Origin of the sequence: Tindallia californiensis, assembly GCF_900107405.1 — a bacterium.
GTDB lineage: Bacteria > Bacillota > Clostridia > Peptostreptococcales > Tindalliaceae > Tindallia > Tindallia californiensis.
Map to the genome: position 1 here is coordinate 230,685 of NZ_FNPV01000005.1, position 57,671 is coordinate 288,355.

The window sequence follows — 57,671 nt, forward strand, 5'->3', positions numbered from 1 at the left end:
AATAACACCAAGAAGTGTAATTTGAAAATTCAAAAACTTAATACTGGCATTTAGAAGTTTGTTGAAATTCTGTGAGGCTTCGTCGTAATTTTCAGCACGATTAACAACAACAGATACTTTTTTAGAGATGCTATCTTTTGAAATTGCTTTTATCATAGCATATGCATCTGTCAACGATGTTGGTTCAGGAGTAGTTACTAAAATGGTTTCATCGCTTGCGCTTATAAATGTAAGGATATTTTTGGTTAAGCCTGCACCAGTGTCAATAATAATAATATCAAATAGATTATTCAATTCCTTAAAACGAACAATAATACGATTCAAATTTTCTTCTGATAACTCTAATACATTTAGAAGTCCCGATCCACCTGATATGATCTTTAATCCTTCCGGCCCCTCACCCAATATATCTTTCACGGCTAAGTCAGCATCAAGTAAATTCATAAAAGTATACTTAGTTACACTACCCAGCACCACATCCACATTCGCTAACCCTAAATCAGCATCTATAATAAGAGTTCTCATCCCTCTACGACTCATGGCTATTCCAAGGTTTATGGAAAAGTTAGTTTTTCCTACTCCACCTTTTCCACTGGTAACACAAATATATCTTGGTCTATTATTGGTGCTATTACTAGTATTTTCATTATCAGATTGTATCTTTCGTTCTACTAATGCCCTCAGTTTACCTGCTTGATCTGTCATGACAATGTCTCCTTGATAAGCAAAGTTATAACTTTATCTATTGTAACAACTTCAATATCATCAGGAACACTCTGTCCTGTAGTGAAGAAAGATATTGGCTTTCGTGTCATAGCTGGTATATTCACTACTGGACCATAGGCGGATGCTTCATCTACTTTGGTGATAATTATTTTAAAGTCATTAAGAAAATCATAACGCTTTATTATTGATTGTATGTCATGATTTCTAGTTGTGCAACTTAGTAATAAGTAAATTTCTTTCTGTGGTAATGCATCTAATAGTTCTTTCAGTTCATTAAGCTGCGAAGAATCTTGATGATTTCTTCCAGCTGTATCAATCATAATCATATCTTTATTTTGAAGTCTGATCAATGCTTCTTTTATTTCAGCAGCATTGTAAACTACTTCTAAAGGTATATTTAGAATGTCACTATAGGTTTTCAGTTGTTCTACAGCCGCTATTCTATAAGTATCTGCACTAATCATACCAACTTCTTTACCTTCGTTTAGCGTCGCTCTTGCAGCTAATTTAGCAATAGTTGTCGTTTTCCCGACACCCGTAGGACCTACAAAAACGATTACTTTCTTTTGTGGGTCGTAGGGTTTAATCGAAATATTTTCCTGAACAAATCGTCTTATTCCATGAATAAACCGTTGATCAAAATCTTTTTCGAAACCTGATAAAGAATCGGAACCAACCTCTTTTTTTATTAAGTTGATAACTTCAGGATCTATTTCATGATTTTTCATCAACATGTCAAAAATATTTTCTTCTATCTCAGTTTTTTTATGATTTTCATCTTTATTGCAATTGTAATGATCGCCCTCATTAGAAATTAATTGGGAAAGCATTTGTTTAATATTCCCTAACTCACTCTCTATCGTCAATGATTCGTTTGTTGACTTATCCATGCTCTCTATCATCGTTGAAAATTGATTCTTTACATTTAAGTTGTTATCCCTTTTAACTTTCGCAGCATTTTCTTCACGAGCAGCTACAATTTCAATTACTGGCTTTTTAAAGAAACCCAGAATTCCCTTTTGCTTAACCTTGCGCTGGTGAATAATAACTGCTTCTGAACCTAACTCTAACTTAACCTTCATTAGCGCTTCTTGATTATCTTTAGCTATAAACTTTTTTATTTTCACTTTATACACTCACCACCCCAACTGACTCAATTTCTACAGTAGGATCTATTTCATTATATGACAGAATAATCAAATCATTAGACAGTTGTTCTGAAAGACGTTTAAAATAGAGCCTGACAATAGGCGCCGTAACGATAATAGGTTGTTCACCCATAGAAATCAATTTTTGTACTTGCTTTGACAGGCTATTCAAAATCCCCTGTATCAAATCAGGTTCTAAAGATACATAGGTTCCACTTTCTGTTTTTTTAAGAGAGTCCATAATGGTTTGTTCTAATGATTTATCCAATATTACCACACGTGATGGATGTGATGTAATAAATTGTTTTGTTATAGCTCTACCCAAAGCTTGCCTAACATACTCTGTTAGCATATCTGTATCTCGTGTTATGGTTGAATAATCAGCTAGTGTTTCCAAGATACTAACCATATCTCTGATAGAGATGCCTTCTTTTAACAGGTTTACCAATACTTTCTGAATTTCTCCTAAAGAAAGTTGGTTTGGAACTAATTCATCTACCAAAGCTGTATTCTCTTCCTTTACGTTATCAATAAGTTTCTTAACATCCTGCCTACCCATGAGTTCAAATGCATGTTTTTTTATGATTTCAGTTAAATGAGTCGCAATGATTGAAGGTGGATCTACTACAGTAAACCCTGAAGCTTCAGCCTTTTCTCTTTCTTGTTCCGTTATCCACTTTGCAGGAAGACCAAAAGCTGGTTCAACGGTATCAACACCTTCCAAATCACCGTCGGCCATTCCCGGATTCATAGCCATGTAATGATCGAACATAATTTCACCTGATGTAATTTCAATCCCTTTAATCTTAATAACATACTGATTTGGCTCCAATTGTATATTATCCCGTAATCGAATCATTGGAACAATAATGCCAAGTTCAAGAGCACATTGCCTTCTAATCATCACAAGACGATCAAACAGATCTCCACCTTGAGTAGAATCTGCTAAGGGTAATATTCCGTACCCAAATTCAAGTTCTATAGGATCAACATTCAAGAGCGGCATAACGTTTTCTGGTTTTCTTTTTTCTTCTAATTCTTCCTCAACAATATCTGTAGGTTCTTCCTCTGATACCTGTTTCATTTCTCTTCTTAAACTGAGTCCTAAAAGAAGGAATGCTACCGACAAAAATAAAAACGGAAAAGTAGGAAGGGGTGTAATTCCAAAAAACAAAAGAACGCCCGAAATAATCAGCATAACCGTCGGTTGCTGAAAAAGCTGCTTTAAAACATCGCCACCAAGATTACCTTCAGACGCAGCTCGAGTTACTACTATACCAGTTCCTGTAGAGATAAGCAGTGCTGGTATTTGAGTGACAAGGCCGTCTCCAACAGTCAGTAATGTGTATTTTTGGATGGCTTCTGCAAAAGATAGACCACCTATGGCAACCCCTATAACAAAGCCAGCAATGATATTAATTAGCGTTATAAGTATACCCGCTATAGCATCACCTTTCACAAATTTACTTGCACCATCCATAGCTCCATAGAAATCAGCTTCTTGCTGAATTTTTTTTCTTCTATCACGCGCTTGAATATCATCAATCAATCCAGTATTCAAATCAGCATCTATTGCCATTTGCTTGCCCGGCATTGCATCAAGGGTAAATCGAGCTGCTACTTCAGCAACACGTTCCGACCCTTTAGTAATCACAAGAAACTGAACAAGAACGATAATTGTAAATACTATAAAACCAACGATCGCATTGCCTTGCATTACAAAATTCCCAAAAGTATCAATAACGCTACCAGCATCACCTTGGGATAAAATATATCTAGTCGTCGTAATATTGAGTGATAATCTAATTAAGGTTGTAACCAGCAATATAGAAGGAAATATGGAAAAATCCAGAGCTTCTTTTATATACATGGAAAGAATTAATATCAAAAGTGCCAATGAAATGTTAAAGCTTAACAGAACATCGACTGCTCCTAATGGGATAGGTATAACTATTATGATTACTATTGCTATGACGGCTAGAACAACAAATATATCTCCTTTATTCATTTGAAGCTCCCCCTCTACGTGTAGCGTTCATCTGATAAACATAAGCAAGAATTTCGGCAACGGATTCATATAACTCCGGAGGAATAGCATCTCCAATATTAACTGTATGATATAAAGTTTTTGCAAGATATTTATTTTCTACCATTTGAACACCTTTTTCTGTTGCAATTTTTTTAATATTTTGAGCGACTATGTTTTGTCCTTTTGCAAGAACATACGGTGCTGCATATTCTCCAGGAGAATACTTTAAGGCCACAGCATAATGAGTTGGATTCGTAACAATCACATCAGCTTTTGGCACTTCATCCATCATACGCCTCATAGAGATTTGCATTTGTTTTTGTCTGATTTTTGATTTTATTTTCGGGTCACCTTCTATTTGTTTTTGTTCATCTTTGACTTCCTGTTTGCTCATCTTTAATTTCTTTTCATATTCATATTTTTGATATATATAATCCAATATCCCTAAAATGACCAATAGAATTCCAGCTCTTATACCGATGTTAAACGTGATTCCAATGATAATTTCAACTGTCTGCTCTACCTCTAGTGATGTTAAGCTAAAAATTGCCTCTAATTGACCCACTAGATAGAAATATACAATATAACTGATAAAAATAATTTTAACCAAAGATTTAATTAATTCTACGATTTTCTCCATAGAAAACAACTTTTTGAGTCCCTTAATTGGGCTAAGTTTATTAAGCTTTGGTTGCAATGGTTTTGAAGTTAACAAAAACCCTACTTGCAAATAACTGCATATAACTCCGACCACAAGAACACTCGCGGCTAGAGGTAGAATAATAATAAATAATCGTACAGTAAGTAGTGCCGTTAATTTGTGAACATTAGATATTGTATAAAGACTATGATCCAACATCAAATCTTCATAAATATTAATGGTCAGCATCCTAATAGAACTACCATAATAATTAGATAACAAAAAAAGCAGGACAAACGCAGCAAGCAGGGTAAAAGCAGTATTTACTTCCTTGCTAAACAGCACTTGTCCCTCTTCTCGAGATTTTTTCCTTTTTCTGGGTGTAGCTTTTTCGGTCTTTTCTTGATCTGCAAAAAGCTGTAAATCGATTATCAAAATCATATAATCATCCTTATGTAAGTATTCGCATGAAATTATAAACTCCACGGAATATTCGATCAAAAAATCTTTCTGAAAAAGGTAATACTGTTTGAAGCGTTATCCATACTGTTAACAACCCGACAATAATTCTGAGAGGCATCCCAACAACAAAAACATTTATTTGCGGCATGGTCTTAGCGAATATTCCAAGCATTACATTTGCTAAAAAAGCAGTCATCATAATGGGTGCGCTTAACACAAAAGCAAGAAGGGTAATATCCCTGAATAAACCAATAGCAAATTCAACAAAATTTAAGTTAATAGAAATTGTGTGCCCAATGGGGATATATTGATAACTATCATGCAATGCTTTGATGAAAACATGATGTCCATTAATTCCTAAAAACAAAAGCATAAAAAGTATGTTGTAAAAATTCCCAAATATAGGAACTTCCATATCTGTTAATGGATCAATAACATTTGCTAGCGCAAAGCCCGTTTGCCTATCCATTATTGTACCTGCCAAAAAAAACATCGCAAAATAAACAGTTCCAACAAAACCTATAGCTATGCCTACTGCAAATTCTTGCACGACGAAGTAGGTGTATAACGGAAAGTTATTCAGTACCGTTGGTTGAATCGTATGCATTAGCGGTAACATTATAAAAGATATCATCACCGACAGTCCTAAGCGCGTTATCATCGGTACATTTTCATTACCTAGAACAGGAGCAATCGAAAATAAACCTGCAACACGAACCAGTATTAGTAGAAAAAGTTCAACATTTAACAATATAAACTCTACAATTGACATCATGATCCTTCCGATCAAATATTATTGAATAAAACGACTAAGGTCTTCGAATAAGGTGTTTGTAAAATTAATGATAATTGAAAGAAGCCACGGAGAAAAAACGATTATTGATGTAAATACGGCAATTATTTTCGGAACAAAAGTTAAAGTCTGTTCCTGAATAGATGTAATTGTTTGAAAAATACTAACTGACAGCCCAACGATTAAACCAAAACCCAGCATAGGAGCTGACATTAGTAAAATAGTAAGCATTGTCTGTTGTCCCAGCTCAATGATCATACCCTCATTCATACTTTTTCCCTCTCTTAATTAAAACTTCCAACCAGAGATCTAATAATGATATTCCAGCCATCCACCATGATAAACAGTAGTAATTTGAAGGGCAATGAAATCATTGCCGGAGGAAGCATCATCATTCCCATTGAAAGCAAAGTACTTGCTATTACCATATCTAATACAATAAACGGTATAAATAACACAAAGCCCATCTGAAACGCTGTTTTTAATTCACTTATAATGAATGCCGGAATTAATACTGTATTAGATATAGTGTCTAAATCTTCAGATGGTGATTCATCAGCAATTTCCATAAACATAGCAAGATCTTGCTGGCGTGTTTGTCTAAACATAAATTCTCTTATAGGTTCCATCGCATTTTCAAATGCTTCAATTTGATTGATTTCTTCATTCAAATACGGCTGAAATGCATTTTGATTGATATCGGCAACTACATTTCTCATTGTAAATAAAGTTAAGAACAAGGCTAACCCAATAATAACCTGGTTAGGTGGTGTTGTTTGTGTCGCTAAAGCTCTTCGAATAAATCCAAGAACAATTACTATCCTCGTGAAACTTGTTAGCATTATCAAAATAGCAGGAGCAAGCGATAACACCGTTAACAGAAGAAGAATTTGAACTGTTACAGCAACATCCTCAGGAGAATCTGCTTCATTAAAATTTAATTCTAGTCCAGGAATTGGAATTTGCGCAGCTTCTACTCGCACTGGTTCAAGAAGAGCTATTAGCATAAAAAAGAAAGGAATTAAAAACAAAAATAACTTACCAATCTTTGGCGCCTTATTAGAATAAAATGAATATAGTTTACTAATTCTGATCACCCTTTTAGTTTTTTTCCTTTCCTTTTGATTTGCTGTTTCTCCATTTTTTGCCAAAGGCAATCCAACTAATTCCATCATGTTTATCATGTTCTTTATTGTGGATATGTCCTGTACTGTGATCTGAAGTTTCAGTCCACTCCTTAAATGTCATTTTATCTAGCTGTTCGATGCTTTTACCATTACTTGCAATAATATAAACCATCAACCCAACTTTGATGGTATATATAGATATATTACTAGCCACAACAACTTTTTCAAGAACACTGCTATGTCGATTTTTAGCTAAACAATTCATTTTTTTAGCAAGCCAAACAGTCGTATAATAAGCAATAAAAATAACCCCTGTTGTTATGATTAAATACAAAATCATCGATATAAAATAATTATCAGCCACCACTAACACACCTGTCTATACTATCTATCCTATTACTTTTTTTACGGCTTCTAAAACTCGCTCTGCCTGAAAAGGCTTTACAATAAAGTCTTTAGCACCTGCTTGTATCGCCTCTATTACCATGCTTTGTTGTCCCATAGCAGAACACATGATGATTTTAGCATTTGGATCAATGCCTTTAATCGTTTTAACTGCTTCAATCCCATCCATTTCCGGCATAGTAATGTCCATAATAGTCAGCTCCGGGTTTAATTCCTTAAACTTTTCAACCGCAATCGCTCCATTTTCCGCTTCACCAACAACTTCCATTCCATTTTTTGTTAACACATCTTTAATCATCATACGCATAAAAGCAGCATCATCTACAATTAAAATTCCATTTGCCATCCTAGTTCCTCCTTATGTTTCGTTCTTGTGTATTTTTTTAAGAAGAACGAATAATTATTTCAATTTATAATTATATCATAACTTGTTTTGAAAAAAGTACTATATTTTAGAAAAACGCTTATTAGGGTTTACAATATCAGTGATTCTAATTCCATAATTTTCGTCTATCACCACCACTTCACCTTTAGCAACGTATTGTCCGTTAACCATAATATCTAATGGTTCTCCTACAACACGGTCAAGTTCCACGATAGTTCCAGGACCAAATTCAAGCACTTCATTAATTTTTTTCACTGTTCTTCCTAGTTCCACAGTAACTTTTAACGGTACATCCTGGATTAAGGAAATGTTCTCAGGAATCCCTCTTTCTGGTGGTTGCTCATCAAATGATTGAAAGTGAGCTGGTTGTACATTGACATTTTTAGGTTTCTGATTTGATGGTTTGGGTTCACTATCAAAGTCAAGATCAAAATCATAACCTTGATCTGAAGATGGTTCCTGTTTCGATATTGCCGGTTGTGCAGATTGCTGCTCAGCGGCTGTATTGTTTGGAGATTGTGATACAATGTCATCATCTGACAACGATGAATCATCTCCACTTTCCGGCATAAGCGTGCGTACCATCTCTTTAGCAAAATCAAGCGGTATTAGCTGCATTATTTCACTATCAATAAGACCTTCTATTTCCATCTTAAATGATATTCTAATAATATTTTCATCAAGATCTGAAAAATATTCATCCAAGTCAGGAGTCTTCATATCAAGTCTGAAAGGCTTCGGTGGGCTAATATCAATTTTTTTCATAAACATTTCTGAAAGCGAAGTAGCTGAAGATCCAACCATTTGATTCATAGCTTCAGCAATAGCACTTAAATGAAGATCTGAAATTGGTTCATCTGTTTGATCCGGTTCTTGTCCCATCATTAAATTTGTAATAATTTTTACATCATTTTCCCTCAACACCATTAAGTTAGTTCCTTCGATACCTTCTTTATACTTAACCTCAACCGCTACAAAAGGCACAGGGTACTCTTCGGCTATTTCTTTTATCGACATCATCGAAACTTTTGGCGTTGTGATAACGACTTTATGATTTAATAAAGTTGATAGCGTCGTTGCTGCTGTCCCCATACTAATATTACCGATTTCACCAATGGTATCTTTTTCTTGATCTGTAAAACTCTCTTGAGAAACCGATTCATTACTTTCCTGTGGGTCAGAAGCTGAGTCACTACCACCCCCACTTAATAGGGCATCAATTTCCTCCTGCGACAACATATCACTCATCATCTTCTTCTCCCTCCAATTCCTTGCTAACTATCTTAACTGCCATCTTATTATTGCTGGTACCAGGTAAAGCGGAATACTTAGCCCTATCTCCTACATAAAACAGCAATTCACTATCCAGCGTAGTATCTAGCTCTATGACATCTCCTATTTGAAGCTGCAGAAAATCTTTTACAGTTATATGAGTTGATGCAATTTCTGCAATTAACTCAACACTTGTTTTTTCCAATCTGTTTTGTAGCTTTTTACGGTCTTCTTCCGTAACCGTTTTACTAGCACTAGCGAACCAAAACTTTGTACTCAGTTTATCGATTATCGGTTCAAGAACAATATGCGGTAAGCAGATGTTTATCATGCCTTCTAAATCACCAATTTTAAGACTCAGCGTAACTAATGCTATTGTTTCATTAGGAGATACAATTTGAGCAAATTGTGGATTCGTTTCAATCTTGTCTAGTTTAGGATTGAGCTCAATGACGTTTTCCCAGGGATCTATCATCAAATCCGTGACCTGACGTTTAAGCCTTTTTAACAGTGTTAATTCTATCTCAGTAAATGTTCTGCTTTCGTTAAAAGGCTTACCGCTACCACCTAGAATACGATCAATAATATTAAATGCTATGCTAGGCGATAGGTCAATGATCACTTGTCCTGATAAAGGTTCAAAGTTCACGATAGACAGTACCGCTGGATTTACTACAGAGTTACTGAATTCATAGTACGTCAACTCTTCAACGTTAATAACTTCAGCATGAATATAGGTTCGAAGATATCCCGACAAAAAAGTATTCAGCGCTCTAGCAAAATTTTCATGAATGATTTGTAACGTCCTTAACTGGTCCTTAGCTAATTTTTTAGGACTTCGAAAGTCGTATAGTTTAACTTTCGATTCTTCTTTTTCATCTTTCATTTCGTCTGCGTCAACTTCACCACTGCTTAATTGAGCCAGCAACGCATCAATTTCATTTTGGGACAGAACGTCTGCCAACGTTGCCACCTCCTATTGTACAATATAGTCGATAAAATAAACGTTGGTTATGCTTTCAGATTCGACAACTTCTGAAATAATGTTTATTAACTCCTGTCGAAGTTCTTGTTGCCCGTCTTGTGTAAGCACATCATCAGGGGTTTTGCTTATTAATGTTTTAATCACTCGATCTCTTAATACAACATTCTTTTCTTCAAAGTATTCAATCATGTTGCTATCTGTTGTTTCAATAACAATTTCCCCGTTAAAAAAACTTCTTTGATTCCCTAAGTTCGTAGAGAACTCGCCGAGATTATACTCATAGGTAGGCAATGGACTATCCGCATCAGTGCTTCTAAAAACAAATAAATATAAAATACCACCTACGATGATTGCCGTAATTAAAAATGCAAGCAATGCAATAATAATAATTTTTTTTAATTCCATTTACTACACTCCTTAGTTTATAAGCCTTAAAAAGAAGACTCTGCATACTCAGAACGAAGAACAACCAAATCCACTCGCCTATTCTGCGCTTTGTTTTCCGGGGTGTCATTAGGAGCCACTGGATGATATTCTCCATACCCTGAAGCCCTGAATCTAAGAGGCGACAACCCAACATTTTCAATCATGTAGCGAACTACAGTCGCTGAACGTGCTACAGATAATTCCCAATTCGTAGGAAAAGGGGCACCTGGTCTTAAGGGATCTGTATCTGTATGCCCTTCAACACTCACATTTTTATCTAGAAACTCTGGCTCAGCTAACACTTCTCCAACAAAATTAAGGAGATCTTCAGATTCTAATTTAATGTCAGCTCTTCCTGAATCAAAGAGTACATTGTCTTGGAAGCGCAACACAAGCCCTCTTGTCTGAAGCGTCACTAATACATCAGCTTGCATGTTTCTTTCTTCAAGAAACTCTTCTAATCGCTCTTTTAGATGTCTAAAATCTTCTAGTTCTTGCAATTCTTGCATTGTCAGATCATCCATAGCTGATTCTGAAAGCACTTCACTAGGCTCTATGGTTCTTCCGGCATCAAGAACTCCTACCGCTCCTTGAAAAGACCTTATAAATGCATCAAGCTTCGCTACATCTATTTCAGAAAAAGCAAACAACAGAACAAAAAAGCAAAGGAGTAGCGTAACCATATCACCATAAGTAGTCATCCATAAGGGAGCTCCTGGTTTTTGTTCCTCTTGAGGTTTTTTGCGAGCCATTACTCTTCCTCACCTTTCTCCTTCTGTTGGTTAATTTCGTCACGAATTTTAGGTGGTAAGAAGGCTTTAAGCTTTTCTTCAATAATTCTAGGATTCTCACCAGCCTGTATCGAAAGCATTCCCTCAAGCATTATTTCTTTTAGTAAGATTTCTTCACGGCTACGGAATTTCAGTTTGTTAGCAATAGGAAGGAAAATCAAATTAGCCATTAAAGAGCCATAAAACGTAGTAATTAAAGCAACGGCCATTGCCGGTCCAATGGTTGATGGGTCATCAAGCCTTCGCAACATATTAATCAGACCGATTAATGTTCCTATCATTCCAAAAGCTGGAGAATAAGCACCCATCGTTTCAAAAATACCTTGACCTTCCTTATGCCTTTCTTCAATAAATGCTAATTCTGTTTCTAATAAATTTCTAACTAATTCTGGATCAGTTCCATCAACAACAAGCATTACTCCTTTTTGAAGGAAGCTGTCGTCAATTTCCTCCGACGCCTCTTCTAGAGCTAATAAGCCCTCTTTTCGAGCTGTATTCGCTAGTTCAATTATCTTTTCTATAATAGCTCCCGCTTCAAGAGTTTTGGATGAAAATGCTTTTCTAACAACCTTAAAAGCCTCAATTACCTTAAATAGCGGATATGCAACCAAGGTGGCTGAAATGGTTCCCCCTATGACGATCAATATTGAGGGCAAATTCAGATATGTAATGATTTCTCCATCCTGCATAATTCCCATGATGATAAACATAAACCCGATAATAATACCGGCTATCGTTGCTAAATCCAAAACAGCACCTCTTTCCTATAATACCATTATTTTTCTTCTTGTACGGCAGGCTGTCCTAATCGACGTTTAAAATCAATTACTTTTTCTATTATATCAGAAGTGTTTTCTAACACCACAATTTTATTTCCTGTAGTTAATGTAATCACCGTGTCTGGTGTTTCTTCAATGTATTGAATTAGTTCCGCATTAACAACAATCTCACTTTTATTTAGCCTTGTTAACTTGATCATCATTCCACCTTATTATCTTAAGACTTAGTTGGTTTTCTATAGACTCATTTATTTATTCATAATAGTTTCTTCAGAGGTTCAGCGTATCGAACCTCTGAAGTTTTTCATTTCTTATCTTTTCATATTAACAACCTCTTGTAGCATTTCATCACTGGTAGTAATAATTCTTGAGTTAGCCTGAAAACCCCGTTGAGTTGTTATCATATTAGTGAATTCTCTAGATAAATCTGTGTTAGACATCTCTAAGGCCGACGGATTCAAGGCACCTAAACCACCTGACCCCGGTGTGCCTATCATAGCTTGACCAGAGTTATTAGTTGAGCGATACATATTACTCCCATCTTTCTCCAGGCCTGCCGGATTTCGAAAGTTAGCTAAAGCAACCTGTCCAATGACACGAGACTGTCCATTATCAAAGACACCAGTAATTTCTCCGCTAGAGGCTACACTAAAATCCACTAAGCTTCCTTGCTTATAACCATCGATGTCTAAAGCCGCCGCTGTAGACTCATTAGCAAACATAGTGAGTTTGGAGAAGTTTACTGTAAAGTCTAGTTGGCCAGCGCCATTTGTTGCACCTTCAGCTATCGATAAATTCTTGGTGAAGCTACCATCTTCATTCACCATTTTACCATCTTCATTAAAATAAATTTTATGTGAAGCTGGCAAACCAAGGGCATCCGGATCTGGATTCAAGGGATCATCCGGATCAGTAAATGGATATAAAGTACCATCATCTCCCACATAAAAGGTTAGAACATCAAAAACACTGTGGTTCTCACCATCAATTTCTTCTTGTTCAGCTTTCACAAACACCTGTTTGATCCGATGTTCTCCTCCTAAATTATCAAAAATCTCAAAAGTAGTTTCTCTTGCTACATATTGTTCCTGTCCAGGTATTATTCGAAAGTTCTCATCAAAGATATCATCTAGCGGAATTTCATTGCCATCTTCATCTACAGCTACTTTTGTTGTACTATCTAAATTCCCTTCAAAACCAACATTATCCGTTTCTTCTGCATCAAAGGTTTGTGCTCTTGAAATCACTAAGCCTTCTAAATTAGTTCCTAGCACTCCATTCTCATCCGCCATATATCCCAGTACCCGCATGCCACCGGGTGTTACTAAATTCCCAGATCGATCCAGTGCGAAATCCCCTGCTCGAGTATAACTTCGATCTTGAAAATTGGGATCAGAAGAAACCATGAAAAATCCGTCTCCATTAATCATCATATCCGTGTTTACACCAGTAGTTTCTACAGCACCTCTTACGTGAAGGGTATCCATTGAATTAACAGTCATACCAAGTCCTACCTGTTGAGGGTTAGTGCCGCCTCTCCCACCTTGAGGAGAGCCAGCCCCTGCTAGCGTTTGATTAAACACATCTTGAAAAGTGGTTCGATTTGCTTTGAACCCTACCGTATTGACATTGGCAATATTATTGCCAATACTATCCATGCGCAGCTGATGGGCACTTAAGCCGGAAACAGCTGAAAACATTGATCGCATCATTGTAAATGACCTCCTGTAATTTGGTTCACTTCATCTGTCGGTCAGAAGTGACAAGCCTCCACAGCGTGGTCCGGCTTGATATTATCTTTTTTCACCTTAAACAATAACAGCTCCGTCAATATTCGTAAACGTTTGATCTTTTAGCTGTTCATCAATGGCAGCCGTAATCACAGTCTTGTTTTGTACACTTGCTATAAAAGCTCGGTTATCCATCATGATTAGGGTTTCACGAATACCTTTCTGTGCTGCTCGATCAATCCCTTGATCCAGTCTGGATAATTCTTGAGGTGACAGCTGAATATTGCGTTGTTCAAGTCTTTCTGAAGCATGCTTCGAAAACTGAACGCCTTGATGTTTATTGAATTGTTTCGCTAAAACTTCTCCAAATCCTTTTTCACCAGCAACTGGATTCCTTGTAATCTTTTCTTTAATTGCGCTTGAATTGATCGGATTAAAGCTAGATTGCACCTTCAGTCGTATGTTATTCATGCGCTTGCCTCCTTGCTACTCACGTTACAGTTTTTAATCTGTCGTGTTTTCGATATTTTCTACACCCGTTTCTTCGTTTACATCTTCGTCTTTATCCTTCTCTATTTCATCTCCATCTCCATGTGTTGCTAAATAAGCTTCAAGAACCTCAGCCAAGGAGCCAATCTGTACAGCTACAGTTGCGTGTCCTTCTACCATGTTGTTGTTCATGATTTTCATATGTTCCATCATGTCTTCATGGTTAGTTTTCATAGATTCATTCATATTCTGCATCTGTTCCAAAGAACTAAATTGTGCCATTTGCGCAATGAATTCTCTGTCTTCCATAGGGTTAAGTGGATCTTGATTGCTTAACTGTGTTGTGAGAAGCTTTAAAAATGCATCTTTATCTAAATTATCGTTAAATGTATTCTTCACTTCATCTGGATTGTAAATATTTGAGTTGCCTATTCCATGTACAGCATCACTAGACATATTAATCTCCTTTCTTCTTATCCAAGCTGGTCAAATCCTTCTACACTAAGGTATGGATTAGAGGCGATTACTGAAGAATTGATTCTGCCTAAAGTCTGACCAACAGATTCATTGTCTTGAATAGAAGCTTTTTTTCGCTTACCTTTATTCATCTGATGTTGAAATTCTCTTTGTTTCTCATATGCTTCTGGATCTTTTCCAACGTACACTTCTAATTGAGTGATGTTCACACCTTTTGCAGTAAGCGACTCTTTAAGTTGATCAAAATTATTTTCTATCATATCCCTAGCGTAAGATGTTTCTGCAAAAATCCTAGCAGTCATATTACCATCCTGATTTGTCAATTGAATGATTAGCTTCCCAAGATGTTCCGGAATTAACTGCATATGAACACGACTTTCACCTTTTTCATGAATCATGCTGATATTCGCTACCATATCTTCCACTACTTGTTGATGTAGTTCAGATCTTTCTGTTTTCATTTCCTCCACCAGCTGAAGATTTTTTTCCAGTAAAGCTTCAATCTCCTGAAAAGGCATGATTACCTCGGGATCCAGTTTCACGTCAGATGTAACCGTAATTTTTTCAGCCATGTTCAGTCTTCCTTCTTCACCCTTAGTATTATCGCTTCCTTTATCAGGTCGCATTCCTTGTTCATTGCTAACAACCTGCTGTATGGTAGCTTCTTTCCCCTTTTCAAGCGCAAAAGAACCTTCTTTTCCTTTTTCCTTGCTTTCTGAGGAATCTTTAGCGTCTTCTTTTTTTATGCCTTTATCATTCAAAAGCGATAGGAGTTTAGCTTTATCTGTATTCTCTGAAGCCAACTGATCCTGAATCGTATTGATCTGATCAGACAGAGACTGCAAAAAATCTTTTACGCCAGAGTTAATCTCTTCGCTTTCCACACTGATAGTAAGATTTTCCAGCTTTTCAGAGAATAACATCAACAGCTTTTCTAATGCTTCTATTTCAGGTTTTTCGCCAATCACTTCATGATTTTGGAACAAGGCCAGCATTTCTGTAAAAAGAATCGCCGTTTCTGAAAAGTCTTGATCCATCAACTCTAGCAGTTTAGATAGTTGCTCATCATCTAGCATTCCCAATAATGTTGTCAAATCTGTTTCCTCAAGAGATTCATGCCACAATGCATCAAATGTTTTTGCCAACTCCTTAAGATCCTTCTCTGTCAAAGACTTCAACTTTTTTTCTTTTGATTCTACTGATCTTTTGGATGCAGCAACATTTTTATCGGCTGACCTCTCTTGATTTCTTAATCTTGAATCAGATCTGGACCGTTGAATTTGTTGAAATCGTTCACCAAAACTATTTTTTTCAGTTTTTTGAGTTTCAGGAAAAGTTCTAGCATCTCTTGTCCTAGCTGCGAATTGAAATTGTTCGCTCATTACTATATCCACTTTTTCACCCCCTTTCAAATTTACATTTTTTACTTGTATATCACCCTCTATTCTCTGTATATTTTTTGAGAAAGAAGTGCTGCCCTAGGCGTACTTAATTCTCCCATCAACTCGGAGATGTCTGCTGTACGCATTCCACGTAATACGTCTAACACAAGATTTTCTTCCGTCTTAACGATCTGTTCTTCAGGTGAAAAAATATGCTGTTCTATGATCGTGTTGCTTACAAGCATCCTCTCGATAAGTGGTGCTAGTTCATCCATACCCATGCGTTGATACACATCGACCATGTCTTTAACCTTTTGCTGATAATTTCTGTAAAAAGTTACCGCTTCCCCCAAGTGTCGTGTTTTTCCATCACGGGCCGCAATCAGTTCTTCTAATAGTAGCATTTCATCATAGAGATCTTGTATAAAATCCATGTCGTTAACCTCGGACAGTATTCTGCCACCCCTATCAGTTGGAAAATGATGATAGATAAATGCCAACTCCTGAATAGAGTGATGTTGGTCTGACCCAATTAATGGTAGTGTGTCATTAACTGACTTGCTTTCGTATAAACTAGCTTTATTTATTAGTTGGGCCTCACGCGCTAGTTGATTTTCAATATTCCGATCGATTGCAGATCTAAAATTTGACGGTATTTGCACCCTAACCTGCTGGGCGATATTATCATCTATATAGCGTAAGTAATCTGCCGCTTTTGCTTCAGAAAACTGTCGAAAGATATCCCCCAGCTCCTTTGATCCTATTTCTCCAGCAGAGTACAGACGTTCCATTTCTTTCACTCCAGCAGGTAATGATAAAGAAGTAATGTAATTCGCTGTTTCTATAGCAAAAACTTCTTGGTCCTGCTCTATCTCCTCTAAAATACGTTGAAGGCTACCATCTTGCAGAAAAGCTCTTTGTAGTCTTTCGTTGACGTTAGTCATCTTTCTCGGATTTTCCCTGCTCATTATATGTCTAAGTTCATTATATAAGTCTTCATCTTCTCCTTTCAAAATAAGCAATTTATCAACAATTCGATCCTCGTCCATTCCTATATAATACTTAGCTATTTCTAATTTTAACTCGTCTTGTTCATCAGGGCTAGGAATTGACCTGAAGTAATTGCCGACAGGGCCCGGTATATGGACAAATACATTGTTTGTTGTATCTTTGAATGATTCATTTGTGTTATAAAGTATTGCTACTGTAAGTATAGGAATTAACAAGATAAATAGTGCAATTATAATGATGATTTTATAGGAACTAGACTTATCCTGTGTTACTTCAATTTCTTCAGCCATTTAAACCTCCTTACTTGGTAGCACTTTTATAAGAAACAAATTGATCTATCTGTGCTGCTTCCATTTTTTTAAACTCAGCTTTGAACGACTCATAATCATTTTCTCGTATTTTTTCGAATTTTTTTGTTTCCTTTTTTGCCTCTATTAAAAGAGATCGGCATTTTTCAACCTCAACTTCAGCTTTTGTCAGTTTGTTTTTTTGAATTTCTATCATATCAACAAGCCATTGAATTTGATTTGATTTAATTTGCACCTCATAGATCTTCTGTTGTTCCTTAATATCTTGCTTCCAACGTTCGAGAGCCATTTCATGCTGTATCTTTAAATCATTGAGTTTTTTTCGTTCTTCTTCTAATGCTTTAACAGCTTCACTCATTATTTGTTTCGCTTTTTCTTCTTTTTTTTCTTTATAAGCTAGAATTGAATCAAATCGGAACCGAAAGTTTTGATCCATTTTTATCAGCCCCTATTATATATTTAGCAATTCGCTAAGCATCAGTATCGTATCTTCATAGTTGCTTTTTTCATTAACATCTTGTTGTAAAAAGCTGTTAATTTTTTCCATCCTATCTATTGCAAAATCAATTTTCTTATTTGAACCTCGAGCATAAGCACCAATACTTATCAAGTCTTCAGCGTCTTTGTAAACTGAAAGTACTTCTTTGATATCATTTGCTGATTTCATCTGTTCTTTTGAAACGATATTTGGCATTACACGACTTAGGCTTGCTAATATATCAATTGCCGGAAAGTGAGTTTTATTGGCAAGTTTTCTTGATAACACAATATGTCCATCAAGTATTCCTCTAACAGCATCTGCTATAGGTTCATTCATGTCATCTCCATCTACTAACACAGTATATAGTCCAGTGATCGAACCTTTTGAAGAGGTTCCAGATCGCTCTAACAGCTTAGGCAAGACAGCAAATACTGAAGGAGTGTAACCTTTGGTCACTGGTGGTTCACCAATTGCCAGTCCTATTTCGCGCTGAGCCATCGAAAATCTAGTTATAGAATCCATCATTAACATAACATTGAAGTTCTGATCTCGAAAAAACTCCGCAACTGCACTAGCTAATAATGCTCCTTTCATCCTGATTAATGGAGGCTGATCGGAAGTAGCAACAATCACGACAGATCTTTTAAGCCCTTCTTCCTGGAGATCATTTTCGATAAACTCTTTCACTTCACGTCCACGTTCGCCAATCAATGCAATAACATTCACATCTGCTTGAGTATTACGCGCAATCATTCCCAAAAGTGTGCTTTTCCCCACGCCACTTCCAGCAAAAATGCCAATTCTCTGCCCTTTACCACAGGTTAGCATAGAATCAATAGCTCTAACACCTAGTGGCAAGGGATCTGCAATCCTCGTTCTTTCTAGAGGGTTAAGGGGTTGACTCATTACCGGATATGATTTCGAGGTTTGCAAAGGTCCTTTTCCATCAAGCGGATTCCCTAAACCGTCAAGTACTCTTCCGAGAAGATGATTCCCTACCTTTACTTCTAACATTGAGCCAGTAGCTTCTACCCTACTTCCAGGACCAATACCTTCCATGTCTCCCAAAGGCATTAATAAAACCTTTTTTTCTTTAAATCCTACAACTTCAGTCATTAACGTGCTTTTTTTTCTAAAGGTATCCACCTTGCATATTTCGCCTATTTTTACAGAAGGACCATTCGATTCTATCGTCAGTCCAATCACCTGAGATACTTTACCATAATACTTAATTAAATCAACTTTATCTAGTGATGCAGTATATTTTTCTAAATTTATTTCTTTCATTCTATCCCTCACTCTGAAGCAAATCAAAAAAATAGTTTTCTATTTTTTTGATTTGCGTTTCAACACTTGCATCAACTTGCCCAGAAGCAGTTTCTATAATGACACTCCCTAAACCCATAGAAGGATCACTTTTTATGTTAATATCTCTAATCCCATCAGTCATAAGGTAAATCCGGTTTTTGTAAGCATAAACTAAATCATAGTCCATTTCGCTGACATGAACAATCAGATTGTCTGTATAATTACATTCTTTAAGTCCTTCTTCTATTAAATTAAATATTAGCTCTTGGTTTTCTTGAAGTTCTGCTTGTATAATGCGCCTGACTGTTTTAACAACAATCTGAAGAATGTCCTTTTCGAGTTCTTTTGCTTTAACTTCTTTCTCAGAGTAAATATTGCGTTTCATTTCTGCTGCTTCATCAATAAGCTGAGTCATTTCTTTGTATCCTTGTTGCTGACCTTTCTCAAGACCATCTTGATAACCTTGTTCATAGCCTTCCTCTTTTGCTTTTTCTGTAATGTTTTTGCTTTCTTCTTTTGCCGTAAGAACTATTTTTTCTGCTTCTTTTTCGGCATTATCAAGAATTTCATCTTTTTTTTGTTCTATTTCTTCGAGCATTATTTCATGCTGATGTTCATCATGACTGATCTTCTCATTAATATTATCGGTCATTTCACAGTCATTACTTCTTGTTTCTGTAGGCTTCTCAGAGACCTTGCTTTTAAATTCAATCTGACGACCTTCTCCAACATTCACCTGATTTGATTTATATATCTTAAACAATGATGTCATCGCCTCCACCTCTAGCGATAATCAATTCGCCTGTTTCTTCAAGTTTTCTGATGACATTAACAATTTTTTGCTGAGCCTCCTCAACATCCCGCAGTCTTATCGGGCCCATAAATTCCATATCTTCTTTGATCATCTCGGCCATCCGCTTCGACATATTGCCAAAGAATACATTAGCCAGCTCTTCTGTTGCACCTTTAAGTGCTACAGCCATATCATTGTTATCAATTTCTCTGATAAACCTTTGAATCGATGCACTATCAAGATTGATAATGTCCTCAAATACAAACATGCGTTTCCTGATCTCCTCTGCAAGTTCTGCATCCTGAACTTCCAAGGTGTCCATTATATTTTTTTCTGTTCCACGATCTACAGCATTTAATATATCAACAATAGACTGTATACCACCAGCACTTGTATAATCCTGACTCACAAGTGAAGAAAGGTTTTTTTCCAGAACAATTTCAACTTCTTTAATGACTTCAGGTGAAGTTCTATCCATTGTTGCTATTCGATGTGCAACTTCAGTTTGTTTTTCCTGTTCCAAAGAAGCGATAATTTGTGAAGATTGATCAGAAGGCAAATATGCAAGAATCAATGCGATTGTTTGAGGGTGTTCATTTTGAATAAAATTAAATAAATGGCTAGGATCTGCTTTTCGCGCAAAATCAAAGGGCTTTACTTGCAAAGACGCTGTAAGCTTATTAATAATATCCATTGCCCTTTGTGATCCAAGCGCTTTTTCCAGTACGTCTTTTGCATAATTAATACCACCCTCAGAAATATACTCTTGTGCAACGCATATTTGATGAAATTCTTCGAGTATTTTTTCTTTCACATCAGGGGGTACCTTCTTCATATTTGCAATTTCCAAGGTTAATTCTTCAATTTCTTCATCATTCAAATGCTGAAAAATTTTAGAAGAATATTCAGGACCCAAACTGATCAAAAGTGTTGCAGCTTTCTCTTTACCAGTCAATTCATCTTTTGATCCGCGTTTGCTCATACCATACACCTCTAATCTTCAGATAGCCAGTTGCGTAACAAATTAGCAATAGCTTCCGGATTCTTGTTAACCAGTTTTTCGATAGATTGTTTCACTTCTGATCCTGCCATTTCAAGATCCAACTCTTCTTGGGATGATATAGCAGGCGCTAATTCTTCATCTGTTTCTTCATCTTCTTCATCTTTACGAACAAATCTTCTATAAGCAATATAAGCGATAGCTGTCACTAGTAAAGCAATAATAACCCAGACCCACCATGGAATAATACTTTCTGGATCCATATCAAAATCCGGTACTAACGGTGTATCAAATTGCTGCACTCCAACCTGAACTACTCGCGTATCCAATCCAGCTGCTGCAGATATGATGTCCATAAGTTCTGTGCGCTCATCATCCGTCAGATCTTCATCCGGTAGAGCGTTGCTATTCAGATACACAGCTACCGTTATATCTTGCACCTGGCCTTGCGCTCTAACTATTTGTTGACGAAGTTCATTTATCTCATAATTTATCGTTCTACTCGCTTCTTCATATGTCGAAGTATATCCATCCTGCTCAACATATTGTACGATATCTTCCGTATTCGGGTCCGTGCCAGGAACTTCGCCGGCACCAATAGACTCAGAACGTATATCAAGCTCTTGCAAACTCCTTGCTATACCATCAGTTTCGTCTTCTATGGGAGGAGAAAACTCAGTAATCTCTGTCACTTCACTATCAAAATCGAGTTTAACATTAGCCATGACCACTACATTACCATAACCATAAACCGTAGAAAGAAAATCGGTTATGCTATTTTCTAAGTCTTGTTGAACTTTCCGTTGTAATGACAACTGATTTCCAACATCCATAGTAGTGTCGTCAGAATCTTGGTCTTGATTTAAGACCCGACCATCAGGACCATGTATTGTAACATGATTCGATTCTAATCCATCAACGGCGTTAGCAACTAAAACAGCAATGCCGTTCACACTTTCCGGTTCTAGTTGAGCGCTTCTATGTAAATCCAAATAAACAGATGCTTTCGCCTGGGTTTGATCATCCACCAACACAAATCCAGATCTTTCTGGTATCGCAATATTAACAACAGCTTTTCTAACTCCCTGAATCTCCTCAATAGTAGAAGCTAAAAAATTCTGTTGTGCTAGTTGCATTCTTTGGGTTCTTTCTTCACTGGTCATCATGAAGGAGCCACCTGTAAACGCATCCTCGAAAGAAAATCTAGCCGTAGGAAGACCCTCAGTAGCAACTACAACTTGTGCTCGCTTTTCGTCATTTACCGGAACCTCTACAATACTACTTGTAGCACCATGCCTCGCTCGAATGCCATTTGCTTCAAGAGTATCCATAACTTCTCCAGCTTGTTGTGGATCCAAGTCATTATACAAAACTGTATAGTCGGCACGAGAGAAATAGAGAATTACTCCAGTTAGAACTCCTAAAACCATAATGGCTACTACAATTATTTTAATTTTGTCTTTTCGGTCAAACTTTTCGAAGTATTCGTTTAGCTGTGACCTTATTTTATCTAGTGCTTCTGACATTTGCTTAGGTTCACCTCAGCTTCATTAGTGCTGTTATATTTGCATTCTCATAATCTCTTGATAAGCATCTACCATTTTACCTCGTACCGCTGTCATCATTTGCATTGCAATGTCAGCCTTCTGTGATGCAACCATGACCTCGTGGACATTTTCTATTTCTCCAGTTGCAAGTTTTTCTGTATATTGATTAGAATCTAATTGCAACTGATTCACATTGCTAACAGCATGACTTAATGCATCCTTAAAGCTATTTTTTTCGCTCTTTTCACTTCTAAACAGACCTAACCCTTCACTTACCGAAGTGTAATGATTATTTATTTGCATACAAATACCTCCTAGCGTCCAATTTCAAGTGCCCGCATCGCCATATTGACAGTGGTGTTCATAGCTGTAATATTCGCTTCATAAGCTCGTGAAGCTGATATCATATTTGCCATTTCTGTAACAGTATCTACATTGGGCATCATAACATATCCGTCTTTATTGGCATCAGGATGTCCCGGGTCATATACATGTTTATATGGTGACGGGTCATTATGAACACCCGTTACTTCTACACCCTGCGACCGTAAGTTTTCACCTTTACTCATCGTGTTTTTCAAGTGATGCGAGAATGGATGGGCAGATTTTTCTTGAAAGGTAACCACTTGCCTTCTATAGGGCATCCCATTTGCAGTTCTAGTTGTGTTCGCATTCGCAATATTTTTTGATATTACATCCATCCTAAATCGTTCAGCTGTCATTCCTGTTCCACTAATATTAATTGAATTGAATACTCCCATTCTTATCTACTCCCTTCAGAAATAACAGTCCTTAGCTTATGGAACTCTCCATTAATTCGAGTTGAAAGCGTTTGATACCACAGCTCATTTTTAGCACGTTCTGCCATTTCAACATCGATATCAACATTATTACCATCACGTCGTGTACTAAAATTTGTTCTTTGGTTTTTTTTATGTGTTACAGATTCCGGAGCTAAATTCCCTATAGGAATATGTTTTTGATGTGTTAATTTTACCGGTATTGTGTTGTTATTTATCACATCTTTCATGATGCTTTCAAACTCTACAGATGTTTTTTTAAATCCAGGTGTGTTAACGTTAGCAATATTATTGGAAATCGATTCATTTCTTGCCCACGAGGCATCCATAGCCCTCGACAATAAATCAACGTTTCTATATGTGTTGTTCATACCAATCAAGCACCTTTCAGTAATATGATTTTTTCACAATATTCTATAGTCTGATAGACGTATGTATTACTCAAATTAAACACTTCTACATTTTATCACATAATAAACTATCTGACTCCTTAAATATTGATACGAAAACAGTTTGGGACTAAAGTCTTGCATGGCGACATGCAGGCGCTGAACAAGTACGATAGTCTTTATGCCAACTCATCTTTAATGCTAGTTTACAGCACTAGTGTTGGTTTCGAACCTTCCAAAACAATGTATAGCAAAATTTTATAGTTATTGCAGATCTACCACCGTCAGTAAATAGTATACCTCAAAAACACTTTTGTTAAGGGTAATATCGTATATTAAAAAGAAGTCACATATATGACTTCTTTTTGCATTTATCCTCATGCTGTCCTAACGCTTTAATTTTTGTAGTTCCTCTAAAAGGTTTGAGTTCAGAATTCTTATATGTGTTCCTTTCATTCCCAAGGATCTTGATTCTATCACACCTGCACTTTCAAATTTTCTCAATGCATTTACAATAACCGACCTTGTAATCCCAACACGATCAGCTATCTTACTTGCAACAAGTAGCCCTTCCATTCCGTTAAGTTCATTGAAAATATGCTCTACAGCTTCAAGCTCCGAATACGACAAGGTATCAATAGCCATTTTAACCACCGCTTTACGACGTGCTTCTTCTTCAATTTCTTCCGATTTAGCCCTCAATATCTCCATGCCTACTACCGTAGCGCTATACTCAACCATCACTAAATCTTCATCCGAAAACTCTTGACTATGCCTAGCCAACACCATCGTCCCTAAGCGTTTTCCACTTCCATTTATAGGAACCACCGTTACTAATTTATTGTAACTTTCTACATCATACTTAAAAAGCCTAAGCAAAGCATCTTTTGTAATGTTTGATTGAGTTTCCACAACTTGTAACAATTGATCATTGTATTCATCAGGAAATCTTTTTTCACCCGACTTTTCATCTAAGACAATAGGACAATCCGAAGTATCTGTTAAGCTGACACCCAATACTTTCCCTTTCGCACTTGCTACATATACATTAGCATCCAGTATATCACTCAACGTTCTGCACAGTTCATTAAATGACACAGCATTCTCACTTGATTTTTGTAATATCTGATTAATTCTTCTTGTTTTTTGCAATAAAGCTAATGACATTAAAATACCTCCTCAATTTAATTGGTTTATATTTAGTTAACTCTCTTATTTACTATAGAAAGCGTAACATAATAATTCAAAAAATTCAATCATATTTTTCCTGTTCTTCTGCTTTTAGCTTCCTCTTATAACCACATTCTTTGTTTGAACAAACTAGTTGATCGCCTTTTTTAAGCCTTTTTATGGTCATATATTCCGAACAATTTGGACATCTTTCTTCAACCGGTTTACTCCATGAAACAAATCGACACTCCGGAAATTGGTTGCATCCATAAAAAAGTCTTCCTTTTTTCGATTTTCTTTCAACCACTTCTCCAGCATTACATTTCGGACAAGATAATCCTATTTTTTTTATAAATGGTTTCGTGTTCGTACATTCAGGATATTTAGAGCAAGCTAAAAACTTACCGTATCTTCCGTACTTAATAAGCATTTGCTCACCACAAGCATCACACAGTTCATCGCTTTCTTCAACAAAATCCACCTCTTCCACATGCTGGTCAGCGTGTTCAATCATTTCATGAAAAGGTGTGTAAAACTCCCGAATTATTTCTTTCCATTCTTCCTGACCGTCTTCTATAGAATCAAGCCTTTTTTCCAACTCTGCCGTAAAGTGTATATCAAGAATCTTACTAAAATAGTCTTCTAGTAGCGTTGTCACAAGAACTCCTAGTTCTGTTGGCTTTAAGTTTTTTCCATCTTTAACAACATAACCTCTCGAAAGAATGGTGCTAATCGTCGGAGAATAGGTGCTCGGTCTTCCGATTCCTAAATCTTCCATCGTTTTCACTAAAGAAGCTTCTGTATATCTAGCTGGCGGTTGAGTAAAGTGTTGTTTTGGATTGGAATTAATAACGTGAAAAGTTTGATCTTTCACTAATGCTGGAAGCACTTGGTCTTTTGAACGAGTAGCGTAAGAATAAGCTTTAAAAAAGCCTTCGAATTTCATAGCGGAGCCATTTGCCTTAAACAAATACCCATCACAATTTAACGTCGCATTGATAGTATCAAAAACAGCAGGAGCCATTCTACTAGCAACAAATCGTTCCCAAATAAGCTTGTATAATTTATACTGATCATTGCTGAGATTGTTTTTTATCGATATAGGAGTCCGCATCACATCTGTTGGACGGATGGCTTCATGCGCATCTTGAATAGATACTTCTTTTTTCTTTCGAATAGTCGCCTTTTGATTATTCACATATTCTATCCCATACTCATCTTTAATAAAATCAATTGCATGTTGATTAGCTTCTTCCCCAATACGTTTAGAATCTGTACGCAAGTAAGTGATCAGTCCTACTGTTCCTTCTTTCTCAAGGTCGATTCCTTCATATAATTGTTGTGCTATCGCCATTGTTTTGCGAGTTGCAAATCCTATACGATTAGATGCTTCCTGTTGCAAAGTACTGGTCGTAAACGGATCATATGGATTTCGCTTCTTTTCTCCTTTTGTAACATCTGAAACTTTAAGATTTTTTCCATCTATATAGTCAATTATCTGTTGAACTCTTTCTTTCGACTTCAACTCTTTTTCACCTTTGTCATCTTTATAAAACTGAACCGTCATATTATTTTGCTTTATATCTTCTACTTCTAACTCGAGGCTCCAATATTCTTCAGGAATAAACTTTTTAATTTCTTCCTCACGATCTTTGATCATCTTAGTTGCTACTGACTGTACACGTCCAGCACTAAGGCCTTTTCGAAGTTTTTTCCATAGTAAAGGACTCAAATTGTACCCTACTAATCTATCTAACACTCTTCTGGCTTGCTGCGCATTTACTAAGTTCAAATCAATTCTTTGCGGGTTTTTCACCGCATTTTTTATTGCACTTTTTGTGATTTCATTAAAAACAATTCTACATGAGTTTTGGTCATCAATATTCAGTGCATTAGCCAAATGCCAAGAAATCGCTTCACCTTCACGATCAATATCTGTTGCTAGTAATACTTTCTTTGATTTCTTCGCTTCTTTTTTTATTTCATTTAAAATAGGTCCTTTACCACGTATCGTAATATATCTTGGTTCAAAATCATTATCAATATCTACTCCCATTTTACTTTTAGGAAGATCTATAATATGTCCAACAGAAGCTTTCACTGTATAATGGCTTCCTAAAAACTTTTTGATTGTTTTTGCTTTTGCAGGTGACTCTACAATCACCAGAGTTTTAGCCAAACTAACACCTCATTTTCCCATAAATAAAATTTCAAGCTTGATTATATCAGCTTAACGAATAGATGTAAATATTCGCCCTCCAACAGTAGTCACCATACCTTTTAATTCCAGCACAGTTATCATACTATTAATTTCCCAAACAGGTAAATCCATTAAATATACCAATTCATCTATAGACGTTTCTTTTTTAGCTATTAAATCAATTAACTGATTTTCTTTTTTGCTTAAATTAGAGAAATTGCTTGGTCTGGAGCCTGTATTCTTTTTCAAGAGTTGCTTCGATTCAAGTTCATCAATAATATCCTCAGGCTTTAAAACCATTTTAGCCCCATCTTGAATAAGTTGGTTAGTTCCAGAACTAAGAGCGTGAGTAATATGGCCTGGTAAAGCGTATACCTCTTTCCCTTGTTCCATAGCAAAATCAGCTGTAATAAGAGACCCGCTTTTTTCTCCAGCTTCTATTATAAAGACTCCATTTGAAATTCCACTTATAATTCTGTTACGAGCTGGGAAGTAATGTTTTTGAGGACTAAAACCTGGTGGATATTCAGAAATAATAGCTCCTGTACGTATAACACGTTCGTAAATTTTACTATTTGAAGCCGGATATATATAGTCTATTCCACAACCCAAGATACCTATTGTATACCCACCTCCCTCTAGTGCCCCCTCATGACTTAAAGCATCGATTCCGTAAGCTAATCCACTTATTACTCCTATTCCATTTTCAACCAATCGTTGAGAAAACTCTCTAGCTGCCCATTTCCCATAAGAAGACGCTTTCCTAGCACCAACCATCGCTATCAGAGGAATATCTGAACGCAAGTTCCCCCTAACATATAATACAAAGGGAGGGTCGTAGATATTTTTCAATAATGCTGGATAACCATCATCAAATATGGTGATAATTTGACATTGTGAACGCAAGTTAGCAATTCGTTTTCTATACTCTTCCGGATTTAATAAAACTTTCTTTATTTTAGCTCGTTTTTCTGCAGCTTTTGGAAAAAGATGGTCAATACACGTCGGTGACAGATTCCAGAATTCATCATAACTCCCTGCATATTGTTCAATTATTATAAAGTCTTTATAGTTAGAAATCCCTTCTAAACTCAAACTAATAATAGTCAATTTTTCTTTAGTAATTACCAACTCATCAACTCCTTTGAAAAAGTGAAGTTGTTCTAAATTGCAAAGCTTCAGCTAAATGTTTCTCTTCTATTTTTTCAGATAGTTCCATATCTGCTATAGATCTGGACACCTTCATTAATCGGCTGTACGCACGTGCACTAAGTTTTAGTCTGTCATATGCACAAGCCATTAATTTTTCTGCATTCGCTTCAAGAACACAGTATTTCTTAATTTGCGTTGTATTCAAATTAGCATTTTTGATGCCTGAGTTTCCATAACGATCGAATTGAAAATCTCTGGCTTTAGCAATTCTTTTTCGAATAGATGACGATGATTCCATTCGTCTCGTCGATGTCAAATCTTCATACTCCAGTCTTCTAGCTTCACAGAACAAATCCACTCTGTCTATCAACGGTCCTGATATGCGCTGCACATACCTTTGGATCTGATAAGGCGCACATGTACATGCTCTACCTTTTTCTTCAAAACCATAATAACCACAAGGACAAGGGTTCATTGCTCCAATCATCATAAAGTTAGCAGGAAAAGTAAAGGTTCCTGCTGATCTCGATATCGTTACAAAGCCTTCTTCCATAGGTTGTCTCAAAATTTCCAGTGATCTTTTATCAAACTCAGGAAGTTCATCCAAAAACAAAACCCCGTGATGACTTAAAGAAATTTCTCCTGGCCTCGGAATCCTTCCTCCACCTGTTAATGCAGCCGCCGAAGAGGTGTGGTGAGGCGCTCTGAAGGGTCTGGATTCCAGAGCGTTCGTACTGTGTTTCAATAAGCCAGCTGTGCTATAAATCGAAGCTACCTCCATCGACTCCTCAAAGCTTAATGCAGGCAAAATACCTGGCAGACATCTTGTTAACATCGTTTTTCCAGACCCCGGTGGTCCTACTATTAAAAGATTATGACTGCCTACCGCTACTATTTCCATTGCGCGTTTTAAGTTTTCTTGACCACTCACCTCATCGAAGTCCTCAGTAATTAAAGTTTGATTTTCATCATTTAATACACCATCACTAGTTACTAAGTCAATGTCACTATTCAATCTCTCAACCAAATCATTTAGATTCGTCGCAAAGTAAAACTGTAAACCTTCCACAAGCATGGCTTCCTTGTAATTATCCATTGGAAGAATCATTTTTTTATATCCCTGAGACTTCAACTCTAATATCATAGGAAGCACACCGTTAACACTCATAATCGACCCATCCAGTGACAATTCGCCTATAACAACCATATCATCAAGTAATTTATCTTTCACCTGCTTCGTAGACAATAGAGTTGCTATAGCAATCGGTAGATCAAAATGCGTCCCTTCTTTACGACTATCTGCCGGAGAAAGATTCACAGTGACTCTTTGCATCGGAAACTCCATACTGCTATTATCTATAGCCGCACGAACCCTATCTCTAGATTCTTTTACAGCCATATCAGGTAAACCAACAATGTTAACAGCCGGAAGGCCATTGACAACATCCACTTCCACTTCCACCTTATTTGCCTGCATTCCTACAATACTAGCTGTCACAACTTTCGAAAGCATAGAAATCAATCCTTTCCTAGTTGTTAAAAAGCATTGATGATGTGGTTCACTTTCCAAAATTCATCGCCTAAAGTTTCATCTAAAAAAATTTCAACGACATCAAACCGAACTTTCCTTTTTTCAAGTTTGTATTTTTTTATGTACAAAAGTGCCACTTTGCGTATTTTCGACTGCTTATAGGATGTTATTGCCTCCCTTGGCAATCCATATTTTCCTGTTCTTCTGCTTTTTACCTCAACAAAAACAATGCTATCCTTATCAGCGATAACAATATCTATTTCCCCTAATTTTGTTCTAAAGTTTTCATTTAATATAGAGTAGCCTTTTTCTAGCAAATAACTCTTTGCTTTTGCTTCTCCTTGTTTCCCAATGGACTGTCTCGTCAATCCTTCTCACTCATTTCAAAATCTTTTTCAAAAAACTAAATCGATGATTGTCTGTTGGACCATACTTTAGAATAGCTTCACGATGCTCTTTAGTCCCATATCCTTTATTTTTATCTAAAGCATATCTACCATCTTTCAAACTCCACTCTTTACACAAAGTATCTCGATGCACTTTTGCTACGATTGATGCAGCTGCAATCCCGTGGACAAGATCCTCTCCGCGCACAAAACTTTCTTGCGGATATGCTGTATGCAGAGTTTCTGCATCAATAAGTAAATAATCTGGAGTTATTTTTTGCCCGCGGGAATTTTCTAAGTTTTCAACAGCTAATATCATCGCCCTTTTTGTAGCTTGTTTTATATTAATATCATCGATTACTCGTGAAGAAATCCTCCCAATCCCTATAGCTATTGCTTTTTTATATATAATATCATAGAAAAATCTACGTTTGTTTTCTGATATTTTCTTCGAATCTTTTACTCCTTCAATGTAAGTATATGGAGGCAAGATAACAGCAGCTGCAACCACATCACCATACAAACATCCACGGCCAACTTCATCAATACACGCTATATTTTTATAGTTTTTTTCCCACAATTTATTTTCAATCGAATAAGATTCCATCGTCTCTCCCTATTCACTCGGTTTTTCCAGTGTCATTCGACCTAGTTTACCACCTCTAAACTCATCTAGCAAAATGTTCGAAACTCTAAGAAAATCTATTTCAAAGCCCCTTAGAACACATCCTCTATTTAAGGCAATTTCTTTCATCACATCAATGGGTTCTTTGCTTGCGAAATTTCCATATCTTTTTTGTATAGATTGAGGATATAATAAGAGTAGATCTTCTAAAAGTTTTAATCCTAATTCTTCTATATCAAGAATTTCATCTTTAATTGCCCCCGTCTGGGCAAGACGAATTCCAACTAACTCATCTTCAAATTTAGGCCAAAGTATACCCGGCGTATCTAGCAGTTCTATTGTCGAGTGGATTTTAATCCATTGCTTACCTTTTGTTATCCCCGGTTTATCGCCTGTCTGAGCTCTTTTTTTTCCAGCAAGCAAATTGATAAGTGTTGATTTCCCAACATTAGGAACCCCTACAATCATCACTCTTACTGGCCTTGGATTTCGCCCTCTTTTTTTTAACTGCTCTGCTTTTTCCTGATATAGATGTTGAAGTTGCAACATTACTTTAGAAGCTGTTTTTTTATCTATAGAATTAACAGCTATAGCTGTTTTGTTTTGTTTTCGAAAACTATTCAGCCATTCAACTGTAATAGATTCATCTGCTAAATCAGATTTATTTAGAATGATTAAACTTTTTTTATTGCTGATAATTTTTAGAATCTGTGGGTTCTGACTACTGCAAGGTATTCTAGCATCTAAAATCTCTATTACTATATCCACGAGTCCCAATTGATCTTGTAATAACTCTTTTGTTTTTTTCATATGTCCTGGGTACCAATTTATTTTCATTATCATCACTTCCATAAAAAAATATCTTACACAGTTAGAAAGGGACTGAATGCCAGTCCCTTAAAGCTATTTCTTATCTTTGATTTTAAATGCAGCTTTACCAATCCGTTGACGAATATAGTGCAGCTTAGCTCTTCTTACTTTACCACGTTTAATAACTTGAATCTTTTCTATTTTGGGCGAATGTACAGGGAATGCTCTTTCAACACCAACTCCTGACGCAATGCGCCTTACAGTAAAAGTTTCTCTTATTCCTCCACCTTGCCTTTTAATTACTATACCTTCAAACACCTGGATTCTTTCTCTTGTACCTTCTTTTACTTTTACATGAACTTTAACAGTATCTCCGGTATTAAAAGATTCAACGTTGTTTTTTAACTGATCAGCTTCTAAGCTTCTAATTAGTTCCATTTTTTCTTCCTCCTTCCATTTTAAGACGTTCATTTGCAGATTTGCAAGAAAAGCGCCTGTATTAATTTCACCGTTGTTATGTCCTGTATCGCGAATATTAGCAATCAGTTTCTTCATTAGGGTTTTCTCTAAGCTTTTTAATAAACTGTTTTTCTTCTTCCGTCATGTTTATTCCATTCAATAGATCCGGTCTTTTCAACCACGTTTCTTTCAGCGATTGAAAGTGACGCCATTTGTTAATCTTCGAATGATCTCCTGATAACAATACATTAGGCACTTTTTGACCTAGATATTCTCGCGGGCGAGTATATTGAGGATATTCTAACATACCATTAAAAAAAGATTCTTCTTCATACCTTTTTTTAGAATCTAGTACATCCGGCAGTAAACGAACAACGCTGTCTACTATTACAGCTGCAGGTAATTCTCCACCAGTAAGCACATAGTCACCAATCGAAATTTCATCGGTAGTTACTGTATCTATAGCTCTTTGGTCAACGCCTTCATAATGTCCACAAAGAATAATGATATGCTTTTCTTCTGACAATTCCTTGGCAATGCACTGGTTCAAGGTTTTACCTTTAGGAGTGCAGTATATTGTCCTGATCTCCTTATCAGTATTACACTTTTTCACAGCAGCTTGATGAGCGCTTACTATTGGCTGTGGTGTCATAATCATTCCACCACCTCCACCAAACGGATAATCATCAACACTGTTATGTTTATCCAAAGAAAAATCTCTTATGTTCATCGTTTCAATTTTAACGGCGTTTTTTGATTGAGCTCTCCCTATCATACTGCCCTTAAAGTAAGGTTCTAAAACTTCCGGAAAGAGTGTTAATACTTTTATGATCATGTAATCAGTCCTTCAATTGGCTCAATGATCATAAAACCCTCTTCTACAGATATCTTTTTCACAAAAGCCTTTACATTCGGAATCAGATATTCTTTATTTTCTTGTGATTTTACAACTAGAATATCTTGAGCACCTGAGGAGTTTATTTTTTCAACATGACCTACTAGGCAATGATTGACATCAAACACTTTCATACCAATTAAGTCAGCAATGTAAAACTGGTCTTCTTCAAGTTTATGTCTTTGTGATTTATCTGTGTACAGGTAAGAACCTTTTAGTTCCAAGGCTTTATTCATCGTTTCTATGTCTGAGAGGTATAGCAAAAGATCTTTAGATCTGATTTTCACATTTTCAATATCATATCGCATGTGAGTCTCACCAACATAAAGCCATTCAAGTTCAAGGAACCGTTCTAACTCATCTGCTAAGCATTTCACCTTCATGCCTCCATTAATACCATGAGCGTTGGTTACAACTCCTACTTTAAGGAATTCCATTAAGTTTACCTCCACAAATATTCATTGCTGGCAGATCACATTATTTCTACAATTACTTTTCTGTTTTCACCAGTTGAAGCAGCCTTCACTACTGTACGTATTGCTTTTGCAATACGTCCTTGTTTTCCTATTACTTTGCCCATATCATCCGGCGCTACACGCAACTCAACGATAATAGACTGGTTATTTTCAGTCTCCTTAACTCGAACCTGTTCAGGATGGTCTACAAGTGATTTTGCGATCAACTCAACTAACTGGCCCATGGCTCCATCCTCCTTAGTACTCAAAACTATTCAAGAATCCCATTTTTCTTAAACAGAACTCGTACAGTTTCTGTTGGTTTTGCACCATTTTTCATCCATTTTTGAGCTTTTTCTTGATCAATTTTAATTTGCTTTGGTTCGGAAACCGGATTGTAGTAACCAATTTCTTCTATAAACCTTCCATCACGAGGCGCGCGACTATCCGCAACTACGATTCGGTAGAATGGTTTTTTGTTTGCACCCATGCGTTTCATTCTAATCTTTACGGCCATTGATTTTCACCTCCCCCTAAAAGTAAATGTCCAACAAATATTTATTCTTTATTTTTATATAGCCATCAAAAAGGAAGCTTGAATCTGTTTCCTTTCTTAGCTCCTTTTTCCATATCTGTAAACTGTTTCATCATTTTTCGTGTTTGCTCAAACTGTTTTAAGAGTTTGTTTACCTGTTGAATACTCGTCCCGCTACCAAAAGCAATTCTTTTCCTGCGACTTCCATTGATAATGCTAGGATTTGATCTTTCACCTTTTGTCATCGACTGAATGATCGCTTCTATATAAACCAGTTCTTTTTCATCTACATCCAAATTCTTTAGCTGCTTTCCACCAACACCGGGAATCATCTCAAGTATTTCTTTCATCGAACCCATATTCTTCATTTGCTGCAACTGATCCAGAAAATCATCAAAAGAAAACTGTTGTGTTCGCATTTTCTTTTCAAGCTCTTGAGCTTTTTTCATATCCATGGTAGTCTGGGCTTTTTCGATCAGAGTTAGCACATCACCCATTCCTAGGATTCTTGAAGCCATCCTGTCTGGATGAAACGTTTCAAATTCTTCAATCTTCTCACCCATACCAACAAATTTAATCGGTTTATTCGTAACGGCACGAACAGATAAAGCAGCCCCCCCTCGTGTATCGCCATCTAGCTTTGTAAGAATCACCCCATCAATCCCTACTTGATTACTAAACGACTCTGCAACATTGACGGCATCCTGTCCTGTCATCGAATCCACAACCAATAATACTTCTTGAGGTTTCACTTCATTTTTAATATTTTGCAACTCTTCCATCAATACATTATCAATATGTAGCCTTCCGGCAGTATCAATAATCACCAAATCATTACCATTTTTTTTCGCTTCTTCAATGCCTGCCTTCGCAATGTTAACAGGATCTATTTGATTACCCATACTAAACACTGGAACATCTATTTTTTCACCAACTGTTTTCAACTGTTCAATCGCAGCAGGTCGGTAAATATCTGCGGCAATCAGTAATGGTTTTTTTTGTTGTTTCTTCATCATATTAGCTAATTTACCACATGAAGTAGTTTTCCCAGAACCTTGCAGCCCTACCATCATATAGACAGTTGGCAAGGTTGATGAAAAAGTCACTTTGCTTTCACTACTACCCATTAGCAATGTCATTTCTTCATTTACAATTTTTATCACTTGTTGCCCTGGTGTTAGACTTTCTAAAACTTCGCCTCCAATGGCTCTTTCCTTAACTTTATTTATAAAGTCCTTCACAACCTTGAAGTTAACATCAGCTTCTAACAATGCAAGCTTGACTTCTCTCATCGCTTCCTTCACATCAGACTCGGTTAATTTACCCTTACCTTTTAGTTTGTCAAATGTTGCCTGAAGCTTTTCTGCCAGTCCTTCAAAGAGCATTTGATCACTCCTTTTTTCAGCATCCCTATCACAATTGTTTTAACAGTTCTTTTAGCTCATCAAAAAAATCACTAAGCTCCGTCCCTGCATTCTTTAATTCGCAGTTTTTTATTTTTTTTTCTATGTTTTTTATGATCACCTGCTGTTGAAAATGCTTTTCCAGAAGCTTCATATTGTCTTCGTATTTTTCCAGAATAATCTCTGTTCTTTTCAAGTGATCATAAACGGCTTGTCGTGACACTAGCAAAGTTTCTGCAATTTCTGCTAAAGAAAAATCCTGCTGATAGTAAAGATCCATCATATATCGTTGTTTTTCTGTTAATAAGCCTTGGTAAATGTCATATAACAGAATCATCCTCATGTTCTTCTCGTCCAATTTAACACCCACCTCGATAAGTGTAAAGTAGTTTAACTTTACAACATAGTTGAGTATACATAAATCTTTCTAAAAAGTCAAGAACTATATTTTAAAATCATTCTATCGATCCAACAATGCATTAACAAAGCTTTCCGCTTCAAAAGGTTGTAAATCTTCAATGTTTTCTCCTACGCCAATAAATTTAACCGGCACTCCTAACGTTTGTGCAATTTGAATAATAATGCCCCCTTTTGCAGTGCCGTCAAGTTTTGTTAATACAATACCTGTGATAGGAGCTACTTCTCCAAATGTTTTTGCTTGTTGAATTGCATTTTGACCCGTGGTTGCATCTAACACCAATAGAACTTCTTTATTAGCTTCAGAGTACTCACGATCTACTATTCTAAAAATTTTATTCAACTCATTCATGAGATTTTTCTTGTTGTGCAATCTACCTGCTGTGTCACAAATTAAAACTTGTGTTTCCTTAGCCTTCGCTGACTGAATAGCATCAAAAATGACCGCCGCTGGATCAGAACCTTCTTGATGTTTTACGACTGGTGTACTGGACCTATTTCCCCATATTTCCAGTTGATCAATGGCACCTGCACGAAATGTATCTCCGGCTGCTAGTAATACATTTTTGTTCTGTTTTTTACAATAGTCTGTCAGTTTTCCAATGGTTGTAGTTTTTCCAACACCATTTACACCTACTATAAGAATCACCGTAGGGTCACTCAGTAGATTAAGCTCATGATCCGATTGTTCAACGGTCAAAAGTTCTATTAAAACTTCCTTAAGCAGTGATTTAACTTGCGCTGCATCTTCTACACGATTCTCTTTTACTTTTTGTTTTAATTTTTCTAATGCATTTATAGTAGCATCATATCCAACATCAGACATAATTAATATTTCTTCTAACTCTTCATATAAATCATCATCTATTTTCCCGTAACCTACTAATAAACCATCCAGCTTATTACCTAATTCTTTAGTAGTTTTATTCAAACCATCCTTTAATCGTTGAAACAAACCCTTCGTATTACTTTCAGACTCATTTTTTTCTTTTTTAAAAAACATTTCTTTTCTCCTTATCATATATTGTATTTAGATTAATAAAGGTAATCCACAACCTAATGTCAACTGGCATAGTTTATCAGCAAAATAAAATCAGATTGTTTTATACCACACTTCTATTCTTTTATTTTTTCGTACCATTCAAGATACTATGTCATTATTCAGATCAGCTAACTTTAAACGCAACAACTTTGAAATCCCTTTTTCTTCCATCGTTACACCATATAAAGAGCTCGCCCTTTCCATTGTTAACTTTTTATGTGTTACAACCACAAATTGGATATCAGCAGAAAGATCCACCAGGAAGTCAGCAAATTTATCAACATTCGCATCATCCAAAGCTGCTTCTATTTCATCCAAAACACAAAACGGCGATGGCTTTACGAGTAAAATGCTAAACAAAAGAGATATAGCTGTCATAGCTTTTTCTCCACCAGATAATAGCGATAAATGCTGGAATCTTTTGCCTGGCGGTTGCGCAACAATATCTATACCAGAATAAAGTACATTTTCTGGTTCTTGCAAATGTAACTCTGCCGTTCCACCATTAAATAGTTTCTCAAATACCTGCTGAAAAGAACTCTGTATTTTTTCAAACTGTTCTTCAAATTGCTTTGTCATTTTATAGTCAAGTTCACAAATGATTTTTTCCAGTGATTCTTTTGCATTTTCCATATCTTCTTTTTGAAAGGTTAAAAACCGATGCCTATCTTTCATTCGTCTATATTCTTCAATCGCACCAACATTAATCTCGCCTAAAGCTTTCATTTCGCTTTTTAACTTTTCCAAATCATATTCAACAACTTTATCACACGGTGGATGATTGAGCGTTTCTCTAGCCGCTTCTAAACTATCCATGTTGAACAAAGATAATTTTTCGACACATTGCTCTATCTGCCATTCTAACCGAGAGCTTTTCATTCTTAGTGTGTTCACTTCGTTTTTCATCTCATCTTGCTTATTTCGAGTTGTATCCAGCTCATTCATCGCGTTTTGATATTCAAGCCTTGTCTGATCTTCCAAGGTAGAGAATCGCATGATTTGTTTTTCTTGCTGAAGTTCTTTCGCAGAAAAATGATCTATTTTTTTTTCTTGAAGATACAGCTTGTTACTAAGTTCTCCCATAGAAGCCATGCTGTTTATCCTTTCATTACGTAGGGTATCACTACTCACCGTCGAATGAATTATAGCATTTTCAAGATCTTGTTTTTCTTTTTCTAAAGACTGCTTTCGTTCTTTTAACTCCGCTGCTTCAATTCTTAAGTCCGTATGCTTGTTTTGAATTGATTCAAGCATCACCTTATGCTTATCCAAAATGATTAAGTTATCTTCTACTTCTCCTTGAACTTTTTCAGTCCGTTGATTAAGCACCGCTATGTCTAACAAAAATGTTTTTTCTCTCACATCTAAACCAAATAAATTCCTCTTCAACTCATATCGTTCATCCTCCAAACGAGTATGATTATTTTTAAGGTCATTTATTCTATCCACAAAATTACTAGCATTGATACTAACTTCTATTAATTTTTTTTCTTCATTACTTATTTCTCTTTCCGTTTCAGCAATTTTATCTTTTACTGCCTTTATCTTCGCTTCATTTTCTTCGATCCCGACTCTTCGTTTTTTCTCTTTTTCCTGTAGGATAACAATTTGATTTTCAATCTCTTTTATCTCTTTTTTTCGAATCAGTAGCCCATCATTTTGTTTTGAATAAGATCCACCTGTCATTGATCCGCCAGGCAATATCAATTCTCCATCTATTGTGGTGATTTTAACCTGTTGGTTAAATTTACGACTAATCTGTATGCCAACCTCTAAATCATCTGTAACAATGACCCTGCCTAGCAAATAATTAAATATGGTTTCATAATGACTTGAAAAGCTCACGAGATCAAGTGCACAAAATGACTTATCGAATTTTTGTAAATTGTATTTTTCTTCTTGCTTTAACTTCCTCTCTTGAACTGAACTAATGGGTAAAATAGTAACTCTGCCTTTGCGTGTTTTTTTGAGATAATCAATGATTTTTTTTGCTTGATAGTCATGATCGGTAATAAGAAATTGGAGCGCTTGACCCATGGCAATTTCAATCGCAAGTTCATATCCACTCGATACAGTTAGTAAGTCTGCCACAATTCCACGAAATCCATCAAACATAACTGATTCTTTGTGAACAGCTGTTAACAAATTTTTAACTCCAACATTGAAGCCATCATAATTCTTACTCATTTTGACTAGTAAACTTTTCTTATTATTGAGCTTTTGTATATTTTCTACTATCTTTTGAACATCTATGAGTTCACTCTCATGCTTATTTTCCAACTCATGCAATCTTTTTTTTTGATTATCCGCTAAAACTCTCAGTTGACTGATGTTACTTTCAATGGTGGTTTTTTTTTCACTATTTCTTTTTTCTAAATCCCTTTGCATCTCTTCTTCTTTTCTAATCTTCTTAATATCATCTTCGACAACCCTCAGCCTCAAATGGTTAGCTTCTTGTAATGCAGAAGTCCTCTGATGTTTATTATGAATAGAATTCAGTTCATTATGATTTTCAATGATACTACTTTTTCCTGTTTCTACTTTGTCTTTATACATTGCTAACGATTCTTTCTTCAGCTTAATTTCATTGTAAAACTTTTCTAATTTTCCATCTACATCCAATATACTCTTGTTTAAGTCTTGCAATAATATATTCAATTGGTCTAATCGAGTTTTTGTATCCATCAAGTTAAGATTTTGTTCAATTATCTCTTTATCAAGTTTTAATAAATGGCTTTTACGATAGTTTATTTGCTGATAATATATATTGCGTTGAATACGATTTTCTTCAATGGTTTTTTTTATCTTTTCCAATTCACTTTGAAGTGCATTAGTTTTTTGACGATAAGATTCCAGGGCCAGTTCTTTTCCTTCTAGTTTTTCCTGAATATTATTTTCTGTTTTTTTACAAGAACGCGCTTTTGACTCTGCTTGATGTATTTTCTGTTTTATTTCTTGCATTGCATTGCTTTGCTTATCGATATTATCAACCAAAGTAGATATCTCTAAATAATCCGCCAGTTCTTTCATCCGAAGATATTTTTCCGCTTGAGAAGCTTGTAATTCCAGTGGTTTAATATGCTGATTCAATTCTGATAAAATATCATTTATTCTCAACAAATGTTCATGAGTTCGCTGTATTTTTTTCTCAGCTTCATCTTTACGCGATCGATACTTAACTATCCCAGCCGCTTCATCAATCAACAGTCTTCTTTCCTCGCCCTTTTGATTTATTATTTCATCAATTCGCCCCTGGCTGATCATAGAGTATCCCTCTTTACCAATACCTGTATCCATAAGAAGTTCTTTAAGTTCCTTCCTTCTGCAAGAACTATTATTAATAAAATATTCACTCTCTCCAGATCTATATACTCTTCTCGTTAAGCAAACTTCTTCGAAAGCCAATGGTAGTTTACGGGTCGCATTATCAAATACAATAGAAACTTCAGCTATTCCCATAGCTCTTCGTTTATCAGTACCAGTAAAAATAACGTCTTCCATCTTATGTCCTCTTAAACTTTTAGCACTCTGTTCACCTAAAACCCACCTCATTGCTTCTGTTATATTACTCTTACCGCAACCATTGGGTCCGACTATACCTGTTATACCTTTTTCAAATTGTATATCTACTTTATGTGCAAATGATTTAAACCCTTTTATTTCTAGTCTTTTCAGATACATCTTTAACTTTCCTCCCTAGGAAAGGTATTGAATAGCAGCTTTTGCAGCATTTTGCTCCGCCTCTTTCTTGTTTCTTCCTGATCCAGAACCTAATATTTTACTATCTGATCTTACATCAACGTAGAAAATTTTGCTATGATCTGGTCCTTCTTCTCTTACCACAACATATTCTATTGAACTCGAATTAAATCTCTGGATTTTTTCTTGTAATGATGTTTTATAGTCTTTCATTAGTTCTCCATGAACAGCAAGATTAATGATATCTTCAAAATGTTTTATAACAAACTCACTTGCTTTTTCATATTTCCCATCTATATAAAGTGCTGCAATTAGCGCTTCCATAGCATCAGCTAAAATAGATTCCCTGTTTTTCCCACCACTAGTCTCTTCACCTTTACCAAGCAAAATATGTTCACCCAGCATTAGTTCTCTAGCTTTTTTTGCTAAGGACGCCTCACACACCACACTAGCTCTAACTTTGGTTAGTTCACCTTCAGGTAAATTTCGAAAAGTATGGAAAATATATCTACTAATAACAAGACCTAGCACAGAGTCACCTAGGAATTCTAGCCGCTCATTATTAGGTATTCGCTTATGTTTCCACTCATTTGCAAAAGAACTATGAGTAAGTGCTTCCATAAGTAATTGTTGATCTCTAAAGACATAACCAATTTTTTTACTTAAAATCGGAACTCCTTTATTCCAATGTTCTATAGACTTCATCTATTTTCACCTTCAATGCTGTTACCAGTATCTGTCATTTCACTAATTCGATCCTTAATTTTATCTATTAGTAAAGCTTCATGAGTTATTCGAGCTTGTTTTATTGCATTTTTAATGGCTTTTGAGTTTGAACTACCATGAGCTTTAATTACCAGTCCATTCACTCCTAAAAAAGGAACTCCACCGTGTTCTGTGTAGTCAAACTGTTTTTTGAAAGATTTAAAAGCTGGTTGCATCAAAAAACCACCCAGCTTACTTTTCCAATCGGACAACACCGCATTTTTCAGTCCATCAGAAAAGGTTTGAGCAACACCTTCAAAAAGCTTTAATATTATATTCCCTGTAAAACCATCACATACTACAACATCCGCATAACCAGAGGGAATATCTCTAGCTTCAATATTCCCTTCAAAATGTAAATCCGAAGAGCTAAGGATCTGATAAACTTCTTTGGTCAGTTCATTTCCCTTTTCTTTTTCTGCACCTACATTTACTAAACAAACTTTTGGTTTAGCTAGTTGCCCAACAAACTCCATATAAAGACTACCCATCAAAGCAAATTCATATAAATGTTGTGCTTTACAATCAACATTAGCACCCGCATCAACTAAAAGAGAGAGCCCTTTTGGAGTAGGAAAAGGTACTGCCAACGCGGGTCGTTTTAAGCCTTTAATTCGACCAATAATAAAAAGTCCACCAGCTAACAAAGCACCTGTGTTGCCAGCAGATATAATTGCATCAGCTTTTTTTTCCTTAATCATTTCAAACCCAACTACTAGAGATGAATCTTTCTTTTTTCTTATTGCTGTTGATGGTTTATCGCTATTTTCAATAACTTCAGTACAGTTTACAATTGTAATCCTCTCTTTATCGTAAGAAAATTTTTGCAACTCATCTTCAATTTGCTTTTGATTCCCGGTTAAGATCACTTCAACATCCCATTCTTCAACAGCTTCTACAGCTCCTGCTACATTTACCGAAGGACCTATATCGCCTCCCATTGCATCCAAAACAATTTTCAATCTAATCCTCCTCCTTTTCAGTAAGGGAAACCAAAATGAACTTCCCTCGAAAAACCTGTTCTTGATTCGCATATATCATTACATGAACAAAGTGCTTATTATTCCTTACTCGTACTACTTTAGCCTTAGCAACTAGCTTCGTTCCAGCCGTAACCGGCTGTATATATTTTATATTCGAAACACCTGTTAAAGCCTTATTAGCATCCACAACTGCCATTGCAAGTGATTCAGCTTGTGAAAAAATATGGTGTCCTCTTACGAGGCTGGTTTTTTTAAAGGCCATATCTTCACTGGTATCCAAGATTGATATGCCACCTTTTCCTAGACTAAGATCTATCAATTCTCCAACAATTTCTGCACCAACCATGCTTCTAACTTTTTCATAATTGTCTGATGCAACTGTTTTTAATCTTGCTCTTAGTTCAGGGATACCCATCTCTAGTCGATCGAGTCGAATCGTTTGAATACTTACATTGAAAATTTCTGCTAAATCCCCATCTGTAAGGAATGGATCTTCAGCAATTCGATTACCCAGCTGAAACTGTCTTTCTCGCTTCGATATCTTTCTAATTGCTGGCATAGATTCACCTCATTTTTGTTTGGTACGAGATCATAGTACCAGTATACTAAAGAAATATTACTCAAACAAGACAGGTTGTTTTTCACAATGAAAAAACGAACTTCATCCTTCTCTTCTATAAAAAAAGTGGTAATGCTGTAAGCATTACCACCAAGTAGTCTATTGTGTAGATATAACTTCTTTACCCTTGTAATGTCCACAGTCTGGACAAACGTGGTGCGGAAGCTTAGCCTCATGACACTGAGGACATTCTTGAACGGAAGGAGCCGTATATTTTGAGTTTGCAGCTCTTCTAGAGTCACGATTTGATTTTGATGTTTTTCGTTTTGGTACTGGCACTTTAACACCTCCTTATTCTTTCTGATACCAGTCTTTCAGTTTTGCAAGTCTTGGATCTATTTCTGTTGTAGCAACCATATGATCGCATCGACATTCTTCATCCTTCGACTCTGTTCCACATCGATTGCGTATTCCTTGACAACCATGGCGGCACAATAGTTTTAAAGGAACTGTTAACAATGCTTGCTCATGAACAACACTCTCTAAATCCAGTTGATTATTGCTGTAAAAAATGATTTCTTCATCCCATTGACTATCAGTAGACGAGGATTGCTTACTTTTATCGACTAGCTGAAAGCTCTTCTTAACTTTCTCCGACTGACAAACCATTTCTAAGCAGCGCGCGCAACTCATAGTAATTGTAACTGACATCTCCAGATTCATGATAACCGCATCCTGTATTTTTATTAGTTGCACACTCGCCTCTATTGGTTGCTTAAAATATACAGGGTCTCCATGATAATCCAGTTTTGGCATATCATACTCATAAAGACATTCTAATGAGTTTTCTCTACTTCTGAAAAAATCTAATAAAGGAAACATTCGATTACCGCCTTCTTCATCGACAGAAAGATTATATGGTGAAGAACTGTTTTTGTCAAGCGTTTCCACAGGACAAATTAAACAATTGCTTTAGTTTCCCGCGCAATCATCAATTCTTCATTTGTTGGCATCAAAACAATTTTTACCGAAGACCCATCTGTGCTAACAATAGTTTCTTTCCCTCTCACTCCATCATTCTTATTGTTATCAATTGTAGCACCTAAAAACGAAAGATTTTTACAAATCTCTTTTCTTGCAATATCAGAGTTTTCTCCAAGGCCTGCCGTAAATACAATAGCGTCCAGACCACCCATCTCCGCTGCATAAGCACCTATATACTTCGTTACTTTTTTGTAAAAAATTTCCAAAGCTATTTTTGCTCTCTCATTTCCATCTTGTGCTGCTTCTTCTATATCTCTGAAATCACTACTCACTCCAGAAACCCCAAGAACTCCCGACTTTTTATTCATAATATTGTTGACATCACTAATAGACATATCCTCTTTCTCCATGATAAAGGATATGATAGCAGGGTCAATATCGCCACATCTCGTACCCATAACCAGCCCTTCTAACGGCGTAAAGCCCATTGTTGTATCAATTGATTGTCCATATTGAATAGCCGCCATACTAGCTCCATTCCCTAAATGACATGTAACAATTTTCAGCTCCTCAAGTGGTTTCCCGAGCAGTTCTGCCGTTTTAATCGCTACATACTTATGAGAGGTTCCATGAAAACCATATCTTCTGATTTTATATTTTTCATACAATTCATACGGAAGTGCATACAAGTAAGAAGAAGGCGGCATCGTTTGATGAAACGCAGTATCAAAAACACCTACCATTGGAGTACTAGGCATTATTTCCTTGCAAGCATAAATCCCCATTAAATTCGGCGGATTATGTAACGGAGCCAAATCAGAGCAATCTTCAAGTGCATCAATTACCTCCTGGGTAATCATAACAGAACCGGAAAATTTTTCACCAGCATGCACAACCCGATGCCCTACAGCGTTGATTTCATCCATAGAACTTAATACTCCATAAGTCTTGTCTAATAAAGCATCAATCAAAACTTTAATAGCATCTTTGTGATCTTTTAGCTCTGTTTCAATCACTTCTTTTTTTCCATTTGCAGGTTCGTGTTTAACAAAAGATCCTTCTAACCCAATTCTTTCTGCAATTCCTTTTGCCAGCAATTCTTCGCCTACCATATTAATAATCTGGTACTTTAATGATGAGCTGCCGCAATTTAAAACCAATACCTTCATTCAAAAAACCTCCTATATTCTATTATTATAGCAATTGAACCAATCTAATGTATTAACATAACAATCATAATAAAAAAACAAGATGATTTCAAGTTTTTGAAGGCTAAAATATTAAACTGTGGTAAAATATTACCTAACACAACCTGAAAACACCTTAATATCATAAATAAAGGAATGATTGTTAATGAAAGTTTTAGGACTTATTACTGAATACAACCCGTTTCATAATGGTCACCTATATCATTTAGAAAAATCTAAAAGTATTACAGACTCAGACTATAGCATTGCCGTTATGAGTGGTCATTTTATGCAACGTGGGGAACCTGCAATGATCAATAAATGGCTAAGAGCAGAGATGGCTATTAAAAATGGGGTTGATTTAGTTGTCGAACTTCCGACAGTTTATGCTTGTTCAACAGCTGATCAATTTGCCAGAGGCAGTATAGCGCTTTTAAACAATATGAACATAATAGACCATATTTGTTTTGGAAGTGAATCTGGTGATATTGACGTGTTTGAAAAAATTAGCAATTTATTAACCGACCCACCAGCATCACTAAACCATTTGGTTAAGCATTATTTGAATAAAGGTCATTCCTTTGCCCGTGCTCAGCAATTGGCTATTTCTAATTTTTACCCATCACCTCAAATTAATTCTTTTTTTCAACAGCCAAATAATATTCTTGGCATGCTCTATATGAAGCATCTAAAGCAATTGAAATCTAGTATTATTCCATATACGATCAAAAGGCTTGGCTCTCCATATCATTCAAAAGAATTAAGCAACATCAGTAGCGCTACCGGTATTCGTACTCATATTGATGGGGTTGATTCTTTACCAATGATTAAAAGCTCCATCCCTGCTCCCTCATACCAAGTACTAAAAAGATATTTTTCCGAAAATAAAAACATCGTTAAAACAGAAGACTTGGACCTATTATTAATGGGAATAGTCAAAAGAATGACAATTCATGATTTCAGAAATCTCCCTGACGTTACCGAAGGGCTTGAAAACAAATTAAATGATTGTGCTAAAAAAAACAGTTCTTCAATAGATTTTTGTACATGTGTTAAATCTAAAAGATACCCACGCACAAGAATTCAACGAATATTAATGCACGCTCTTCTAAATATACAGAAAACAGATACTCATTTATTTCATCACAAAAAAACACCCTCTTACATTCGAGTATTAGCATTTAATGAAAAAGGTAGATTTTTGTTAAGGAAGTGTAAAGAACTAAGTTCACTTCCCATAATAACAAAAGTAGCCAGTTTTAATTCAAGAAACACTTCAGAAGAACGGATGTTAGAAATAGATCTCCAAGCAACCGACTTATACCACCTATCACTTCCAAACAGTTATTCAAAAAAAGGTAGACTGGATTATTTGCAGAGCCCTCTTTTTATAACTTAAACAACGACACCCTATTCTTAGTTTTGATTCATACGGTGTAGCTCTTTTCGGTTTTCCGAAATAACCTCTAACATTTCACGAGCTGTTTCTTCCGCATCTTGTAATAGCTCGTCGGTATATTCTCTAGCACTTTGCTTCATATCCCTAGACGCCTGCTGTGCATGTTTTATTATTTCCTCAGCTTTCACTCTAGCCATTTTCACAATTTCATCCTCTTCCACTAAACTTTCAGAGTGTTTTCGTGCTTCCTCTATCGTTCGCTCTCCTTCACGTTGAGCTTCTTGCAATATCCTCTGTCTCTCCTCTTTAATCCATTGAGCTTGCTTCATTTCATCAGGTAAATGTATTCTTATCTCTTTAACAATTTCTAACAATTCACCTTTATCAACCATTACTCGATTTGCAAAAGGTATGGTTGACCCACTCTCAATAATATCTTCTAATTCTTCAAGCAACTGCAATACATCCAAGGCCGTCCCTCCTTAACTTATTCTTTTTTAATACCTCGAACTATTTCATGTTCAATAACTTCTGGTACTAGCTCTTTAATACAACCACCTAGTCTGGCCACTTCTTTTACAACACTGGAGCTTAAGTATGAATACTGACTTTGAGTCATTAAAAACATCGTTTCTATGTTTTTGTTCAGCTTGCGATTCATTAAAGCCATCTGAAACTCATACTCAAAATCCGATACAGCTCTCAACCCTTTAATGATTACCTTTGCATTTTTCTCGTTTGCAAAGTCAACTAAAAGGCCTGAATGCGATGCAACAGTAACATTAGTTAGATTTTGGGTGACTTTCTCTATTAGTTCCACTCTTTTACTTAAAGAAAACATAGGTTTTTTCGCATTATTCGACATGACAGTTACCAGCACTTCATCATACACAGATGCCGCTCTTAGAATAATATCCAAATGTCCATTCGTAATAGGGTCAAAACTTCCTGGATAAATTGCTACGGTCATTTCAAGGCCCCTCCTTCCTGTAGTAGGAAATCATACTATCACCATATTTTTTTTGTTTTGCTTGTATGAATGTTTCTATTTTTTTCGAGAGAACTTCTTTCTTGCTATGTTCAATAACAATGATACCATCTTTATTCAATAACTCACATTTGCTTATGAACCCTAATGTCGGATTCACAAGTTGTTGCTGATAGGGTGGATCTAGAAAAATGATATCCGCTTGAATTTTAGATTGATGTAATTGACGAATCGCTAAGCTGACTTCTTGATGAAGTATACTCGCAGAGGTATCTAATCTGGTTTTTATTAAATTTTCTTTAATGCATCTCACATGTTCTAGTGACCATTCAACAAAATAAACATGAGCGGCGCCACGGGAAATACATTCTATTCCTAACCCGCCAGATCCAGCAAACAAATCAATCACCGTACTGGAAATCACTTTATGCTGGATAGTATTAAAAACTGATTCTTTCACCCTATCTGTAGTAGGTCTGACCTGATCTCCTTTCGGTGCTTTTATTTTATGTCCTTTAGCAACTCCTGAAATAACTCTCATGTAACATCTCCTGGAATTTTATCATATAAAATGATAAGTCTTTTTTCTTTTTACTCTAAAGATATGATGTAATAGTATAACGGCTGTCCGCCTTCATACACTTCAACTTCAACGTCTTTATATTTTAAATTCATTTGCTTCTGTAGGTCTTTTGCCTCTTCTAAGGTCGTATCTTCACCATAATAAATAGTCATTATTTCATCTTGTGTTGCAATCATTTTCTCTATTAGTTTTGCGGATACTTCATTAAGATTTTTTCCAGCAGAACGTATTTCCTTGTCACTTAAGCCAATAATTTCATTTTTAGAGATTGTCATCCCATTAAAACTAGTATCTCGCACCGCATATGTAACCTGCCCCGTCTTAACTTCACGAATAGCTTGATTCATTGCTGATTCATTCTCTGTCGGCTTAATATCCGGATTGAAGGCTAGTATTGCAGAAATACCTTGAGGAATGGTTTTGGTTGGTATAACTGTTATGCTTTTGCCTGATATCCCTTTCGCTTGATTAGCAGCCATAATAATATTACTGTTATTTGGCATAATAAAGATATGTTCTGCATCGATCTTTTCTATAGCGTTTAAAAAATCTTCTGTACTTGGATTCATTGTTTGTCCACCTTCTATGATTACATCGACACAGAAATCTTCCATAATACTTTTTAAGCCTTCTCCCATTGCTACAGATATCATCCCATATGGTTTTGAAGAAACATCCTCAGTGGTGGCTTTTTCTCCCTTTGGTTTGAAATTTTTATGCTGATGCTGGAGTCTCATATTATCAATTTTAATGTCAGTTAAGTCACCAATCTTAAGGGCCTCTTCCAGCACTTTTCCAGGATGATTCGTATGAATATGTACTTTCATTAATTTTTCATTAGCAACAACTAACATCGAATCACCATGATGTGTGATTTTGGATTTAAAAATTGCTACGTCAGCATCTTTAGCATTAATGATAAACTCTGTGCAATAACCAAAATGAATTTCTTCCGGATCTATTTCATACAAATAAGGATGCTTCTCCTGCTTATCTTTATTCATATCCAGCGCCAAGTCTTTTTCACCAAAAATCCCTTTCAAAGCCCCTTCCATGATCGCTACTAAACCTTTTCCACCAGAGTCTACCACTCCGGCTTCTTTTAATACTCTCAACTGATCCGGTGTTCTTTCCAGTGATTCGTTTGCTTTTAGGATAACCAACCTTAAAAACGTTTCAACATTTTCTTCCTTCTCTGCTAGCATCATCGCAGCATCTGCACTTTCTCTGGCTACAGTTAAGATCGTTCCTTCTGTAGGTTTCATCACTGCCTGATAAGCCGTATCTGAAGCATTTTTCATTGCCATAGCAATATCTTTAACTGTAATTTCTTTTTTTGTTTTTAAGCTCTTAGCAAAACCACGAAACAATTGAGAAAGAATAACCCCCGAATTACCTCTAGCTCCCATTAATGACCCGTTTGCAACCGCTTCCGCTAATTCATCTATATTTTCAGTCTCACTCTTATTTAATTCCTTGATTGCAGCCTCAACTGTTAATGTCATATTTGTGCCCGTATCACCATCCGGAACAGGAAAAACATTTAGAGAATTAATTATTTCCTGCTGGTCTAACAATGTCTGTCTGGCTGAAATCATCATGCTTTTATAGTTTTTTCCATTAATTGTCTGCGTATTCAAAACCGTACCTCCTTAAATTACTTGTGCACGCGCACACCCTGTATGTTGACGTTCACTTTTGTCACATCCATTCCTGTCAGGGTTTCAAGATTATACTTTACTTTTTCAATGATATTGTTTGCCACAACAGAAATACGAGTACCAAACTCAATAATAACATACAAGTCGATTTCTATTTGATTTTCATCAGTATGCACTTTTACCCCTCTACTGGATTGCTCTCTTTTAAAAAGTTCAACTAAACCACCAGCAGCAGTTTTAGTCACCATCCCCACTACTCCATAGCATTCCATAGCAGAAAGTCCTGATATCGAAGCAAGAACATGATCATCAATAATGGTCGTACCGTATTGGTTTGTTATTTTACCCGGCATTGTAGTCCCTCCTTGTTATTAGCTAAGAAATGATTTATTCAACATCACCATTTAGGATAAATGATTACGCCAAAATTCAATAGAAATAATTGGTATTTGCACTATATAATATATACACATTGTATAGTAAACAAAGTCATTCTTCAAGATTTATGAATTGACTTGCTCTTCTCAGACATTCCATAGTTAGGTATATGGTCATCATTTCTTTTTTGCAAGAATCCCTCATTTTATCTATTAGTTATACCGAAATCTGCTTATTTCTAATAGCCAATAATGTAGCATCTTTTATTTTCACCTTTTGAATACTTTTTTTCACTACATTACTAACACATAAACTTGTGCCTTGGGATACAGGTTTATCGACAAGTGGATATTCAAAACCTTCCAGAGAAATTATTCCCGGACCTTCATTCAAAGGAATAAAAGAAACAGTTTCACCTATTTGCCAATGTAGCTCACTATTTTTATAAAGGTACTGTATTTCGAAATGCTCATCGATTATTTCTCCTAAGATACCACTATCTGCAATTTTTTTCAAAAGAAAAATATTGCTAACACTGTGATCAATCCTATTACCAATACCTCCTAGCACCGTTATTCTTTCAGCCTTCAAGTTTATAGCTGCATCAATTGCAATTTCTGTATCTGTATAATCTTTACTAACATCATATTTTTTCACCGAAATGTTCTGCATCCTAATCCAATCCAAGTCTTTATCATTAACAGAGTCCATATCCCCAACCATTAAGTCTGGTACACAATATATTTCATGCAGATATCTGGCCGCTCCATCTACACAAATAATATAATTATATTGTGGAGCTATCTCTCTTAAATAGCTTAAACTATATATCTCTCCGTTAGTTACGATAAGAACTTTCATCTTTCTTCCTCACTCATCGCAGCAGCTCTTAGGTGCTTGACCGCCTCAGTCGGTTTTGTTGAATTAAAAATAGCCGATCCAGCTACAAAAATATCTGCACCCGCTTGAGATATTTTATTAATGTTATTTTGATTAATACCACCATCAACTTGTATTTTTACATTCAAACTCTTTTGTTCAATCATTGCCTTTAAGTTTGTTATTTTCCTCAGTGAGCCATTAATAAACTCTTGTCCACCAAACCCAGGATTAACAGACATTACTAACACCATGTCCAACTGATCTAAAACATACTCCAGCATATGTTCAGGAGTTGATGGATTTAAAGCTACTCCTACTTTCGCTCCCGTTGATTTAATCTGCTGTATGATGCGATCTAGATGAACACACGCCTCTGCCTGTACCGTAATCATATCAGCACCTGCTTCAATAAATGTCTCAATATATTTTTCTGGTTCTACTATCATGAGATGAATATCAAAAGGTATTCCTGTTACCTTTCTTAATGATTCAATCACTACTGGTCCTATCGTTATATTTGGTACAAATCGACCATCCATAACATCAATGTGTAGCATATCACAACCTGCTTCTTCAACCATTTTTATAGATTTATTCAGGTTAGCAAAGTCTGCTGCCAAAATAGATGGAGCAATTAATTTCATCAACAGTACCTCCTGTCTGATTTTATTTCTTCTACTATATTTTGATAATTCTTATAGCGATGTTCCATGATCTCACCATCACTAACCGCTTTTTTGATACTGCAACCAGGCTCTTTTAAGTGAAGGCAAGATAAGAAACGACATGAACTTTCTAGGGCTAAAAATTCTTTAAAGTATCGTTTAACTTCTTCATATTTAAGATCACTAGCGTTCAGTGTACTGAAACCAGGAGTGTCAGCAATCCAAGTGTCCTCATCTGCCCATAACAATTCCGTAAACCGCGTTGTGTGTTTCCCTCGTTGAATTTTCTCACTAATTTTTCCAGTTTTAAGCTCAAAGCTTGGATAAAGCTTATTAATTAAAGAGGATTTACCCACTCCAGAAGCACCAGCTAAAGCAGTTGTATTGCCAGCCAAAAAATTTCTTAATGATGCTATCCCATCTCCAGATTTTGCACTTATAAAGAAAACAGGGTAACCTATTTTTTCATATCCAGATAAAATTCCATCAAACGTCTCTTTATCTTCTAAATCGATTTTATTAAAACAAACTCCTATTTGGTACCTTTGCATTTCCGCTCTAAGTAATATTCTGTCAAGCAAAACAAAGTTTGGAATTGGCTCTTTAACAGAAAACACAGCCAAAATCTGATCTAAGTTAGATAATGGTGGTCTTAGCATTTCATTTTTCCTTGGTAGAACTTCTTCAACAACTCCTTCTTTCAACTGTTCATTTATTATTGAATACTTCACCCAGTCACCAGTAATAGGCGTGATTCCCCTTTTTTTCAAAATGCCTCTGCCTTTACAAACCACAACTGACTTATTGTCTTGTACGTAAAAAAAACCACTTAAAGCTTTAATTATCCTACCTTCTTTCATATAAACCTCCTTAAAAAGAAATCTCTACGGTGCGCACGACAGATCCATCGATAACTATTTCGAAAGCCTGGGTACCTAATCCTGTGACTTTTACTTCTATTGAGTTGCCATCCTCTTCAATATGATGATTTTTAGTAAAAATCAATGTATTATCACTGTTTTCCTCAACACGGTAGAGTTCTACCAGCACAGTACCACTTCCACCATCAAACTGAATAGGAAGCGTTCTTGTTCTAGGCTCTTCTATGTTATTTTCTCCTTGCTCAGGCATAATGTCTTCCTCAATTTCTATATCTTCTATTTGAGGCGATTCAACTCCCGCACTAATTGTCAGCGACACGCTTGTTCTTTCAGGAATTTGTCGTCCAGATACTATACTTTGTTGGATCACTATATCTTCTACATACTCTTCACTGTGCTCTTCTCGAACAGTACTTATTGGAAGGTTAAGATCTTTTAGCGATTCCCTTGCACTTTCAATAGTAGATCCTACTAGATCCGGCATAATTACCATCTCATACTCGGGTCCCTCACTAATAACTATTTTAACAACTTCTCCTTGTGTCATTTCTGTACCTGCTCTTGGCTCTTGACTTATTACAGTTCCAGAAGGCATATCGCTTGTAGCATATTCCATATCTCCTACAATGAATCCAGCGTCTTCAATCTTAAATACGGCGTTATCTTTTGCTTCATACATCAAATCTGGAACCTTAACTGTTTCTACCCCTGTACTGACAGTTAACTCTATAGGGTAATTTTCTCTGACACTCATTCCAGCTGATGGATTTTGTAATAATACGGTATCCTCATCCGTTTCTCGGTCAAATTGATACTCCACTCTGTGTTGAAGGCCTAGCTCTTCAATTTTTTCCTTGGCTTCATCTAAATGCATCCCTATAAAATCTGGAACATCAATATCTTCTGTCGTTCGAAACATGTTGCTTACATAAAACAATCCAAACGTAAATAATAAAGCAGCAACTAAAGCCGTTATAATACCAGCTGCTAATACAATTTTTGTTTTATGGCTATTTTTTGTCTTTTTCTTCTTTCGGAATGGCTTCTGTTCTGTCATCTTTAGTAGTTCGTCCCCTTCCTTGTATCCATTTACATGGGTTGGATTCTCGTCTATTTCATCTTCAAAATCATCGAGAATATATTCAGGATCAGTTTCAAGCTGATTTAAAGCATCAATTAACAAAGATGCATTTTGAAACCTGCTGTACTGATCTTTTTCAATTAGCTTCATAATGATACTTTCTAAACCTTCAGAAACGGTATCATTAATATCCGACGGTAGTTCAGGTTCTTCCTGTAAATGCTTCAATGCAACAGTGATAGGACTTTCTCCTTCAAAAGGTAGCTTTCCTGTAGCCATCTCATACATGGCTATTCCAAGAGAATATAGATCTGATTTTGCATCAGTATACCCCCCCCTAGCCTGTTCTGGAGAAAAGTAATGAACAGAACCTACTAAACTGCCAGTATTAGTCAGTGTATTAGTGCTTGATGATAGTGCAATCCCAAAATCTGTCAATTTTGCTCGATGATCATCTGTGATTAAGATATTTTGAGGTTTAATATCTCGATGAATCACATAATTTTCATGAGCATGTTGAAGTGCACGCGCTATTTGCTTTGCATAATAAATGATTTCTTCCTGATGAAGCGCTCCTTTTTCTTTAATCACTTTTTTTAATGTTTTACCCTCGACCATTTCCATAACCATATAATAGATATCATTTACTTCTCCTACGTCATAAACATTAACAATATTAGGATGAGACAGACTTGCCACAGCCTGAGATTCGCGTTTAAACTTATTTACTAAATCTTTATCGCTTATCAATTCATCCCTAAGAATTTTTACAGCAACATTCCTATTCAATAAATGACATTTTGCTTTATATACAATGGCCATTCCTCCGCCACCAAGTTTTTCTATGATCTCATATCTATTGCCAAGCATTGTTCCAATCAAAAAGAACACCTGCCTTCCTTACTTGACTTAAATGGTTTAACAATTAAAATTGTACTATTATCATGTCCGCCTCGATCATTAGCTGTATCAATAAGGAGTTGCGCTGCTTGGGAGGCTGATTTCGTTTCTAATAGAATATTTCTCAATTCATCATCAGAAATTAAATTTGTAACGCCGTCTGTACATAGAATCAAAATATCATGGTCCATTATCTCAAAAGGGATAAAATCAGCTCTTACGTTTTTGTCAATTCCCATTGCACGAGTAATAACATGTTTTTGTGGATGATGCAATGCCTCTTGTTTTGATATCTCACCTTTTCGATATAGCTCCGCAACTAAAGAATGATCCTCTGTCATCTGCATTAATTCATTATTTCTAAGCAAATATGCACGACTGTCACCTATATGACCAATTACCCCACGATTGTTTTTTGTCCACACCATCGTTAGTGTTGTTCCCATCCCAGCACATTCGGGATAGTCAACAGCATACTCTAACAGTTGTTGATTAGCTCTATGAAAAGCTTCGTATAAAATTCCTGTTACTACAGAATCGTCTGCATTGTTAAATAAAAACTCCACTGCATGAGAACTAGCTACCTGTAAAGCAATGTTACTAGCCATTTTCCCACAGCTGTGACCACCCATCCCATCTGCAACCATAAAAAGGCAGTACTCATTTTTATAAATATAATAAGCATCTTGATTTTCGCCTCTGACTTTACCAATATCCGTTAGAACAGCAATATCCATGGATATTCCTCCCGTTTTAATCTTTATATTTAGCTTGTTGTTTTAGTTGGCCACAAGCTGCATCAATATCTGCACCTAGCTCACGTCGTATAGTAGCAGGAATCTTGTGTTTTCTTAGAATTTCAATTAATTCTCGGTAATCTCCTTTTTTAGAATGACTAAATAATTCATTGACAGGATTTACCGGTATAAAGTTAACATGGCATAGTTTATTCCGAAGATGATCTGCTAAAGTCCGTATTTCTTCTTCATGATCGTTCAATCCTGGTATAAGTGCATACTCAAAAGTGATCCGTCTATTTGTTTTTTCAATATAGTAATCACATGCTTTTAGTGTATCAGCGATACTAAACTTCAGCGCTATTGGCATTATGCTTCTCCTGATCGTATCTGATGCGGCATGAAGAGAAATCGCTAGGTTCACCGGCAACTTCAAATCTGCTAATTGATATATCTGAGGAACCAGTCCACAAGTAGATATCGTTATATGTCGCATACTGATATTTAATCCTTTTTCATCATTAACAATGTTCAATAATTTTACTACTTCCTTTAAATTCTGTAAAGGTTCTCCACTTCCCATCAGTACAACGTTAGCTATTCTTTGGTCAATCTCCTTAGTTACCGATAGTATTTGACTTAGCATTTCTCCCGCACTAAGATTTCTATCAAGACCCTCTAAGCCAGAGGCGCAAAAGCTACAACCCATAGCACAGCCTATCTGAGTAGATATACATATACTAGCACCATGCTTGTAACGCATCAATACCGATTCCACCATTTTACCGTCCGGAAGTTGAAAAAGAAATTTCTCTGTTCCATCTTTTGATACTTGTTTTTTCCGTACTTCTGCAAAGGACAGAGTAAACCTTTCTGATAACTGCTTTCTCATTTCTTTTGATAAATTCGTCATTTCTTCAAAAGAAACCCCTTTACTAACCCATTCAAAAATTTGGTTCACTCGATAATTGGGCATATCCATGTGATTTATTTCCTGGGACAGTTCTTCTCTTGTCATTGATCTTAAATCTTTTTTCAAAAATTTTCCTCCTAGTAAGTTCATTACTCTACCCTTCTAATTTTAGCTATATAAAACCCGTCAAAATTTTCATGTATCGTTGGATTTAAGAACTTCATTCCTTCTCCATCAAGCATAAACTCAGATTCTTTTTCCAGAAACTCCATTACGACATCTTCATTTTCATATGGTAACATCGTACAAGTAGAGTAAAGAATAGTACCACCAGGTTTCACATACTTAGAAGCCGTTCTCAGCATTTCTTTTTGAACTTCAGACATCTTGATCAATTGTCCCTTGTTTTTATGGGCATATTTTATTTCTGGTTTCCGTCGAATCATCCCTAAACTAGAGCACGGTGCATCTAACAATACTTTGTCGAAACTATTTATAAATGAATGTTCTACAATAGTCGCATCATGTACTTTTGTTGTAGTATTACTAATTCCCATACGATTTATATGCCCTTTCAATTGATTCAATCTTTTCACAGAAAGATCTCCAGCCAGTATAAATCCTGTGTTCTTCATTCTTTCTGCCATAAAAATGCTTTTTCCACCAGGAGCCGCTGCCATGTCAAATATTTTTTCACCCGGTACAGGATCTAACATATCGACTGCCATCATCGAACCAAGGCTCTGAATCTGAAACCATCCATTTAGGTAAGCATTCGACTTCGTTAAATGTCTTTCAGATTCAATTAGCTTAAGTGCTTCCGGTATCCATTGTACTTGCTCTACAATGATCCCATCAATTTCAAGTGAATGTATCAGCTCGTTTGGCTTACATTTTAGCAAATTACAACGAAGAAACAAGTCGGGCCTCCGTTTATTTGTTTCAAGGATGTTCAAAGTAGCGCTGTGACCATAATAGGCTATCATTTCATGAATAATCCATTTAGGGTATGAGTAGTGCAAGGACAAAGACTCTAGTGATTGAGAAGGCGCCATTTTCTTAGTTAAATCGTCTTTTTGTCTAGCAAAGTTTCTTAATATCCCGTTAACAAATCCACTGGCAGAAGGGTTTGTTTTCTTAGTAATTTTTACGGCTTCATTCACAATAGCAAAGTCTGGTATTCTATCCAAGTTTAACATTTGATAGATGGAAGCCAGTAAGATGTATTTGACTTGAAACTGCATTTTTTTTACTGGCCTTTTGCTAACAACCCCAAGACAACCCTCTAGTTTCATCATTTGATCCAGTGTTCCATATACTATGTTCACAAAAAGTTTAGTGTCCTCTTTTGACCAATTCTCTTGATGAATAAATTCATTAACAACTATATTAGAAAAAGATTTTTTTTCAACTACAATCTGAATTGCTTCAACCGCTTTTTCTCGTGGTGTTTTTTTCATTTTTTTCACTCCAATACACAAAATAAAGGCGCTGCTAACGCCTTTATTTGATCGCTTATGATCTTCTATTTCTTATCAAAATCAATCTCATCAATTGAGCCAAAGCCGTTGCCATGGCAGCAACATAAGTAAGTGCTGCTGCATTTAAGACTTTTTTAGAGTGAGGCTTCTCATCCTGGGTAATAAAACCACCAGCACCCAAT

64 protein-coding genes (2 of these 64 cut by a window edge) are annotated in these 57,671 nt (G+C 36.0%); 1 reads left to right on the forward strand and 63 read right to left on the reverse strand.

The window, feature by feature from the left end:
* From BLV55_RS08680 to BLV55_RS08925, 50 genes are all read right to left on the reverse strand, one after another.
* A protein-coding gene (locus tag BLV55_RS08680) for a MinD/ParA family protein (RefSeq protein WP_093313387.1) crosses the window boundary here: on the reverse strand, positions 1 to 705 show its 5' portion. 192 nt of this gene lie to the left of the window's left edge; only the first 705 of its 897 coding nucleotides appear in the window; it begins with the start codon at positions 703 to 705; its stop codon lies beyond the left edge, outside the window.
* Positions 702 to 1,853 carry a flagellar biosynthesis GTPase FlhF gene (flhF, locus tag BLV55_RS08685; protein WP_093313389.1) on the reverse strand — a complete coding sequence of 384 codons (1,152 nt, stop codon included), beginning with the start codon at positions 1,851 to 1,853 and terminating at the stop codon, positions 702 to 704. The genes BLV55_RS08680 and flhF overlap by 4 nt, the downstream gene beginning before the upstream one ends.
* A 1-nt stretch (position 1,854) precedes the next feature.
* Positions 1,855 to 3,882 carry a flagellar biosynthesis protein FlhA gene (gene flhA, locus BLV55_RS08690; RefSeq protein WP_093313391.1) on the reverse strand — a complete coding sequence of 676 codons (2,028 nt, stop codon included), beginning with the start codon at positions 3,880 to 3,882 and terminating at the stop codon, positions 1,855 to 1,857.
* Positions 3,875 to 4,984: a flagellar biosynthesis protein FlhB gene (gene flhB / locus BLV55_RS08695; RefSeq protein ID WP_093313393.1), complete on the reverse strand. Its 1,110-nt coding sequence runs from the start codon at positions 4,982 to 4,984 to the stop codon at positions 3,875 to 3,877. The genes flhA and flhB overlap by 8 nt, the downstream gene beginning before the upstream one ends.
* A 10-nt stretch (positions 4,985 to 4,994) precedes the next feature.
* Positions 4,995 to 5,777, reverse strand: coding sequence for a flagellar biosynthetic protein FliR (gene fliR / locus BLV55_RS08700; RefSeq protein ID WP_176968339.1), 783 nt, complete (start codon positions 5,775 to 5,777; stop codon positions 4,995 to 4,997).
* A 21-nt stretch (positions 5,778 to 5,798) separates the two neighbouring features.
* Positions 5,799 to 6,068 carry a flagellar biosynthesis protein FliQ gene (gene fliQ, locus BLV55_RS08705; RefSeq protein ID WP_093313397.1) on the reverse strand — a complete coding sequence of 90 codons (270 nt, stop codon included), beginning with the start codon at positions 6,066 to 6,068 and terminating at the stop codon, positions 5,799 to 5,801.
* Positions 6,069 to 6,082: 14 nt separating this feature from the next.
* On the reverse strand, positions 6,083 to 6,970 hold the full coding sequence (fliP, locus tag BLV55_RS08710; protein WP_242870080.1) for a flagellar type III secretion system pore protein FliP: 888 nt from the start codon (positions 6,968 to 6,970) through the stop codon (positions 6,083 to 6,085).
* Positions 6,900 to 7,289 carry a hypothetical protein gene (locus tag BLV55_RS08715; protein WP_093313399.1) on the reverse strand — a complete coding sequence of 130 codons (390 nt, stop codon included), beginning with the start codon at positions 7,287 to 7,289 and terminating at the stop codon, positions 6,900 to 6,902. The genes fliP and BLV55_RS08715 overlap by 71 nt, the downstream gene beginning before the upstream one ends.
* A gap of 24 nt (positions 7,290 to 7,313) precedes the next feature.
* Positions 7,314 to 7,676, reverse strand: a complete 363-nt coding sequence (locus BLV55_RS08720) for a response regulator (protein WP_093313401.1) — start codon at positions 7,674 to 7,676, stop codon at positions 7,314 to 7,316.
* 99 nt (positions 7,677 to 7,775) lie between these two features.
* Complete coding sequence (gene fliY, locus BLV55_RS08725; protein ID WP_093313631.1) at positions 7,776 to 8,963, reverse strand: flagellar motor switch phosphatase FliY; 1,188 nt, start codon at positions 8,961 to 8,963, stop codon at positions 7,776 to 7,778.
* Positions 8,956 to 9,951, reverse strand: a complete 996-nt coding sequence (gene fliM, locus BLV55_RS08730; protein ID WP_093313403.1) for a flagellar motor switch protein FliM — start codon at positions 9,949 to 9,951, stop codon at positions 8,956 to 8,958. Before fliM ends, fliY begins: the two co-directional genes overlap by 8 nt.
* 12 nt (positions 9,952 to 9,963) lie before the next feature.
* Positions 9,964 to 10,377, reverse strand: a complete 414-nt coding sequence (locus BLV55_RS08735; RefSeq protein WP_093313405.1) for a flagellar basal body-associated FliL family protein — start codon at positions 10,375 to 10,377, stop codon at positions 9,964 to 9,966.
* 26 nt (positions 10,378 to 10,403) lie between these two features.
* Positions 10,404 to 11,150: an OmpA/MotB family protein gene (locus BLV55_RS08740; RefSeq protein WP_093313407.1), complete on the reverse strand. Its 747-nt coding sequence runs from the start codon at positions 11,148 to 11,150 to the stop codon at positions 10,404 to 10,406.
* Positions 11,150 to 11,938 carry a flagellar motor protein gene (locus tag BLV55_RS08745; protein WP_093313409.1) on the reverse strand — a complete coding sequence of 263 codons (789 nt, stop codon included), beginning with the start codon at positions 11,936 to 11,938 and terminating at the stop codon, positions 11,150 to 11,152. Before BLV55_RS08745 ends, BLV55_RS08740 begins: the two co-directional genes overlap by 1 nt.
* A 26-nt stretch (positions 11,939 to 11,964) precedes the next feature.
* A complete protein-coding gene (locus BLV55_RS08750; RefSeq protein ID WP_093313411.1) occupies positions 11,965 to 12,168 on the reverse strand; it encodes a flagellar FlbD family protein in 204 nt (67 codons plus the stop codon).
* A gap of 111 nt (positions 12,169 to 12,279) precedes the next feature.
* Complete coding sequence (locus tag BLV55_RS08755) at positions 12,280 to 13,680, reverse strand: flagellar hook protein FlgE (RefSeq protein ID WP_093313462.1); 1,401 nt, start codon at positions 13,678 to 13,680, stop codon at positions 12,280 to 12,282.
* Positions 13,681 to 13,776: 96 nt separating this feature from the next.
* Positions 13,777 to 14,169, reverse strand: a complete 393-nt coding sequence (locus BLV55_RS08760; RefSeq protein ID WP_093313465.1) for a TIGR02530 family flagellar biosynthesis protein — start codon at positions 14,167 to 14,169, stop codon at positions 13,777 to 13,779.
* 33 nt (positions 14,170 to 14,202) lie between these two features.
* Entirely contained in the window at positions 14,203 to 14,643 is a 441-nt protein-coding gene (locus BLV55_RS08765; RefSeq protein WP_093313467.1) for a flagellar hook capping FlgD N-terminal domain-containing protein, read from the reverse strand.
* Between the two features lie 17 nt (positions 14,644 to 14,660).
* A complete protein-coding gene (locus BLV55_RS08770) occupies positions 14,661 to 16,058 on the reverse strand; it encodes a flagellar hook-length control protein FliK (RefSeq protein ID WP_093313469.1) in 1,398 nt (465 codons plus the stop codon).
* A 47-nt stretch (positions 16,059 to 16,105) separates the two neighbouring features.
* Entirely contained in the window at positions 16,106 to 17,347 is a 1,242-nt protein-coding gene (locus BLV55_RS08775) for a hypothetical protein (protein ID WP_093313471.1), read from the reverse strand.
* Positions 17,348 to 17,357: 10 nt separating this feature from the next.
* Positions 17,358 to 17,801, reverse strand: coding sequence for a flagellar export protein FliJ (fliJ, locus tag BLV55_RS08780; protein ID WP_093313473.1), 444 nt, complete (start codon positions 17,799 to 17,801; stop codon positions 17,358 to 17,360).
* 15 nt (positions 17,802 to 17,816) lie between these two features.
* A complete protein-coding gene (gene fliI, locus BLV55_RS08785; protein ID WP_093313475.1) occupies positions 17,817 to 19,133 on the reverse strand; it encodes a flagellar protein export ATPase FliI in 1,317 nt (438 codons plus the stop codon).
* Position 19,134: 1 nt separating this feature from the next.
* Positions 19,135 to 19,806 (reverse strand): FliH/SctL family protein, encoded by a 672-nt coding sequence (locus BLV55_RS08790; RefSeq protein WP_207646058.1) that lies wholly within the window; start codon positions 19,804 to 19,806, stop codon positions 19,135 to 19,137.
* Positions 19,807 to 19,909: 103 nt separating this feature from the next.
* Positions 19,910 to 20,929, reverse strand: a complete 1,020-nt coding sequence (gene fliG, locus BLV55_RS08795) for a flagellar motor switch protein FliG (protein ID WP_093313479.1) — start codon at positions 20,927 to 20,929, stop codon at positions 19,910 to 19,912.
* Positions 20,930 to 20,940: 11 nt separating this feature from the next.
* A complete protein-coding gene (gene fliF / locus BLV55_RS08800) occupies positions 20,941 to 22,473 on the reverse strand; it encodes a flagellar basal-body MS-ring/collar protein FliF (protein ID WP_093313481.1) in 1,533 nt (510 codons plus the stop codon).
* A 33-nt stretch (positions 22,474 to 22,506) separates the two neighbouring features.
* Positions 22,507 to 22,797, reverse strand: a complete 291-nt coding sequence (fliE, locus tag BLV55_RS08805; protein WP_093313483.1) for a flagellar hook-basal body complex protein FliE — start codon at positions 22,795 to 22,797, stop codon at positions 22,507 to 22,509.
* 11 nt (positions 22,798 to 22,808) lie between these two features.
* A complete protein-coding gene (gene flgC, locus BLV55_RS08810; RefSeq protein ID WP_093313485.1) occupies positions 22,809 to 23,255 on the reverse strand; it encodes a flagellar basal body rod protein FlgC in 447 nt (148 codons plus the stop codon).
* A gap of 2 nt (positions 23,256 to 23,257) precedes the next feature.
* Positions 23,258 to 23,665, reverse strand: a complete 408-nt coding sequence (flgB, locus tag BLV55_RS08815; protein ID WP_093313487.1) for a flagellar basal body rod protein FlgB — start codon at positions 23,663 to 23,665, stop codon at positions 23,258 to 23,260.
* Positions 23,666 to 24,070: 405 nt separating this feature from the next.
* Complete coding sequence (gene codY, locus BLV55_RS08820) at positions 24,071 to 24,850, reverse strand: GTP-sensing pleiotropic transcriptional regulator CodY (protein ID WP_093313489.1); 780 nt, start codon at positions 24,848 to 24,850, stop codon at positions 24,071 to 24,073.
* A gap of 85 nt (positions 24,851 to 24,935) precedes the next feature.
* The gene (gene topA / locus BLV55_RS08825; protein ID WP_093313491.1) at positions 24,936 to 27,032 is read right to left on the reverse strand and encodes a type I DNA topoisomerase; all 2,097 of its coding nucleotides are present in this window, start codon (positions 27,030 to 27,032) and stop codon (positions 24,936 to 24,938) included.
* 51 nt (positions 27,033 to 27,083) lie between these two features.
* The gene (dprA, locus tag BLV55_RS08830) at positions 27,084 to 28,184 is read right to left on the reverse strand and encodes a DNA-processing protein DprA (RefSeq protein ID WP_176968340.1); all 1,101 of its coding nucleotides are present in this window, start codon (positions 28,182 to 28,184) and stop codon (positions 27,084 to 27,086) included.
* 4 nt (positions 28,185 to 28,188) lie between these two features.
* Positions 28,189 to 29,718 carry a YifB family Mg chelatase-like AAA ATPase gene (locus BLV55_RS08835; RefSeq protein ID WP_093313495.1) on the reverse strand — a complete coding sequence of 510 codons (1,530 nt, stop codon included), beginning with the start codon at positions 29,716 to 29,718 and terminating at the stop codon, positions 28,189 to 28,191.
* A gap of 23 nt (positions 29,719 to 29,741) precedes the next feature.
* Entirely contained in the window at positions 29,742 to 30,104 is a 363-nt protein-coding gene (locus tag BLV55_RS08840) for a YraN family protein (RefSeq protein ID WP_093313497.1), read from the reverse strand.
* Positions 30,105 to 30,114: 10 nt separating this feature from the next.
* Positions 30,115 to 30,729: a ribonuclease HII gene (locus tag BLV55_RS08845; protein WP_093313499.1), complete on the reverse strand. Its 615-nt coding sequence runs from the start codon at positions 30,727 to 30,729 to the stop codon at positions 30,115 to 30,117.
* Between the two features lie 9 nt (positions 30,730 to 30,738).
* On the reverse strand, positions 30,739 to 31,584 hold the full coding sequence (ylqF, locus tag BLV55_RS08850; protein WP_093313501.1) for a ribosome biogenesis GTPase YlqF: 846 nt from the start codon (positions 31,582 to 31,584) through the stop codon (positions 30,739 to 30,741).
* Positions 31,585 to 31,650: 66 nt separating this feature from the next.
* Complete coding sequence (gene rplS, locus BLV55_RS08855) at positions 31,651 to 31,995, reverse strand: 50S ribosomal protein L19 (protein ID WP_093313633.1); 345 nt, start codon at positions 31,993 to 31,995, stop codon at positions 31,651 to 31,653.
* Positions 31,996 to 32,092: 97 nt separating this feature from the next.
* Positions 32,093 to 32,851, reverse strand: a complete 759-nt coding sequence (gene trmD, locus BLV55_RS08860) for a tRNA (guanosine(37)-N1)-methyltransferase TrmD (protein WP_093313503.1) — start codon at positions 32,849 to 32,851, stop codon at positions 32,093 to 32,095.
* Positions 32,848 to 33,348, reverse strand: coding sequence for a ribosome maturation factor RimM (rimM, locus tag BLV55_RS08865; RefSeq protein WP_093313505.1), 501 nt, complete (start codon positions 33,346 to 33,348; stop codon positions 32,848 to 32,850). The genes trmD and rimM overlap by 4 nt, the downstream gene beginning before the upstream one ends.
* Before the next feature lie 35 nt (positions 33,349 to 33,383).
* Complete coding sequence (locus BLV55_RS08870) at positions 33,384 to 33,611, reverse strand: KH domain-containing protein (RefSeq protein ID WP_093313507.1); 228 nt, start codon at positions 33,609 to 33,611, stop codon at positions 33,384 to 33,386.
* A 26-nt stretch (positions 33,612 to 33,637) separates the two neighbouring features.
* On the reverse strand, positions 33,638 to 33,883 hold the full coding sequence (gene rpsP, locus BLV55_RS08875; RefSeq protein ID WP_093313509.1) for a 30S ribosomal protein S16: 246 nt from the start codon (positions 33,881 to 33,883) through the stop codon (positions 33,638 to 33,640).
* A 65-nt stretch (positions 33,884 to 33,948) separates the two neighbouring features.
* Entirely contained in the window at positions 33,949 to 35,286 is a 1,338-nt protein-coding gene (ffh, locus tag BLV55_RS08880) for a signal recognition particle protein (protein ID WP_093313511.1), read from the reverse strand.
* Between the two features lie 28 nt (positions 35,287 to 35,314).
* Entirely contained in the window at positions 35,315 to 35,662 is a 348-nt protein-coding gene (gene ylxM / locus BLV55_RS08885; RefSeq protein ID WP_207646059.1) for a YlxM family DNA-binding protein, read from the reverse strand.
* A 102-nt stretch (positions 35,663 to 35,764) separates the two neighbouring features.
* Entirely contained in the window at positions 35,765 to 36,724 is a 960-nt protein-coding gene (gene ftsY, locus BLV55_RS08890) for a signal recognition particle-docking protein FtsY (protein WP_093313513.1), read from the reverse strand.
* Between the two features lie 138 nt (positions 36,725 to 36,862).
* Complete coding sequence (gene smc, locus BLV55_RS08895) at positions 36,863 to 40,444, reverse strand: chromosome segregation protein SMC (RefSeq protein WP_093313515.1); 3,582 nt, start codon at positions 40,442 to 40,444, stop codon at positions 36,863 to 36,865.
* 15 nt (positions 40,445 to 40,459) lie between these two features.
* The gene (rnc, locus tag BLV55_RS08900) at positions 40,460 to 41,167 is read right to left on the reverse strand and encodes a ribonuclease III (RefSeq protein ID WP_093313517.1); all 708 of its coding nucleotides are present in this window, start codon (positions 41,165 to 41,167) and stop codon (positions 40,460 to 40,462) included.
* Positions 41,164 to 42,189 (reverse strand): phosphate acyltransferase PlsX, encoded by a 1,026-nt coding sequence (plsX, locus tag BLV55_RS08905; protein ID WP_093313519.1) that lies wholly within the window; start codon positions 42,187 to 42,189, stop codon positions 41,164 to 41,166. Before plsX ends, rnc begins: the two co-directional genes overlap by 4 nt.
* Position 42,190: 1 nt before the next feature.
* A complete protein-coding gene (gene fapR, locus BLV55_RS08910) occupies positions 42,191 to 42,769 on the reverse strand; it encodes a transcription factor FapR (RefSeq protein WP_093313521.1) in 579 nt (192 codons plus the stop codon).
* 159 nt (positions 42,770 to 42,928) lie between these two features.
* Positions 42,929 to 43,108, reverse strand: a complete 180-nt coding sequence (gene rpmF, locus BLV55_RS08915; protein WP_093313523.1) for a 50S ribosomal protein L32 — start codon at positions 43,106 to 43,108, stop codon at positions 42,929 to 42,931.
* Positions 43,109 to 43,120: 12 nt separating this feature from the next.
* Positions 43,121 to 43,651 (reverse strand): YceD family protein, encoded by a 531-nt coding sequence (locus tag BLV55_RS08920; RefSeq protein WP_093313525.1) that lies wholly within the window; start codon positions 43,649 to 43,651, stop codon positions 43,121 to 43,123.
* A gap of 77 nt (positions 43,652 to 43,728) precedes the next feature.
* Positions 43,729 to 44,922, reverse strand: coding sequence for an acetate/propionate family kinase (locus BLV55_RS08925; RefSeq protein WP_093313527.1), 1,194 nt, complete (start codon positions 44,920 to 44,922; stop codon positions 43,729 to 43,731).
* A 184-nt stretch (positions 44,923 to 45,106) separates the two neighbouring features.
* Here BLV55_RS08925 and BLV55_RS08930 point away from each other — a divergent pair, with 184 nt between their 5' ends.
* Positions 45,107 to 46,339, forward strand: coding sequence for a nucleotidyltransferase (locus BLV55_RS08930; protein ID WP_093313529.1), 1,233 nt, complete (start codon positions 45,107 to 45,109; stop codon positions 46,337 to 46,339).
* Positions 46,340 to 46,356: 17 nt separating this feature from the next.
* Here BLV55_RS08930 and BLV55_RS08935 read toward each other — a convergent pair whose 3' ends face one another.
* The 13 genes from BLV55_RS08935 to BLV55_RS08995 all read right to left on the reverse strand — a co-directional run.
* Positions 46,357 to 46,809: an ATP synthase subunit B family protein gene (locus tag BLV55_RS08935; RefSeq protein WP_093313531.1), complete on the reverse strand. Its 453-nt coding sequence runs from the start codon at positions 46,807 to 46,809 to the stop codon at positions 46,357 to 46,359.
* Positions 46,810 to 46,826: 17 nt separating this feature from the next.
* Positions 46,827 to 47,309, reverse strand: a complete 483-nt coding sequence (coaD, locus tag BLV55_RS08940) for a pantetheine-phosphate adenylyltransferase (RefSeq protein ID WP_093313533.1) — start codon at positions 47,307 to 47,309, stop codon at positions 46,827 to 46,829.
* A 1-nt stretch (position 47,310) separates the two neighbouring features.
* On the reverse strand, positions 47,311 to 47,868 hold the full coding sequence (gene rsmD, locus BLV55_RS08945) for a 16S rRNA (guanine(966)-N(2))-methyltransferase RsmD (protein ID WP_093313535.1): 558 nt from the start codon (positions 47,866 to 47,868) through the stop codon (positions 47,311 to 47,313).
* Between the two features lie 50 nt (positions 47,869 to 47,918).
* The gene (locus tag BLV55_RS08950) at positions 47,919 to 49,550 is read right to left on the reverse strand and encodes a DAK2 domain-containing protein (RefSeq protein WP_330386596.1); all 1,632 of its coding nucleotides are present in this window, start codon (positions 49,548 to 49,550) and stop codon (positions 47,919 to 47,921) included.
* Between the two features lie 17 nt (positions 49,551 to 49,567).
* Positions 49,568 to 49,924: an Asp23/Gls24 family envelope stress response protein gene (locus BLV55_RS08955; RefSeq protein WP_093313537.1), complete on the reverse strand. Its 357-nt coding sequence runs from the start codon at positions 49,922 to 49,924 to the stop codon at positions 49,568 to 49,570.
* A 241-nt stretch (positions 49,925 to 50,165) separates the two neighbouring features.
* Complete coding sequence (locus BLV55_RS08960) at positions 50,166 to 50,810, reverse strand: thiamine diphosphokinase (RefSeq protein WP_093313539.1); 645 nt, start codon at positions 50,808 to 50,810, stop codon at positions 50,166 to 50,168.
* Positions 50,807 to 51,475 carry a ribulose-phosphate 3-epimerase gene (gene rpe, locus BLV55_RS08965; RefSeq protein WP_093313541.1) on the reverse strand — a complete coding sequence of 223 codons (669 nt, stop codon included), beginning with the start codon at positions 51,473 to 51,475 and terminating at the stop codon, positions 50,807 to 50,809. Before rpe ends, BLV55_RS08960 begins: the two co-directional genes overlap by 4 nt.
* Complete coding sequence (rsgA, locus tag BLV55_RS08970) at positions 51,475 to 52,356, reverse strand: ribosome small subunit-dependent GTPase A (RefSeq protein WP_093313543.1); 882 nt, start codon at positions 52,354 to 52,356, stop codon at positions 51,475 to 51,477. Before rsgA ends, rpe begins: the two co-directional genes overlap by 1 nt.
* Positions 52,357 to 52,366: 10 nt before the next feature.
* Complete coding sequence (gene pknB / locus BLV55_RS08975; protein WP_093313639.1) at positions 52,367 to 54,340, reverse strand: Stk1 family PASTA domain-containing Ser/Thr kinase; 1,974 nt, start codon at positions 54,338 to 54,340, stop codon at positions 52,367 to 52,369.
* Positions 54,337 to 55,095 carry a Stp1/IreP family PP2C-type Ser/Thr phosphatase gene (locus BLV55_RS08980; protein WP_093313545.1) on the reverse strand — a complete coding sequence of 253 codons (759 nt, stop codon included), beginning with the start codon at positions 55,093 to 55,095 and terminating at the stop codon, positions 54,337 to 54,339. Before BLV55_RS08980 ends, pknB begins: the two co-directional genes overlap by 4 nt.
* Before the next feature lie 16 nt (positions 55,096 to 55,111).
* Complete coding sequence (gene rlmN / locus BLV55_RS08985) at positions 55,112 to 56,134, reverse strand: dual-specificity RNA methyltransferase RlmN (protein WP_242870081.1); 1,023 nt, start codon at positions 56,132 to 56,134, stop codon at positions 55,112 to 55,114.
* A gap of 23 nt (positions 56,135 to 56,157) precedes the next feature.
* On the reverse strand, positions 56,158 to 57,468 hold the full coding sequence (gene rsmB, locus BLV55_RS08990; RefSeq protein ID WP_093313549.1) for a 16S rRNA (cytosine(967)-C(5))-methyltransferase RsmB: 1,311 nt from the start codon (positions 57,466 to 57,468) through the stop codon (positions 56,158 to 56,160).
* 55 nt (positions 57,469 to 57,523) lie between these two features.
* Positions 57,524 to 57,671: the 3' end of a zinc metallopeptidase gene (locus BLV55_RS08995; RefSeq protein ID WP_093313641.1), read on the reverse strand. 512 nt of this gene lie beyond the right edge of the window; the window shows 148 of its 660 coding nt (coding positions 513-660); its start codon lies off the right edge, out of view; the stop codon is at positions 57,524 to 57,526.

Coding starts and splice junctions, on each gene's coding strand:
- flhA (WP_093313391.1), bottom strand. CDS start 3,882: ATGAATAAAGGAGATATATTTGTTGTTCTAGCCGTCATAGCAATAGTA.
- flhB (WP_093313393.1), bottom strand. CDS start 4,984: ATGATTTTGATAATCGATTTACAGCTTTTTGCAGATCAAGAAAAGACC.
- fliR (WP_176968339.1), bottom strand. CDS start 5,777: ATGTCAATTGTAGAGTTTATATTGTTAAATGTTGAACTTTTTCTACTA.
- fliQ (WP_093313397.1), bottom strand. CDS start 6,068: ATGAATGAGGGTATGATCATTGAGCTGGGACAACAGACAATGCTTACT.
- fliP (WP_242870080.1), bottom strand. CDS start 6,970: ATGGAATTAGTTGGATTGCCTTTGGCAAAAAATGGAGAAACAGCAAAT.
- BLV55_RS08720 (WP_093313401.1), bottom strand. CDS start 7,676: ATGGCAAATGGAATTTTAATTGTAGATGATGCTGCTTTTATGCGTATG.
- fliY (WP_093313631.1), bottom strand. CDS start 8,963: ATGAGTGATATGTTGTCGCAGGAGGAAATTGATGCCCTATTAAGTGGG.
- BLV55_RS08735 (WP_093313405.1), bottom strand. CDS start 10,377: ATGGAATTAAAAAAAATTATTATTATTGCATTGCTTGCATTTTTAATT.
- BLV55_RS08740 (WP_093313407.1), bottom strand. CDS start 11,150: ATGGCTCGCAAAAAACCTCAAGAGGAACAAAAACCAGGAGCTCCCTTA.
- BLV55_RS08750 (WP_093313411.1), bottom strand. CDS start 12,168: ATGATCAAGTTAACAAGGCTAAATAAAAGTGAGATTGTTGTTAATGCG.
- BLV55_RS08755 (WP_093313462.1), bottom strand. CDS start 13,680: ATGATGCGATCAATGTTTTCAGCTGTTTCCGGCTTAAGTGCCCATCAG.
- BLV55_RS08760 (WP_093313465.1), bottom strand. CDS start 14,169: ATGAATAACATACGACTGAAGGTGCAATCTAGCTTTAATCCGATCAAT.
- BLV55_RS08765 (WP_093313467.1), bottom strand. CDS start 14,643: ATGTCTAGTGATGCTGTACATGGAATAGGCAACTCAAATATTTACAAT.
- BLV55_RS08775 (WP_093313471.1), bottom strand. CDS start 17,347: ATGGCTGAAGAAATTGAAGTAACACAGGATAAGTCTAGTTCCTATAAA.
- fliJ (WP_093313473.1), bottom strand. CDS start 17,801: ATGGATCAAAACTTTCGGTTCCGATTTGATTCAATTCTAGCTTATAAA.
- fliI (WP_093313475.1), bottom strand. CDS start 19,133: ATGAAAGAAATAAATTTAGAAAAATATACTGCATCACTAGATAAAGTT.
- BLV55_RS08790 (WP_207646058.1), bottom strand. CDS start 19,806: ATGACCGATAATATTAATGAGAAGATCAGTCATGATGAACATCAGCAT.
- fliG (WP_093313479.1), bottom strand. CDS start 20,929: ATGAGCAAACGCGGATCAAAAGATGAATTGACTGGTAAAGAGAAAGCT.
- fliF (WP_093313481.1), bottom strand. CDS start 22,473: ATGTCAGAAGCACTAGATAAAATAAGGTCACAGCTAAACGAATACTTC.
- fliE (WP_093313483.1), bottom strand. CDS start 22,797: ATGCAAATAAATAATCATTACACTTCGGTAAGTGAAGGGTTAGGTCTG.
- flgC (WP_093313485.1), bottom strand. CDS start 23,255: ATGGGAGTATTCAATTCAATTAATATTAGTGGAACAGGAATGACAGCT.
- flgB (WP_093313487.1), bottom strand. CDS start 23,665: ATGAACAACACATATAGAAACGTTGATTTATTGTCGAGGGCTATGGAT.
- codY (WP_093313489.1), bottom strand. CDS start 24,850: ATGTCATTAGCTTTATTGCAAAAAACAAGAAGAATTAATCAGATATTA.
- BLV55_RS08835 (WP_093313495.1), bottom strand. CDS start 29,718: ATGCTTTCGAAAGTTGTGACAGCTAGTATTGTAGGAATGCAGGCAAAT.
- BLV55_RS08845 (WP_093313499.1), bottom strand. CDS start 30,729: ATGGAATCTTATTCGATTGAAAATAAATTGTGGGAAAAAAACTATAAA.
- ylqF (WP_093313501.1), bottom strand. CDS start 31,584: ATGAAAATAAATTGGTACCCAGGACATATGAAAAAAACAAAAGAGTTA.
- rplS (WP_093313633.1), bottom strand. CDS start 31,995: ATGGAACTAATTAGAAGCTTAGAAGCTGATCAGTTAAAAAACAACGTT.
- trmD (WP_093313503.1), bottom strand. CDS start 32,851: ATGATCATAAAAGTATTAACACTCTTTCCGGAAGTTTTAGAACCTTAC.
- rimM (WP_093313505.1), bottom strand. CDS start 33,348: ATGGAATTCCTTAAAGTAGGAGTTGTAACCAACGCTCATGGTATTAAT.
- BLV55_RS08870 (WP_093313507.1), bottom strand. CDS start 33,611: ATGGGCCAGTTAGTTGAGTTGATCGCAAAATCACTTGTAGACCATCCT.
- rpsP (WP_093313509.1), bottom strand. CDS start 33,883: ATGGCCGTAAAGATTAGAATGAAACGCATGGGTGCAAACAAAAAACCA.
- ffh (WP_093313511.1), bottom strand. CDS start 35,286: ATGCTCTTTGAAGGACTGGCAGAAAAGCTTCAGGCAACATTTGACAAA.
- ftsY (WP_093313513.1), bottom strand. CDS start 36,724: ATGTTTTTTAAAAAAGAAAAAAATGAGTCTGAAAGTAATACGAAGGGT.
- smc (WP_093313515.1), bottom strand. CDS start 40,444: ATGTATCTGAAAAGACTAGAAATAAAAGGGTTTAAATCATTTGCACAT.
- rnc (WP_093313517.1), bottom strand. CDS start 41,167: ATGAAGTCTATAGAACATTGGAATAAAGGAGTTCCGATTTTAAGTAAA.
- fapR (WP_093313521.1), bottom strand. CDS start 42,769: ATGCCAGCAATTAGAAAGATATCGAAGCGAGAAAGACAGTTTCAGCTG.
- BLV55_RS08920 (WP_093313525.1), bottom strand. CDS start 43,651: ATGTTTCCTTTATTAGATTTTTTCAGAAGTAGAGAAAACTCATTAGAA.
- BLV55_RS08925 (WP_093313527.1), bottom strand. CDS start 44,922: ATGAAGGTATTGGTTTTAAATTGCGGCAGCTCATCATTAAAGTACCAG.
- BLV55_RS08930 (WP_093313529.1), top strand. CDS start 45,107: ATGAAAGTTTTAGGACTTATTACTGAATACAACCCGTTTCATAATGGT.
- coaD (WP_093313533.1), bottom strand. CDS start 47,309: ATGACCGTAGCAATTTATCCAGGAAGTTTTGACCCTATTACGAATGGA.
- rsmD (WP_093313535.1), bottom strand. CDS start 47,868: ATGAGAGTTATTTCAGGAGTTGCTAAAGGACATAAAATAAAAGCACCG.
- BLV55_RS08955 (WP_093313537.1), bottom strand. CDS start 49,924: ATGCCGGGTAAAATAACAAACCAATACGGTACGACCATTATTGATGAT.
- BLV55_RS08960 (WP_093313539.1), bottom strand. CDS start 50,810: ATGAAAGTTCTTATCGTAACTAACGGAGAGATATATAGTTTAAGCTAT.
- rpe (WP_093313541.1), bottom strand. CDS start 51,475: ATGAAATTAATTGCTCCATCTATTTTGGCAGCAGACTTTGCTAACCTG.
- rsgA (WP_093313543.1), bottom strand. CDS start 52,356: ATGAAAGAAGGTAGGATAATTAAAGCTTTAAGTGGTTTTTTTTACGTA.
- BLV55_RS08980 (WP_093313545.1), bottom strand. CDS start 55,095: ATGGATATTGCTGTTCTAACGGATATTGGTAAAGTCAGAGGCGAAAAT.
- rsmB (WP_093313549.1), bottom strand. CDS start 57,468: ATGAAAAAAACACCACGAGAAAAAGCGGTTGAAGCAATTCAGATTGTA.